At 47.0% G+C, this 57,671-nt stretch carries 56 protein-coding genes and 1 other annotated feature (2 of these 57 running past the window's edge); of the genes, 47 read left to right on the top strand and 9 right to left on the bottom strand.

What is annotated here, in order from left to right:
* The 6 genes from ACKTRM_RS13460 to ACKTRM_RS13435 all read left to right on the top strand — a co-directional run.
* A protein-coding gene (locus tag ACKTRM_RS13460) for an argininosuccinate synthase (RefSeq protein WP_003152428.1) crosses the window boundary here: on the top strand, positions 1 to 404 show its end. The gene continues 808 nt to the left of window position 1, outside the view; only the last 404 of its 1,212 coding nucleotides appear in the window; its start codon lies off the left edge, out of view; it ends in the stop codon at positions 402 to 404.
* Entirely contained in the window at positions 401 to 1,777 is a 1,377-nt protein-coding gene (gene argH, locus ACKTRM_RS13455; RefSeq protein WP_003152429.1) for an argininosuccinate lyase, read from the top strand. The genes ACKTRM_RS13460 and argH overlap by 4 nt, the downstream gene beginning before the upstream one ends.
* A 73-nt stretch (positions 1,778 to 1,850) precedes the next feature.
* Positions 1,851 to 1,979, top strand: coding sequence for a hypothetical protein (locus tag ACKTRM_RS13450; protein WP_007408056.1), 129 nt, complete (start codon positions 1,851 to 1,853; stop codon positions 1,977 to 1,979).
* Between the two features lie 137 nt (positions 1,980 to 2,116).
* Complete coding sequence (locus tag ACKTRM_RS13445) at positions 2,117 to 2,884, top strand: SDR family oxidoreductase (protein WP_012118176.1); 768 nt, start codon at positions 2,117 to 2,119, stop codon at positions 2,882 to 2,884.
* Between the two features lie 60 nt (positions 2,885 to 2,944).
* Complete coding sequence (locus ACKTRM_RS13440) at positions 2,945 to 3,631, top strand: metal-dependent hydrolase (protein WP_007613083.1); 687 nt, start codon at positions 2,945 to 2,947, stop codon at positions 3,629 to 3,631.
* Between the two features lie 138 nt (positions 3,632 to 3,769).
* The gene (locus ACKTRM_RS13435) at positions 3,770 to 5,086 is read left to right on the top strand and encodes a CBS domain-containing protein (RefSeq protein ID WP_012118175.1); all 1,317 of its coding nucleotides are present in this window, start codon (positions 3,770 to 3,772) and stop codon (positions 5,084 to 5,086) included.
* Positions 5,087 to 5,114: 28 nt separating this feature from the next.
* On the opposite strand, the gene ACKTRM_RS13430 is transcribed toward ACKTRM_RS13435, so the two are convergent.
* Positions 5,115 to 5,417: a YtpI family protein gene (locus ACKTRM_RS13430; protein WP_012118174.1), complete on the bottom strand. Its 303-nt coding sequence runs from the start codon at positions 5,415 to 5,417 to the stop codon at positions 5,115 to 5,117.
* A gap of 116 nt (positions 5,418 to 5,533) precedes the next feature.
* Between ACKTRM_RS13430 and ACKTRM_RS13425 the strand changes: the two genes are divergently transcribed.
* Positions 5,534 to 6,475, top strand: a complete 942-nt coding sequence (locus ACKTRM_RS13425; RefSeq protein WP_003152435.1) for a DHH family phosphoesterase — start codon at positions 5,534 to 5,536, stop codon at positions 6,473 to 6,475.
* A 17-nt stretch (positions 6,476 to 6,492) separates the two neighbouring features.
* On the opposite strand, the gene ACKTRM_RS13420 is transcribed toward ACKTRM_RS13425, so the two are convergent.
* From ACKTRM_RS13420 to ACKTRM_RS13410, 3 genes are all read right to left on the bottom strand, one after another.
* Positions 6,493 to 6,684 (bottom strand): hypothetical protein, encoded by a 192-nt coding sequence (locus tag ACKTRM_RS13420; RefSeq protein ID WP_007408061.1) that lies wholly within the window; start codon positions 6,682 to 6,684, stop codon positions 6,493 to 6,495.
* 105 nt (positions 6,685 to 6,789) lie between these two features.
* On the bottom strand, positions 6,790 to 7,293 hold the full coding sequence (ytrI, locus tag ACKTRM_RS13415; protein ID WP_007408062.1) for a sporulation membrane protein YtrI: 504 nt from the start codon (positions 7,291 to 7,293) through the stop codon (positions 6,790 to 6,792).
* The gene (locus ACKTRM_RS13410) at positions 7,290 to 7,631 is read right to left on the bottom strand and encodes a YtrH family sporulation protein (protein ID WP_003152438.1); all 342 of its coding nucleotides are present in this window, start codon (positions 7,629 to 7,631) and stop codon (positions 7,290 to 7,292) included. Before ACKTRM_RS13410 ends, ytrI begins: the two co-directional genes overlap by 4 nt.
* Positions 7,632 to 7,773: 142 nt before the next feature.
* Here ACKTRM_RS13410 and dnaE point away from each other — a divergent pair, with 142 nt between their 5' ends.
* From dnaE to ACKTRM_RS13375, 7 genes are all read left to right on the top strand, one after another.
* On the top strand, positions 7,774 to 11,112 hold the full coding sequence (gene dnaE / locus ACKTRM_RS13405; protein WP_023357077.1) for a DNA polymerase III subunit alpha: 3,339 nt from the start codon (positions 7,774 to 7,776) through the stop codon (positions 11,110 to 11,112).
* A gap of 139 nt (positions 11,113 to 11,251) precedes the next feature.
* Positions 11,252 to 12,484, top strand: a complete 1,233-nt coding sequence (locus ACKTRM_RS13400) for an NAD(P)-dependent malic enzyme (RefSeq protein ID WP_012118172.1) — start codon at positions 11,252 to 11,254, stop codon at positions 12,482 to 12,484.
* Positions 12,485 to 12,812: 328 nt separating this feature from the next.
* Positions 12,813 to 13,685 (top strand): acetyl-CoA carboxylase, carboxyltransferase subunit beta, encoded by an 873-nt coding sequence (accD, locus tag ACKTRM_RS13395; protein WP_012118171.1) that lies wholly within the window; start codon positions 12,813 to 12,815, stop codon positions 13,683 to 13,685.
* Positions 13,670 to 14,647, top strand: coding sequence for an acetyl-CoA carboxylase carboxyl transferase subunit alpha (accA, locus tag ACKTRM_RS13390; RefSeq protein WP_012118170.1), 978 nt, complete (start codon positions 13,670 to 13,672; stop codon positions 14,645 to 14,647). The genes accD and accA overlap by 16 nt, the downstream gene beginning before the upstream one ends.
* A gap of 191 nt (positions 14,648 to 14,838) precedes the next feature.
* Positions 14,839 to 15,798, top strand: a complete 960-nt coding sequence (gene pfkA / locus ACKTRM_RS13385; RefSeq protein WP_007408068.1) for a 6-phosphofructokinase — start codon at positions 14,839 to 14,841, stop codon at positions 15,796 to 15,798.
* A 39-nt stretch (positions 15,799 to 15,837) separates the two neighbouring features.
* The gene (gene pyk / locus ACKTRM_RS13380; RefSeq protein WP_012118169.1) at positions 15,838 to 17,595 is read left to right on the top strand and encodes a pyruvate kinase; all 1,758 of its coding nucleotides are present in this window, start codon (positions 15,838 to 15,840) and stop codon (positions 17,593 to 17,595) included.
* A gap of 110 nt (positions 17,596 to 17,705) precedes the next feature.
* Positions 17,706 to 18,089, top strand: a complete 384-nt coding sequence (locus tag ACKTRM_RS13375) for an FxsA family protein (RefSeq protein ID WP_012118168.1) — start codon at positions 17,706 to 17,708, stop codon at positions 18,087 to 18,089.
* A 31-nt stretch (positions 18,090 to 18,120) separates the two neighbouring features.
* On the opposite strand, the gene ytvI is transcribed toward ACKTRM_RS13375, so the two are convergent.
* On the bottom strand, positions 18,121 to 19,236 hold the full coding sequence (gene ytvI, locus ACKTRM_RS13370) for a sporulation integral membrane protein YtvI (protein ID WP_012118167.1): 1,116 nt from the start codon (positions 19,234 to 19,236) through the stop codon (positions 18,121 to 18,123).
* A gap of 96 nt (positions 19,237 to 19,332) precedes the next feature.
* Between ytvI and ACKTRM_RS13365 the strand changes: the two genes are divergently transcribed.
* The 11 genes from ACKTRM_RS13365 (at position 19,333) to coaE (ending at position 32,692) form a co-directional block, all read left to right on the top strand.
* Complete coding sequence (locus tag ACKTRM_RS13365; RefSeq protein ID WP_003152447.1) at positions 19,333 to 19,797, top strand: DUF441 domain-containing protein; 465 nt, start codon at positions 19,333 to 19,335, stop codon at positions 19,795 to 19,797.
* Between the two features lie 419 nt (positions 19,798 to 20,216).
* Complete coding sequence (locus tag ACKTRM_RS13360) at positions 20,217 to 20,627, top strand: YjdF family protein (RefSeq protein ID WP_012118166.1); 411 nt, start codon at positions 20,217 to 20,219, stop codon at positions 20,625 to 20,627.
* Between the two features lie 744 nt (positions 20,628 to 21,371).
* Positions 21,372 to 22,490: a citrate synthase gene (gene citZ, locus ACKTRM_RS13355; protein ID WP_003152453.1), complete on the top strand. Its 1,119-nt coding sequence runs from the start codon at positions 21,372 to 21,374 to the stop codon at positions 22,488 to 22,490.
* A 160-nt stretch (positions 22,491 to 22,650) separates the two neighbouring features.
* Positions 22,651 to 23,922, top strand: coding sequence for an NADP-dependent isocitrate dehydrogenase (gene icd / locus ACKTRM_RS13350; RefSeq protein WP_007408075.1), 1,272 nt, complete (start codon positions 22,651 to 22,653; stop codon positions 23,920 to 23,922).
* Between the two features lie 45 nt (positions 23,923 to 23,967).
* Complete coding sequence (gene mdh, locus ACKTRM_RS13345; protein ID WP_003152455.1) at positions 23,968 to 24,906, top strand: malate dehydrogenase; 939 nt, start codon at positions 23,968 to 23,970, stop codon at positions 24,904 to 24,906.
* Between the two features lie 215 nt (positions 24,907 to 25,121).
* On the top strand, positions 25,122 to 25,841 hold the full coding sequence (locus tag ACKTRM_RS13340; RefSeq protein ID WP_003152457.1) for a response regulator transcription factor: 720 nt from the start codon (positions 25,122 to 25,124) through the stop codon (positions 25,839 to 25,841).
* Positions 25,834 to 27,573: a two-component system histidine kinase PnpS gene (gene pnpS, locus ACKTRM_RS13335; protein ID WP_012118165.1), complete on the top strand. Its 1,740-nt coding sequence runs from the start codon at positions 25,834 to 25,836 to the stop codon at positions 27,571 to 27,573. The genes ACKTRM_RS13340 and pnpS overlap by 8 nt, the downstream gene beginning before the upstream one ends.
* A 246-nt stretch (positions 27,574 to 27,819) precedes the next feature.
* The gene (polA, locus tag ACKTRM_RS13330) at positions 27,820 to 30,459 is read left to right on the top strand and encodes a DNA polymerase I (protein ID WP_012118164.1); all 2,640 of its coding nucleotides are present in this window, start codon (positions 27,820 to 27,822) and stop codon (positions 30,457 to 30,459) included.
* 24 nt (positions 30,460 to 30,483) lie between these two features.
* The gene (gene mutM / locus ACKTRM_RS13325) at positions 30,484 to 31,314 is read left to right on the top strand and encodes a DNA-formamidopyrimidine glycosylase (protein ID WP_025285093.1); all 831 of its coding nucleotides are present in this window, start codon (positions 30,484 to 30,486) and stop codon (positions 31,312 to 31,314) included.
* Positions 31,315 to 31,450: 136 nt separating this feature from the next.
* A complete protein-coding gene (gene ytaF, locus ACKTRM_RS13320; RefSeq protein ID WP_003152461.1) occupies positions 31,451 to 32,083 on the top strand; it encodes a sporulation membrane protein YtaF in 633 nt (210 codons plus the stop codon).
* Between the two features lie 15 nt (positions 32,084 to 32,098).
* A complete protein-coding gene (gene coaE, locus ACKTRM_RS13315; protein WP_012118162.1) occupies positions 32,099 to 32,692 on the top strand; it encodes a dephospho-CoA kinase in 594 nt (197 codons plus the stop codon).
* A 38-nt stretch (positions 32,693 to 32,730) separates the two neighbouring features.
* Here coaE and ACKTRM_RS13310 read toward each other — a convergent pair whose 3' ends face one another.
* The gene (locus ACKTRM_RS13310) at positions 32,731 to 33,573 is read right to left on the bottom strand and encodes an aldo/keto reductase (protein ID WP_012118161.1); all 843 of its coding nucleotides are present in this window, start codon (positions 33,571 to 33,573) and stop codon (positions 32,731 to 32,733) included.
* Positions 33,574 to 33,631: 58 nt separating this feature from the next.
* The gene (locus tag ACKTRM_RS13305; RefSeq protein ID WP_012118160.1) at positions 33,632 to 34,831 is read right to left on the bottom strand and encodes an MFS transporter; all 1,200 of its coding nucleotides are present in this window, start codon (positions 34,829 to 34,831) and stop codon (positions 33,632 to 33,634) included.
* Between the two features lie 183 nt (positions 34,832 to 35,014).
* Here ACKTRM_RS13305 and ACKTRM_RS13300 point away from each other — a divergent pair, with 183 nt between their 5' ends.
* From ACKTRM_RS13300 to thrS, 9 genes are all read left to right on the top strand, one after another.
* The gene (locus ACKTRM_RS13300; RefSeq protein WP_003152469.1) at positions 35,015 to 35,401 is read left to right on the top strand and encodes a winged helix-turn-helix transcriptional regulator; all 387 of its coding nucleotides are present in this window, start codon (positions 35,015 to 35,017) and stop codon (positions 35,399 to 35,401) included.
* Positions 35,402 to 35,609: 208 nt separating this feature from the next.
* Positions 35,610 to 36,632, top strand: a complete 1,023-nt coding sequence (locus ACKTRM_RS13295) for a glyceraldehyde-3-phosphate dehydrogenase (RefSeq protein ID WP_012118159.1) — start codon at positions 35,610 to 35,612, stop codon at positions 36,630 to 36,632.
* Positions 36,633 to 36,870: 238 nt separating this feature from the next.
* Positions 36,871 to 37,251, top strand: coding sequence for an adenosylmethionine decarboxylase (gene speD, locus ACKTRM_RS13290; RefSeq protein WP_003152471.1), 381 nt, complete (start codon positions 36,871 to 36,873; stop codon positions 37,249 to 37,251).
* A 248-nt stretch (positions 37,252 to 37,499) separates the two neighbouring features.
* Positions 37,500 to 37,958, top strand: coding sequence for a transcriptional regulator NrdR (gene nrdR, locus ACKTRM_RS13285; RefSeq protein WP_003152473.1), 459 nt, complete (start codon positions 37,500 to 37,502; stop codon positions 37,956 to 37,958).
* 111 nt (positions 37,959 to 38,069) lie between these two features.
* The gene (locus ACKTRM_RS13280; protein WP_012118158.1) at positions 38,070 to 39,479 is read left to right on the top strand and encodes a replication initiation and membrane attachment family protein; all 1,410 of its coding nucleotides are present in this window, start codon (positions 38,070 to 38,072) and stop codon (positions 39,477 to 39,479) included.
* A 24-nt stretch (positions 39,480 to 39,503) separates the two neighbouring features.
* Positions 39,504 to 40,439 carry a primosomal protein DnaI gene (gene dnaI, locus ACKTRM_RS13275; protein ID WP_012118157.1) on the top strand — a complete coding sequence of 312 codons (936 nt, stop codon included), beginning with the start codon at positions 39,504 to 39,506 and terminating at the stop codon, positions 40,437 to 40,439.
* Between the two features lie 31 nt (positions 40,440 to 40,470).
* Entirely contained in the window at positions 40,471 to 41,112 is a 642-nt protein-coding gene (locus tag ACKTRM_RS13270) for a TVP38/TMEM64 family protein (RefSeq protein ID WP_012118156.1), read from the top strand.
* Positions 41,113 to 41,177: 65 nt separating this feature from the next.
* Positions 41,178 to 42,008, top strand: coding sequence for a putative sporulation protein YtxC (gene ytxC, locus ACKTRM_RS13265; protein WP_012118155.1), 831 nt, complete (start codon positions 41,178 to 41,180; stop codon positions 42,006 to 42,008).
* Positions 42,009 to 42,417: 409 nt separating this feature from the next.
* Positions 42,418 to 44,349 carry a threonine--tRNA ligase gene (thrS, locus tag ACKTRM_RS13260; RefSeq protein WP_012118154.1) on the top strand — a complete coding sequence of 644 codons (1,932 nt, stop codon included), beginning with the start codon at positions 42,418 to 42,420 and terminating at the stop codon, positions 44,347 to 44,349.
* A gap of 54 nt (positions 44,350 to 44,403) precedes the next feature.
* Here thrS and ACKTRM_RS13255 read toward each other — a convergent pair whose 3' ends face one another.
* Positions 44,404 to 45,198 (bottom strand): HAD family hydrolase, encoded by a 795-nt coding sequence (locus ACKTRM_RS13255; protein WP_012118153.1) that lies wholly within the window; start codon positions 45,196 to 45,198, stop codon positions 44,404 to 44,406.
* A gap of 186 nt (positions 45,199 to 45,384) precedes the next feature.
* Between ACKTRM_RS13255 and ACKTRM_RS13250 the strand changes: the two genes are divergently transcribed.
* The 8 genes from ACKTRM_RS13250 (at position 45,385) to ACKTRM_RS13215 (ending at position 50,962) form a co-directional block, all read left to right on the top strand.
* Positions 45,385 to 47,166 carry a sensor histidine kinase gene (locus ACKTRM_RS13250; RefSeq protein WP_012118152.1) on the top strand — a complete coding sequence of 594 codons (1,782 nt, stop codon included), beginning with the start codon at positions 45,385 to 45,387 and terminating at the stop codon, positions 47,164 to 47,166.
* Positions 47,144 to 47,878, top strand: a complete 735-nt coding sequence (locus tag ACKTRM_RS13245) for a LytR/AlgR family response regulator transcription factor (protein ID WP_007408091.1) — start codon at positions 47,144 to 47,146, stop codon at positions 47,876 to 47,878. Before ACKTRM_RS13250 ends, ACKTRM_RS13245 begins: the two co-directional genes overlap by 23 nt.
* A gap of 129 nt (positions 47,879 to 48,007) precedes the next feature.
* A complete protein-coding gene (gene lrgA, locus ACKTRM_RS13240; RefSeq protein ID WP_007408092.1) occupies positions 48,008 to 48,445 on the top strand; it encodes an antiholin-like murein hydrolase modulator LrgA in 438 nt (145 codons plus the stop codon).
* A 12-nt stretch (positions 48,446 to 48,457) separates the two neighbouring features.
* Positions 48,458 to 49,141: an antiholin-like protein LrgB gene (lrgB, locus tag ACKTRM_RS13235; protein ID WP_012118151.1), complete on the top strand. Its 684-nt coding sequence runs from the start codon at positions 48,458 to 48,460 to the stop codon at positions 49,139 to 49,141.
* A gap of 182 nt (positions 49,142 to 49,323) precedes the next feature.
* Positions 49,324 to 49,454, top strand: a sequence feature (ribosomal protein L20 leader region).
* Positions 49,455 to 49,512: 58 nt separating this feature from the next.
* The gene (gene infC, locus ACKTRM_RS13230; RefSeq protein ID WP_071543361.1) at positions 49,513 to 50,034 is read left to right on the top strand and encodes a translation initiation factor IF-3; all 522 of its coding nucleotides are present in this window, start codon (positions 49,513 to 49,515) and stop codon (positions 50,032 to 50,034) included.
* Between the two features lie 12 nt (positions 50,035 to 50,046).
* Complete coding sequence (gene rpmI, locus ACKTRM_RS13225) at positions 50,047 to 50,247, top strand: 50S ribosomal protein L35 (RefSeq protein ID WP_003152493.1); 201 nt, start codon at positions 50,047 to 50,049, stop codon at positions 50,245 to 50,247.
* Positions 50,248 to 50,278: 31 nt separating this feature from the next.
* The gene (rplT, locus tag ACKTRM_RS13220) at positions 50,279 to 50,638 is read left to right on the top strand and encodes a 50S ribosomal protein L20 (protein WP_007613019.1); all 360 of its coding nucleotides are present in this window, start codon (positions 50,279 to 50,281) and stop codon (positions 50,636 to 50,638) included.
* 57 nt (positions 50,639 to 50,695) lie between these two features.
* On the top strand, positions 50,696 to 50,962 hold the full coding sequence (locus tag ACKTRM_RS13215) for a DUF1294 domain-containing protein (protein ID WP_012118150.1): 267 nt from the start codon (positions 50,696 to 50,698) through the stop codon (positions 50,960 to 50,962).
* Positions 50,963 to 50,975: 13 nt separating this feature from the next.
* On the opposite strand, the gene ACKTRM_RS13210 is transcribed toward ACKTRM_RS13215, so the two are convergent.
* Positions 50,976 to 51,368 (bottom strand): hypothetical protein, encoded by a 393-nt coding sequence (locus ACKTRM_RS13210; protein ID WP_007408095.1) that lies wholly within the window; start codon positions 51,366 to 51,368, stop codon positions 50,976 to 50,978.
* A gap of 183 nt (positions 51,369 to 51,551) precedes the next feature.
* On the opposite strand from ACKTRM_RS13210, the gene ACKTRM_RS13205 reads away from it, so the two are divergent.
* The 5 genes from ACKTRM_RS13205 to araD form a co-directional block, all read left to right on the top strand.
* Positions 51,552 to 52,637, top strand: coding sequence for a M42 family metallopeptidase (locus tag ACKTRM_RS13205; RefSeq protein WP_007408096.1), 1,086 nt, complete (start codon positions 51,552 to 51,554; stop codon positions 52,635 to 52,637).
* A gap of 141 nt (positions 52,638 to 52,778) precedes the next feature.
* Complete coding sequence (locus tag ACKTRM_RS13200; protein ID WP_012118149.1) at positions 52,779 to 53,744, top strand: glycoside hydrolase family 43 protein; 966 nt, start codon at positions 52,779 to 52,781, stop codon at positions 53,742 to 53,744.
* A gap of 183 nt (positions 53,745 to 53,927) precedes the next feature.
* Positions 53,928 to 55,421: an L-arabinose isomerase gene (araA, locus tag ACKTRM_RS13195; protein WP_077411076.1), complete on the top strand. Its 1,494-nt coding sequence runs from the start codon at positions 53,928 to 53,930 to the stop codon at positions 55,419 to 55,421.
* A 1-nt stretch (position 55,422) separates the two neighbouring features.
* Positions 55,423 to 57,108, top strand: a complete 1,686-nt coding sequence (gene araB / locus ACKTRM_RS13190; RefSeq protein WP_012118147.1) for a ribulokinase — start codon at positions 55,423 to 55,425, stop codon at positions 57,106 to 57,108.
* On the top strand, positions 57,101 to 57,671 hold the 5' portion of the coding sequence (araD, locus tag ACKTRM_RS13185) for an L-ribulose-5-phosphate 4-epimerase (protein ID WP_012118146.1). It continues 119 nt past the right edge of the window; 571 of the gene's 690 nt are visible here — the first part of the coding sequence; the start codon lies at positions 57,101 to 57,103; its stop codon lies beyond the right edge, outside the window. Before araB ends, araD begins: the two co-directional genes overlap by 8 nt.

Below are 57,671 nucleotides of genomic sequence, written 5' to 3'. Positions count from 1 at the left end.
AAGTTTATGAGTGCCCGGGCGCCATGACTTTGATTACGGCTCACAAAGAGCTTGAGGATCTGACTTTAGTGAAAGAAGTGGCCCATTTCAAACCGGCAATTGAACAAAAACTGTCTGAAATCATCTATAACGGTTTATGGTTCTCGCCGTTAAAAGACGCGCTGCTTGCATTCCTGAAAGAAACCCAAAAACACGTCACCGGCGTCGTGCGCGTCAAGCTGTTTAAAGGCCATGCCATTGTAGAAGGACGTAAGTCGGAATATTCACTCTACGACGAAAAACTTGCGACATATACAAAAGACGATGCTTTTGACCATCACGCGGCAATCGGTTTCATTGAGCTTTGGGGGCTGCCGACAAAAGTAAACAGCATTGTGAAAAAGAAGGAGCAGATTGAAGCATGAAGAAGCTTTGGGGAGGCCGTTTTCAAAAAACACCGGAAAAGTGGGTCGATGAGTTCGGCGCATCCATCACATTCGACCAAAACTTAGTCAAAGAGGATATTACAGGGTCTCTCGCTCATGCGGCAATGCTGAAAAAATGCGGCATTCTGACGGAAGAAGAAGAAGGCGCCATCCGACAGGGGCTGCAGACCCTCCTGCAAAAAGCAGAGGAAGGAACGCTTGAATTCTCTGTTGATTATGAAGATATCCATTTGAATATTGAAAAAATGCTGATCGAAGAAATCGGACCGCTAGGCGGCAAGCTCCATACCGGCAGAAGCCGGAATGACCAGGTGGCGACCGACATGCATTTGTATTTGAAAGATCATGTCTCACATATCATCGTGCTGATTGAACAGTTCCAAAAAGCGCTGATCGAAAAAGCGGAGGCCAATGTCGAGACCATTCTGCCGGGGTACACCCATTTGCAGCGGGCTCAGCCGATTTCTTTCGCCCACCATCTGCTTGCTTATTTTTGGATGCTTGAACGGGATAAAGAGCGTTTTCGCGATGCTATGAAGCGGATTAACATATCGCCGCTCGGATGCGGGGCGCTTGCCGGAACCACTTTTCCGATAGACCGTAACTATTCGGCGGAGCTGCTCGGTTTTGACTCCATTTATGAGAACAGTCTTGACGGAGTCAGTGACAGAGATTTTATTCTCGAGTTTTTAAGCGGCAGCAGCATGCTGATGATGCACCTTTCGCGTTTATCAGAAGAAATCATTCTATGGTGCTCGCAGGAATTCAGATTCATTGAACTGGATGATACGTATGCGACGGGAAGCAGCATGATGCCGCAGAAGAAAAACCCCGACATGGCGGAGCTGATCCGCGGTAAAACCGGACGCGTATACGGTGATATGATGGGGCTTTTCACGATTATGAAAGGGCTCCCGCTCGCTTACAACAAAGACCTGCAGGAAGATAAAGAAGGCATGTTTGACACGGTGAAAACCGTTGAAGGAAGCCTTCAGATTTTCACGGGCATGATTGAAACGATGAAAGTAAACAAAGACATCATGAAACAAGCGACAAAACAAGATTTTTCAAACGCGACGGAACTTGCCGATTATTTAGCTAAAAAAGGCATGCCGTTCAGAGAAGCGCATGAAGTGGTCGGCAAGCTTGTGTACAGCTGCATTGAAAAAGGAATCTATTTAAGTGATATGGCATTTGAAGAATTCCTTCAAGCCAGCAGTCTCTTTGAAGAAGACATCTATACCGTGCTCGATCCGCATCATGCGGTTGAAAAAAGAATGAGCGCCGGCGGAACGGGTTTTCAGCAGGTAGAACAGGCGCTCGTAAAAGCAAAAGCCTGCGCCGGCATTTAATTTGCTGAAATTCCCTTCATATTTTCCCGTCATATCAGACACCCTACATCTATAAAGATGGGAGGTAGAAGGAATGCGCAAAGAACAAGACCGTTACATCTATGATGAAAAAGAAAGTGAAGAAACGGCCAGGCTCATCTCAGAGGCATACGAAAGCGGTTATGTCGGCATGGAGGAAGCCTCTGCTCCTTCAGAAAATTAAGCTGTCTGTAAAGACGGCTTTTTTTTCGTGCGGACGAAGTGCAAAAAAGTGATATTGCCGTTTGTTTATAGTAAAGTAGAGGGAGAAACGTCTTGATTTTATTGAAGCGGCAACGTTGCCTGGGGAGGGTATTCAATGTGCGACATGCTCTAATCACTGCCGGTACAAAGGGATTGGGCCGAAAAGTGACTGAAATGCTTCTGGAAAAAGGCTTTTCTGTCACAGTGAATTACAGACAAGACGAAGAAGCGGTCGCCTGTCTGAAGGCGGATTATCCCGGGTGCCATGACAGATTGCAATTCGTTAAGGGCGATGTAACCCGGAAAGAAGATCTCATGCGGATCGCCGATGCAGCCCTTCAGCGGTTTGGAAGGATTGACATACTGATTAACAATGCCGGGCCGTACATATTTGAACGCAAAAAGCTTGCCGATTACTCCGATGACGAATGGTATGACATGCTTGAAGGGAATTTAAGCGCCGTTTTCCATCTGTTTAAAGCGGTTATCCCGGTCATGAGACAGCAGCGGTTCGGCCGGATTATTACATACGGTTTTCAAGGAGCGGACCATGCCCCCGGCTGGCTTCACCGTTCCGCTTTCGGAGCGGCTAAAGTCGGATTGGCTTCGTTAACGAAAACCATTGCGATTGAAGAAGCTGAATCAGGCATTACGGCCAATATGGTCTGCCCGGGTGATATTGTAGGAGATATGAAAGAAGCGTCTATAGAGGAAGCAAGACGGAAAATCGGCAAAGAAAAGACGCCGATCGGCAGGTCCGGAACCGGAGAGGACATTGCGAGAATCATCGCCTTTTTATGTGAAGATGATTCCGATCTTGTAACCGGAACGGTCATTGAAGCAACAGGCGGGCTGAATGTGATTAACAGGCATCAATCCCTGTAAGTTTTTTCGTTTGTCAAAAAGGGAACTTGATAAATATTAATTTTTTATGAGGTGAAAACGATGAAAGTGACTTATCACGGACATTCTGTCATTCAAGTGGAAACGAAAACCCATAACATTATTTTTGATCCGTTTCTGACCGGAAACAGTCTGACAAATTTGAAACCGGAAGAAGTGAAAGCGGATGTCATCCTGCTTACTCACGGACACAATGACCATGTCGGAGATACAGAGCAGATCGCTAAACAAAACGATGCGCTCGTTATTGCGCCGAACGAGCTGGCCGTTTATCTCGGCTTTAAAGGTTTAAAGGTCCACCCGATGCATATCGGAGGGGCGCGCCAATTTGATTTCGGTAAAGTGAAACTGACACAGGCATTCCACGGATCGGCGGTCACTGATGAAGAAAACAAAACCATTACGTACACGGGGATGCCGGCTGGGATTTTATTGACGATTGACGGCAAAACGATTTTCCACGCCGGGGACACGGCGCTGTTCTCTGATATGAAACTGATCGGGGAACTGAATCACATTGACCTGGCGTTTCTGCCGATCGGTGATAACTTCACCATGGGCCCTGAAGATGCGAAACTCGCGGCTGAGTGGCTGAGAGCGAAACAGGTCGTTCCCGTCCATTACAATACATTCCCCGTCATTGAACAGGACCCTGACGCTTTCGCCGAAAGTCTGCCCGGAGGCGTCGGCAAAGTCATGGCGGCCGGCGAGACCATTGAGCTTGCCTGACATATGTGTCAAAGACCTTCTGAATCAAGCATTCAGAAGGTCTTTTTGTGATGCCGCCTTTTTTCGGGCGTCTCATTGCGAATGAATCCCCCGTACCCTTATAATAAAAGCAGAAGACTGTCCTTAGAGGTGAAACGCTTGGCAACAAAGCATGAACAAATCCTATCATACATAGATTCGCTTCCTGTCGGTGAAAAAATTTCGGTCAGAAGAATTGCGAAAGAAATGAAAGTCAGTGAAGGAACGGCTTACAGAGCCATTAAGGAAGCCGAAAACAAAGGATTCGTTTCCACTATTGAACGTGTGGGGACCATCCGGATTGAACAGAAGAAAAAAGAAAATATTGAAAAGCTGACATACGCCGAGGTCGTCAATGTGATAGACGGCCAGGTGCTCGGCGGAAAAGCCGGTCTGCATAAAACGTTGAATAAGTTTGTGATCGGCGCGATGGAGCTTGACGCGATGATGCGTTATACGGCGGCGGGGAACCTGTTAATCGTCGGGAACCGAATCAACGCCCACCGCCAGGCGCTTGAAGCGGGCGCGGCTGTTTTGGTAACGGGAGGGTTTAATACCGACGACAGCATTATCGAGCTGGCCGATATGCTTGAGCTTCCGATTCTCTCCACGAGCTACGATACCTTTACGGTAGCCGCGATGATCAACCGGGCGATCTATGATCAGCTCATAAAAAAAGAGATTGTGCTCGTGGAAGACATTTTGACGCCCGCAGATCGGACAGTGACGCTGTCCCCTAAGGATAAGCTGGAGAAATGGTACGAAAAAAACTATGAAACCGGACACGGCCGCTTCCCGGTTATCGATCAGCAGATGAAAATCCACGGAATCCTCACATCGAAAGATATCGCGGGGCATGACCGGTCAGTTCCGATTGAAAAAGTAATGACCAAAAACCCTGTCACGGTGATCGGGAAAACATCTGTCGCCTCAGCGGCTCAAATGATGGTTTGGGAAGGAATTGAAGTGCTTCCGGTGACAGACGGGCATCACAAACTGATCGGAATGATCAGCCGCCAGGATGTCTTAAAAGCGCTTCAAATGGTTCAAAAGCAGCCTCAGGTCGGGGAAAAGCTGGATGATATTGTTTCAAGGGGATTTAAAGAAGACGAAGATGACAAAACGCCGGCGGTTTATCAATATGAAGTCACGCCGCAAATGACCAATCAGCTCGGCACGATTTCTTACGGGGTGTTTACGACGATTTTAACCCAGGCCGCCAGCCGATTTTTACGCTCCCGCAAACGCGGCGAGCTGGTCATTGAAAGCATTACGATTTTCTTCCTGAAGCCCGTACAGATGGAGTCGGTCATTGAAGTGAAACCGCGCATTTTAGAGGCGGGCCGGAAATTCGGGAAAATGGAAGTGGAAGTGTCAAGCCAAAGCGGCATCGTTTCAAAAGCGATGCTCATGGTGCAGCTGATGGAGAGAAGTTAAGGGACGCACCCGGGTCCCTTGGCATTCATTATGCGTGGTCCCTCTCCGCTTCCTTTGCATGGATGGGCTCATAATGCTTATAGGCTCTATACCCGGCCCATGCGCTGCCTGCTCCGATTAAAATGAAGACGCCGCCGATGACCAGAGTCAGGACGGAGTGAAACAGAATCATTTGGTTTACTCCGTACAAAAACACCAGCGCGCCTAATGCCATACTTGATTTAGCCGAAAAACATTCCTTCTCCAGCGCCCGTTTCGTCTGGATTCCTTTTACTTTGTAATACACGTAAAAGCAGGCAGAAAGCCCGATGAGAAAAACAAAAACCAGCATAAATGAAATCCTCCATTATATGAGTTTGCAAAACCGTTTATACCGTTGCTGAAAGATTTTCCTTTTCCATGGATAAAGAGTATGATTAAATGAATAAAAACGAAAAGGAGAAAGCGATGAAATCCGAACTGATCAGAACCATATCATTATATGACACCATTATCTTACATAGACATGTGAGGCCTGACCCGGACGCCTACGGTTCACAGTGCGGCCTTACGGAAATCCTGCGGGAAACGTATCCCGAAAAAAATATTTTTGCCGTCGGACAGCCTGAGCCGTCCTTGTCTTTTTTATATTCCCTCGATGAGGTGGATGACGAAACCTATAAAGATGCTCTTGTCATCGTGTGCGACACCGCAAACCAAGGCAGGGTCGACGATCAGCGCTACCATTCCGGCGCAAAGCTCATGAAAATAGACCACCATCCAAATGAAGATCCGTATGGCGATCTGTTATGGGTCGATACGAATGCAAGCTCCGTAAGCGAAATGATCTATGAGCTGTACCTGGAAGGAAAGCAGCACGGCTGGAAACTGAATACGAAAGCAGCTGAGCTGATCTACGCGGGTATCGTCGGTGATACGGGGCGCTTCTTATTCCCGAACACCACAAAAAAGACATTAAAATACGCGGGAGAGCTCATTGAGTTCCCATTTTCATCGTCAGAGCTGTTCAATCAATTGTATGAAACAAAATTAAATGTGGTGAAGCTTAACGGCTTTATTTATCAAAATGTGTCACTGTCTGAAAACGGCGTCGCTTCCGTGTTCATTAAAAAAGACATTTTGGAGACATATGGAACCACCGCTTCTGAAGCGTCGCAGCTTGTCGGAACACTCGGAAATATTTCGGGTATCCGCGCTTGGGTGTTTTTCGTAGAAGAAGACGATCAAATCAGAGTCCGGTTCCGTTCAAAAGGTCCGGTCATCAACGGAATTGCCCGGAAATACAATGGCGGCGGACATCCGCTTGCGGCCGGCGCATCCATCTTCAGCTGGGATGAAACCGATCAGATTCTTGCTGATCTGGAAGAGGTATGTAACGAACACAAGTAGAGGGGAGACCCTCTTTCTTAGTGTTCATCTGTCACGGGGATGAACCAGCAGCCGAAATCAGTCAGGTCTTCGTAGACGCGGAGATTACAGATTTGGAGTTCTTTTTTTATGAGGGAAGCGAGTGTGTCTGTTTCTGCATATGCGGAATAGCCTTGTCTGATTCGGGCTGCATGATCTTTTGCCAAGCGTCGTTCACTAAAAACCTCCATTTGCCCTTCCTCCCTTCAGAATCATTGAAAATGTCTCATCTACAGTTTATAAAAAAGCGGAGAAAAAAGCGACAGATCTATGGAAAATTTTTAAAAATGACATAATTACGTTGCAAAAGAAATATGAATTTCGACAGACAATCTCGTATAAATCGTCAGTTCCTTTACTTCAGCTTTAAATTCCTTCTCATTTATGGTGTATATTTTGTTTTCGATCGTCCGTTTTAAAAGCTCCTTTGTTTTATACACGCTTTCAATATCTTTTGTGATGACTTCCGAAATATTATCCTTCACTTGTTCCTCAAATTTCATCTTGTCAGGCTGGGCGATTCTGTATTTTTCCCCATTGATCAGCTTCACATCAACACTTTGGATGAGAAGTCTTTGCTTATTATCCTCATTTAATTTATGAAGATCCTTCTGATAGATGGAGATTTGGTTTTTTAAATCCCGCGCGTGCTCACGCTGCTTTTCAATTAACGTCACTTGTTCTTCCTGAAACGTTCCGTATGTAAACAGAAAGAACAGCCAGCTGACGATGGCTCCGCACATCATTCCCGCGAAAAAACGCTGCCATCCCGGTTTTTTATAATACTCGGGAATTCTCATGATGACATATTCTCCTGGGTCAGCCATGAAATAATCAGCCAGCCGGTCTGCGCGCCGCCCATTGCTGAAATAATTAAAAGAAGCTGTTTGAAGATGTCGCGCGTGTTGCCTTCGAACAGCCCCCGCTCGAAACTGTATACCGCATCAAATGTTCCCCCGATGGCCGCGACAAGCGCCCAGATCTTCAGCCTGTTCGCCAATTTTGTGATCGCCGTCAGCGGAGGCTCGCCTGATAAATAAGCTCCGAGGCCGCCGATCAGCGCGCCGCCGAGCAACACACCGAGGGCGATAAAATAACTGCTGATGAAATTCGCCATAAATCCGGCTTCCTGATCCATATATACACCACCTCACTTTTCTATCATATTGAGCGAAACGGACAAGTATGATGATGAGTCAAAAAAGAACATTTGTTTCTTAAGAAAACCCGTCTTATAATGTAGAAAGGCAAAATGAACGTATGGGAAAGGAGTGGCGGCATTGTCTTTTGTTCACCTGCAAGTACATAGCGGCTACAGTCTGTTAAACAGCGCCGCTTCTGTAAAAGAGCTTGTTACACAAGCGAAGGAACTCGGATATTCATCATTGGCGCTGACGGACGAAAATGTGATGTACGGCGCCATTGAGTTTTATAAAGCATGCAAATCAAACGGAATTAAGCCGATTATCGGTCTGACGGCTTCTATATACACGGACGATACGGAGCTTGAAGCACATCCGCTCATTCTTTTAGCAGAGACAAACACCGGATATCAGAACCTGGTGAAAATCTCAAGTGCGCTGCAATCCATGGCAAAGGGCGGCATGAAGCGAAAATGGATGAAGAGCTATCATGAGGGGCTGATCGCCATTACGCCCGGTGAAAACGGGTACATTGAAAGCCTGCTTCAAACCGGGAAGTTTGAAGAAGCGGTCCGGGCTGCCGAAGGATTCCGGGAGCTGTTCGGAGACGGCCGTTTTTATTTAGGGTACCAGCCTTTTAAAGGACATGAGACGTTATCAGAAGAGATTCTCCGCCTGTCAGCCGAGACGGAAATCGCTGTCTGCGCTGCGGGGGATGTCCGTTATATCAAGAAAGAAGATCAAGATGCGTACCGCTGTCTGTGCGCTATTAAAGCCGGAGAGAAGTGGGAGGATCAGAGCGGGAATCTGCCGGACTTATACTTGAGGGCGCCTGAAGAAATGGCAGAGCTTTACACGCGGCATCCGGAAGCGATTGAAGCAGCCGCGCGTATCGCCCGGCAATGCCGGGTCGATGTCAGCCTCGGACAGACACAGCTTCCGTCTTTTCCGGCGCCGGACGGCAAATCAGCCGATGACTATTTGGCGGAGATCTGTCATGAGGGGCTGCGCCTCCGTTTCGGCACTCCTGATGAGCGCGCTGTCCGCCGGCTTGAATATGAGCTGGACGTCATCAGGCGCATGAAATTCAGTGATTATTTTCTCATCGTATGGGACTTTATGAAGTACGCGCATGAAAAGGGCATTGTGACAGGTCCGGGAAGAGGGTCCGCGGCAGGCTCGCTTGTCGCTTACTCCCTTTTCATTACCGACGTGGATCCGCTTAAACATTCTCTGCTGTTTGAGAGATTTCTTAATCCCGAGCGGATCAGCATGCCGGATATTGATATCGATTTCCCTGACACGAGAAGGGATGAGGTCATTCAGTATGTGCAAAATAAGTACGGGGCCATGCACGTCGCCCAGATTATCACCTTCGGGACATTGGCCGCAAAGGCGGCGTTAAGGGATACCGGGAGAGTGTTCGGAATCAGCCCGAAAGAAGCCGACCAGCTTGCCCGCCTGATTCCGTCAAAACCGGGAATGACGCTTGAGGAAGCGAGGCGGCAGTCCGCTCAGCTGAACAGGCGGCTGTCCGAATCCGCCGTTCTTCATAAAGTGTTTCAGATCGCAAGGAAAATTGAAGGTCTTCCGCGGCACACGTCAACACACGCGGCGGGGGTCGTTCTCAGTAAAGAGCCGCTTTCTGAAGTTGTCCCTCTTCAAGAAGGGCATGACGGCGTGTATTTAACGCAGTATGCGATGGATCACTTGGAAGATCTCGGTCTTTTAAAAATGGACTTTTTAGGTTTGCGCAACTTGACGCTTATTGAATCCATTAAAACGATGATTGAAAAAGAGACGAATACGAAAATTGATTTTTCCGAGATTTCTTATCAGGATGAAAAAACGTTCTCGCTATTGTCAAACGGTGATACGACGGGTATTTTCCAGCTGGAATCATCAGGAATGAGAAACGTGCTGAAGCGCCTGAAGCCGTCAAGACTGGAAGACATTGTCGCGGTTAACGCGCTTTACAGGCCGGGACCGATGGAAAATATTCCGTTATTTATCGACCGGAAGCACGGGCGGGCGCGTGTGGAAGTGCCGCACGAGGACGTACGAAATATTCTCAGTGACACTTACGGCGTCATCGTCTATCAAGAGCAGATAATGATGATCGCCTCGCGCATGGCAGGGTTTTCATTAGGTGAAGCGGATCTGCTCAGACGGGCTGTCAGCAAAAAGCAAAAGGACATTCTGGACAGAGAGCGAAGCCATTTTGTTGAAGGGTGCTTAAAAAAGGAGTATTCTGTAGTCACTGCAAACGAGGTCTACGATCTGATTGTAAAATTCGCTAACTACGGATTCAACAGAAGCCATGCTGTCGCATACAGCATGATCGGCTATCAGCTCGCCTATTTAAAAGCGCATTATCCGTTATATTTTATGTGCGGGCTGTTGACGAGCGTCATCGGCAATGAGGACAAAATATCGCAATATCTGCATGAAGCGAAGGGGAGCGGGATTCAAGTCCTTCCGCCGTCAATAAACAAAAGCGGTTTTCCGTTTGCGCCGGAAAACGGAGCCGTCAGATACAGTTTGCGGGCCGTTAAAAACGTAGGCGTCTCGGCAGTGAAAGATATTTATAAAGCAAGAACACATAAACCGTTCGAGGATCTTTTCGATTTCTGCTTTCGCGTACCCGCAAAAAGCGTGAATCGGAAAACCATCGAAGCCCTTATATTTTCTGGCGCCATGGACGAATTCAATCAAAATCGCGCCGCCTTGCTGGCCTCCGTTGATGTGGCTTTAGAGCACGCTGAACTTTTTCGTGCAGACGATGACCAAATGGGATTGTTTTTGGAAGAATCGTTCTCCATTAAGCCAAAATATGTAGAGGCTGAGGAATTTCCGCTCGTGGACAAGCTTCGGTTCGAAAAAGAAGCTCTCGGTGTTTATTTCTCAAGCCATCCTTTGTCTGCTTTCAGGGATCTCCTGAAAAAACGGGGGGCGCAAGCGATCACAGCAGCGCGGCAGATGCCGAAGGGTCAGCTGTCAATCGGCGCTTTGCTCGCGGGCATTAAAACGATTCGGACAAAGACAGGTCAGCATATGGCGTTTCTCACATTAAGCGATGAAACGGGAGAAATGGAAGCCGTCGTGTTTCCTGACCAATATAGAAGGCTGTCTCCGCTGTTAGAAGAAGGCGCGCTTTTATTCGCCGCCGGAAAAATGGAAGAGCGTCAGGAGAAGACACAATTCATCATGTCATCCGCCTCTCTTCTTGAGCAGACGGAGGCAGACAGAGCGCCGTCTGTTTACATCAAAATCGAAGGCAGCCGGCACAATCAGGAGTTTTTGGAAAAGATGAAGCGTATTTTACTGGAGCATAAAGGGGAAACCGGCGTTTATCTTTATTATGAAAAAGACAAGCAGACGATCAGGCTGCCGGATACTTTTCATATTCAGGCGGACCATCAGGCGTTATACCGTTTAAAAGAGCTGCTGGGCCGCGAAAACGTCGTGTTAAAATAGTGGTAACAATAATCGTTTTGTTATACAATTGAAACAATTGTGCTATCTTATTTAAAGATTCTGAAATTTTTCACCTCCAGCGATTGTACCAGTCTATGCGGCAGAATATGTAACAAAGTACTTAAAAGGAGTGTTTAGAATGTCATTAAGAGAAGAAGCGTTACATTTACACAAAGTAAATCAAGGAAAGCTGGAATCAAAAGCAAAGGTAGAAGTCAGAAATGCAGATGACTTAAGCCTTGCCTACTCTCCCGGAGTAGCTGAGCCTTGTAAAGAGATTTATGACGATAAAAACAAAGTATATGATTATACAATGAAGGGGAACATGGTAGCAGTCGTAACAGACGGATCAGCCGTTCTCGGTCTCGGTAATATCGGGCCTGAAGCTTCACTTCCGGTCATGGAAGGGAAAGCGGTGCTGTTCAAAAGTTTCGCGGGCGTGGATGCATTCCCGATCGCGCTTGACACAAACGATGTGGACAAAATCATTGACACTGTAAAGCTGCTTGCACCGACATTCGGCGGTGTCAACCTTGAAGATATTGCGGCGCCGAACTGCTTCATTATCGAAGAGCGCCTGAAAAAAGAAACAAACATTCCGGTTTTCCACGATGATCAGCACGGCACTGCCATTGTAACCGTTGCCGGACTTGTAAACGCGCTGAAATTATCAGGTAAATCCATGTCATCCATTAAAGTTGTGGCAAACGGAGCGGGAGCGGCAGGCATCGCGATCATCAAGCTTCTTTACCATTTCGGCGTACGCGACATCGTAATGTGCGACTCTAAAGGGGCGATTTACGAAGGGCGTCCGGCCGGCATGAACGCAGTGAAAAACGAAGTGGCGAAGTTTACAAACCAAGACCGCAACGACGGTTCGCTGCAGGATGTCATTAAAGATGCAGACGTCTTTATCGGCGTATCAGTCGAAGGCGCGCTGACGAAAGAAATGGTGGAAAGCATGGCGAAAGATCCGATTATCTTCGCAATGGCCAACCCGAATCCGGAAATCATGCCTGAAGACGCGCGCGCAGCCGGCGCAAGCGTAATCGGAACAGGCCGTTCTGATTTCCCGAACCAGGTCAACAACGTCCTGGCATTCCCTGGAATTTTCCGCGGAGCGCTTGACGTTCGCGCGACTCACATCAACGAAGAAATGAAAATTGCTGCGGTTGAAGCGATTGCTTCCCTTGTTACAGAGGAAGAATTAAGCGCTGATTATGTCATCCCGGCTCCATTTGACAAACGTGTGGCTCCTGCCGTTGCGAAAGCTGTTGCGAAAGCAGCGATGGAAACGGGCGTCGCCAGAATTACGGTCGATCCTGAGGAAGTGGCTGAAAAAACAAGACAGCTCACGGTCATCGGCGAATAATAACACAAAAATGAAATGGCAGCGCGTTGGAAAAAAACAACGCGCTGCTGTTCAATATACGGACTGCTGGCATTTTTTTAAGGGCAGGTCTTAAAAAAATTTCAGCAGAATCCTTATTTCTTTTGAAAACGCTGACAGATAAGGCTGAACAACGCTTTTTACGGTATGAAATCCGTCCGTTTCCGTCTGTTTTGAAGCAAAAAATGTCGAATGGAGGATGACACCGTTTGACAAAAAAAGTACAATAGTTTCGGTAAAGTTATTATTAAGTCTATCTAATCGGAAGACATGCAGTGAAGAGAACCCTTCACAAAAGGGAGGTAATCATTTGTTAAAGGATATATTCACAAAAAAGAAAAAATATGCTTCCGTGCCGTCTGAGCAGGCAAAACATGATGTTCCGGAAGGCATTATGACAAAGTGCCCCAAATGTAAAAAAATCATGCTCACAAAAGAGTTAGATAAAAACCTGCGCGTCTGCATGAACTGCGGGCACCATTTCCCGATGAATGCAAAGCAGCGCATTGAAAGCCTCCTGGATGAAGATTCATTCGAAGAATTCAACCAGGGAATGATATCTGAAAACCCGCTCGGTTTCCCGGAATACTTAGAAAAAATCGAAAAAGACCGTGAGAAAACATCGCTGAATGAAGCGGTGGTTACCGGAAAAGGAACCATCAGCGGATTCCCGGCCGTGATCGCGATCATGGATTCAACATTCCGAATGGGCAGCATGGGTTCGGTTGTCGGCGAAAAAATCACGCTTGCAATTGAAAAAGCAAAAGAGGAAAAAGTCCCGTTTATCATCTTTACCGCTTCCGGCGGAGCACGTATGCAGGAGGGGGTCTTAAGTCTTATGCAAATGGCAAAGACAAGCTCTGCATTAAAACTGTTCAGTGAGGAGCAGGGATTGATTATTTCTGTCATGACCCATCCGACGACAGGCGGTGTATCAGCCAGTTTCGCGTCTCTCGGTGATTATAATTTTGCTGAACCGGGCACCTTGATCGGATTTGCCGGAAGACGTATTATTGAACAGACAATCGGGGAAAAACTGCCGGAAGATTTCCAGACGGCGGAATTTTTATTAAAGCACGGCCAGCTTGATGCGGTGATTCACCGAAACGACATGAAAGACAAACTCGCATTTCTGCTGGACATGCACCAAACAGGAGGTGAGTATGAGTGGCTGCAAGATTAGAATTTGAAAAACCAGTGATTGAACTGCAGACGAAAATCGCCGAACTGAAAAAATTCACCCAAGATTCGGAGATGGATTTAAGCGCTGAAATCGCAAGGCTTGAAGAACGGCTCAGCAAGCTTCAGGATGAGATTTATAAAAACCTGAAGCCGTGGGACAGAGTGCAGATCGCACGCCTTCCCGACCGGCCGACGACGCTTGATTACATTCAATACCTGTTTACCGACTTTTTTGAGTGCCACGGAGACAGAACATACGGAGATGATGCGGCGATTGTCGGCGGAGTCGCCAAATATCACGGCATGCCGGTCACCGTTATCGGACATCAGCGCGGAAAAGACACGAAAGAAAACCTTGTCCGCAATTTCGGGATGCCTCACCCTGAGGGCTACCGCAAAGCGCTTCGTCTCATGAAGCAGGCGGATAAGTTCAACCGCCCGATTATCTGCTTCATCGACACGAAGGGAGCGTACCCGGGTAAAGCGGCGGAGGAACGGGGACAAAGTGAAGCCATCGCCAAGAACCTGTTCGAGATGGCCGGCCTGACAGTGCCTGTCGTTTGTATCGTCATCGGGGAAGGCGGCAGCGGAGGCGCGCTTGCATTAGGTGTGGGCAACCGCATGCTGATGCTTGAGAACTCGACGTATTCCGTTATTTCTCCTGAAGGAGCCGCATCCATTTTGTGGAAAGACTCCAGCCTTGCGAAAAAAGCGGCCGAATCCATGAAGATTACTGCGCCCGATTTATTAGAATTAGGAATTATTGACGATATGATTAAAGAAGTGAAGGGCGGAGCTCACCATGATATCAAGCAGCAGGCGGGCTACATTGACGGTATTCTTAAAGAAACGTTAAAATCTCTTCTTCAATTGAACGCCGAAGAATTGATCTCACAGCGATATGAAAAATATAAAGCAATCGGGAAAGTTTCGGTTGAGGATCAATATATCGGGGTAAACTGAATAGACGTGAAGCCTATGGCTCACGTTTATTTTTTGTGATTTTTGTGATATTCCTTAAATTTTATTTAAAAACAATTTATTTAATTGTATAATAGGTAAGGTTTCATGGGAGCTCAGGCGTCCCTTTTCATTGTTTTAGGGCAATGATCATGATATGTTTAACATATATATGTTGCTGAGGTGAATAGGAAATGAAGCGTATAGGAGTTTTAACGAGCGGCGGGGATTCCCCGGGTATGAACGCTGCGGTGCGCGCGGTTGTGCGGAAAGCTATCTACCACGACGTCGAAGTGTACGGAATTTATAACGGTTATTCAGGATTAATCAGCGGAAAAATAGAGAAACTGGAGCTTGGTTCGGTCGGTGACATCATCCACCGCGGCGGAACAAAGCTGTATACGGCCAGATGTCCTGAATTCAAAACAGTTGAAGGCCGTGAAAAAGGAATCGAAAATTTAAAGAAACTCGGCATTGAAGGTCTTGTCGTCATCGGCGGAGACGGTTCATACATGGGTGCGAAAAAATTAACGGAACACGGGTTTCCGTGTGTAGGTGTACCGGGTACGATAGATAATGACATCCCGGGAACTGATTTTACGATCGGATTTGATACGGCGTTAAACACCGTAATTGATGCGATTGATAAAATCCGTGACACCGCTACGTCTCATGAGCGTACATACGTTATTGAAGTGATGGGGCGCCATGCGGGCGACATTGCTTTATGGGCAGGTCTTGCAGGCGGAGCGGAATCAATTTTAATTCCTGAAGCGGACTACGATATGCAGGAAATTATCGGCCGTTTGAAGAGAGGGCACGACCGCGGCAAAAAACACAGTATCATCATCGTTGCAGAAGGGGTAGGCAGCGGGGTTGAATTCGGAAAACGCATCGAAGAAGAAACGAACCTTGAAACACGGGTATCCGTTTTAGGGCACATCCAGCGCGGCGGATCTCCAAGCGCTTCTGACCGGGTTCTTGCAAGCCGCCTCGGCGCTTACGCGGTTGAGCTTCTGCTTAAAGGAAAAGGCGGACGCTGCGTAGGTATACAAAACAACAAGCTTGTAGACCATGATATTATAGAAATTTTAGAATCAAAACATACTGTTGAACCAAACATGTATCAGCTTTCAAAAGAACTGTCTATTTAAGGCGGAAGAAGCTGAAGATTTCAGAAGGAAGTGAACGAGTTGAAAAAAACAAAAATCGTTTGTACAATCGGTCCGGCCAGTGAAAGTGTAGAAATGCTGACAAAATTGATGGAAGCGGGTATGAACGTTGCTCGTCTGAATTTTTCACACGGTGATTTCGAAGAGCACGGCGCAAGAATCAAAAACATCAGAGAAGCAAGCAAAAAGCTCGGCAAAAACGTGGGGATTCTCCTCGATACGAAAGGTCCGGAAATCCGCACGCACGATATGGAAAACGGCGCGCTTGAGCTTCAGGCGGGAAATGAAATTATCGTTTCTACGAAACAGGTGCTGGGAACACTTGGAAAATTCTCAGTTTCTTATGAAGGCCTGGCAGACGACGTGTCAGCAGGGTCTATCATCCTGTTGGATGACGGTTTAATCGGATTGGAAGTGCTAGAATCAAATCCGGAAAAACACGAAATCAAAACAAAAATCTTAAACAGCGGCACGCTGAAAAATAAAAAAGGCGTAAACGTTCCCGGCGTCAGCGTCAACCTTCCCGGAATTACTGAAAAAGACGCCAAAGACATCGTATTCGGTATCGAGCAAGGCGTTGATTTCATCGCTGCGTCATTTGTACGCCGTTCTACGGATGTCCTGGAAATCCGCGAACTGCTTGAAGAGCATAACGCGTCTGACATTCAAATCATTCCTAAGATCGAGAACCAGGAAGGCGTGGACAACCTGGATGCGATCCTGGAAGTATCTGACGGCTTAATGGTAGCGCGCGGAGACCTCGGCGTAGAGATTCCGGCCGAAGAAGTGCCGCTCGTGCAAAAAGAAATGATCAAAAAATGCAACGCGCTCGGCAAACCGGTTATTACTGCGACACAAATGCTTGACAGCATGCAGCGCAACCCTCGTCCGACACGCGCTGAAGCAAGTGACGTTGCCAACGCCATTTTCGACGGCACAGATGCTATCATGCTTTCCGGTGAGACGGCTGCGGGACAATATCCTGTCGAGGCGGTTCAAACAATGTTTAACATCGCCACACGCACGGAAGAATCTCTGAACTACAAAGAAATTCTGTCTAAACGCAGAGATCAGGTCGGCATGACGATTACCGATGCGATCGGCCAATCAGTTGCGCACACGGCGATCAATCTGAGTGCGGCAGCTATCGTTACGCCTACAGAAAGCGGCCATACGGCGCGTATGATCGCGAAATACCGTCCGCAGGCTCCGATTGTAGCCGTTACGGTTAATGAGTCTGTGTCACGCAAACTCGGCCTTGTATTCGGTGTATTCCCGTCAAGCGGCCAAAACGCGAATTCAACCGATGAAATGCTTGAAGACGCGGTTCAAAAATCACTTGACAGCGGCATCGTGAAACGCGGTGATCTGATTGTCATTACAGCAGGTTCTGTCGGTGAATCAGGCACGACAAATCTGATGAAAGTCCACACTGTCGGCAGCATTATCGCGAAAGGGCAAGGCATCGGGCGCAAATCTGCATTCGGTCCGGTCGTTGTTGCAAAAAATGCGAAAGAAGCTGAACAAAAAATGACAGACGGCGCGGTATTGGTTGCCTCAAGCACTGACCGCGACATGATCGCTTCACTTGAAAAAGCATCAGCGCTCATCACTGAAGAAGGCGGTCTGACAAGCCATGCAGCCGTTGTCGGTTTAAGCTTGGGCATTCCGGTTATCGTCGGTCTGGAGAACGCAACTTCAGTTTTAACAGAAGGACAGGTTATCACAGTTGACGCTGCCCGCGGCGCTGTGTATGAAGGCCGCGCAAGCGTTCTTTAAACAGCTTTAAAAAAGAGAGGGGGGTTCTCCCTTCTCTTTTGTCTTTAGGCTGATTTTCCTATTCCCATGCGGGCGGTGACGCGCTTTTAGAAGGGCAGGAGGGCAGAAAAATGAGAGTGTTATTCTTACTGTTTATCGTGTGTCCGGCAATTGAAATCGGTTTGTTTCTGCTGGCGGGAAAATGGCTCGGTATTTTTCCGACCTTCCTTCTCATCATTTTGACAGGCGTGTTAGGCGCCTTGGTGGCAAAAAGACAGGGAACCGATGTGTATCATCGGGTGATGCGCGACCTGCAGCACGGCAAAATGCCGGGGGAAGCGCTTCTTGACGGAATATGCGTCTTTTTCGGAGGCCTGCTTTTGATGCTTCCGGGTTTTCTGTCCGATATTGCAGGGGCCTGTCTTCTGATTCCGTTCACTCGGAACCGCATGAAGCCGCTTTTGTTCAAATGGCTGAGAGGAATGTCAAAAAACAAGCGGATCATTATCAAATAAAAACGGCAGCCTTCTTACAGGGCTGCTGTTTTTATTTGGATTGAACAGTAATATAGGCCCATATTTCTTTTAAAGCGCCCGTTGTGATAAAGGCCTGAATGAAAACGAGCAGCGCGGGCCCCGCAGCCAGTCCTAAAATTCCGAACAGTTTAAAACCGGCAAACAGGGCGATTAAGGTCGCAAGCGGATCAAGTCCGATTGACTTGCTTAAAATTTTCGGCTCCGTCAGCTGGCGCTGAATGAGAACCACAATATATAAAACACCGAGACCGATCGCTTGAGGAAGCTGACCGGCAATGGCTAAATACATAATCCAGGGAACAAAGACCGACCCGGCGCCGAGATACGGGAGCAGGTCCACCAGGCCGATAAAAAAGGCGATGGTTGCCGCATGCTCAATCCCTAAAAGAAAAAGTCCGATAAAGACAATAATCATCGTGAAAAGTATGAGCACGGCCTGCGCCTTAATGAAACCTGCCATCGCTTTTTTCAGCTCTCCCGATACGGCCTTGGCGTTTGCCGAAACCCGTTCCGGAAGAATGGAATAAAGCAGCGCCTTCAGCTTATGCCAGTCCTTTGTCATAAAAAAAGTCGCCAGCATTGCGAAAATGAAGACGGCAGCTGTATTGGGAAGGAAGGCAATCCATTTCGGCACCAGCTCCAAAAGATGTGAAAGCATCAGCCCCGCATTTTTAGCGGCTGTATCACCGAGGGTCTGAATATGCGTCACGATGGATGCCTGCTGATTGGTTTCCAGTCCGTTAAATAGGACGGTCAGCTCGTGGTACAATGGCTGAATGCGGGAAGTGAACAGCTCTTCGCAATACGTCATAAAGGCGCTGATATGGGGAGGGAGCGTTTTGGCCAGATAGGCGGTTCCCGAAATGATTTCCGCAACGAGAAATGTCGCCGCGCCGAGAAGAATAAGCAAAAAGAAGACCAAGACAATGACTGTATTGACTGACCGGGGCATCCCCGTCAGTTTGTCCAGCCAGTCAACAACGGGAATGATCGCTGATGACAGAATAAGGGCGATCAGAAACGGATAAGTTAACGGAAATGAGGCGTAACCGGCCGCTAAAGCGCCGCCGGCCGCAGCGAGTACAAACAGCGCGCGGAAAAAAACAGTTGCATAGTGCGGGTTCACATCGATCCTCCTCTCGATGGCACGTCCTATTACATTAGTTTATTCGTCAAAAAAAAGGATATGAATACAGATATGATGAAAGAGGGTGCTTTCAGGATGTTTACACAGGCGAATTTATTTTTACTATTATTGCTGGCCATCGCATTGGTAGCCAAAAATCAGTCATTGCTTTTTGCCGTCGGCTTTCTCATTGTGATAAAAGCTGTCGGTCTTGATCAGAAACTATTTCCGGTTATTCAATCAAAAGGCATCAACTGGGGAGTCACCGTCATTACAATCGCCGTTTTAGTGCCGATTGCCACAGGTGATATCGGTTTTAAACAGCTCGGAGAAGCGATGAAATCATATTATGCGTGGATCGCTCTCGGTGCCGGGATCGCGGTTGCCTTAATCGCCAAAAACGGTCTCACCTTATTGGAAAACGACCCTCATATTACAACGGCGCTGGTCATCGGCACGATACTTGCCGTCGCGCTTTTCGGAGGCGTCGCCGTCGGCCCGTTAATCGGCGCCGGAATCGCCTACTTGGCCATGCAAATCGTTAAAATATTCACTTCGTAAAGTAAAAAAGCGGCGTAAAGCTGCTTTTTTTATGGAGAAAATTAGAGTTTGCACCTTCGCATTTTGTAGTTCAGACAAATGCCATTTGCATTATTCCGATGAATGAAGCGGCTTACCATGTAACAAAGAACTTCGGGATTGACGGCGCACATGGAGCGAAAACAGCGATTGCAGTAATTTCAATTGATGAATGGATTAAAAACTGATGGAATTTATGCGCTGATACCAAAGCAAAACTTGAAGTGTTGTTAAAATAAGCGGAGACCCTTTCCTTCAATTTGAAAGTTTGTTAAATTTATAATGAGAATGAAAAAACACAATTCGGTTGGTAGTCCGGATGCATGATTTAAAATGTCAGTAACCTTCCCCTCCTCGGGATGTCCATCATTCTTCAGTAAATTTAGGAGGAGGGAATCGTTATGAAATTAACGGTTTACTACGATGGTCAGTTTTGGGTAGGAGTCATTGAAGTTGTGAATGACGGGAAATTAAGAGCAATTCGTCATTTGTTTGGACAAGAGCCAAAGGATTCAGAAATAATGCATTTTGTTAATAATCAACTTTTACAGACTCTCTCCCGCACTGAACAAGAAGGGGTTTGTGTTAAAGTAAAATCTAAGAAATTAAACCCAAAAAGATTGCAGCGGCAAGCTTCTAAAGAAATGAAAAATATCGGGATATCAACTAAGGCACAAAAAGCGATAAAACAGGAGCTTGAAGCAAGAAAAGAAAAGAAAAAACAACTGAATAGAAAACAAAGAGAAAAAATAAAGGAACAAAAATATTTAATCAGAAAACAAAAAGCAAAAGAAAAGCATAGGGGAAAATAGTTGGAGAGCCCGATGAAGCCCTTCGATTGAAAAGTTGAGCGGCATCAGTTAGTTTCTTCGGACTGATTTAGAAAAAAAAAGTATAAGTCAGAGCCCTTCTCGAGATGAGGAGGGTTTTTCTGCCATTTATTTAAAATCACTTCCATCAGTAAATGAGTCAGTTTCAATTGATGAACGGTTTGATGAGGATATTTACAGCCCGAAAACAGCAAATGCAGTCAAACGATTCCAGTCCATGTGCGTGGAGCCAACTAAAACCAAGACCTGGATTTCTGAAGCTGATCCGAACATTGATTCAGTCGAGTAAACAAAATAACCCCCTTCTCCGGTAAAGAAGGGGGGTTAAATTTGCTGTGAAGTTGTCGCGCCTGTCTTTTTAAAGTCTCCTCCAAATGCTCCCCCAAATGAAAACATGAGAATACATGGTTTTACAAAGCGCCTGAAAGCAAGCGATTAAATTTATCAACGCAAAACCTTGATATATAGGGCTTTTAAAACATTTTTAGTTAAAAGTCTACAAATTAATCAGATTATTGTTTATAATAAGAATAGGCTTAAACTTAAATAAGCTTATAAGAATTTGTTATGTTCCTCTATAAGCATATCGGTTATGTAACCGCAACCAGTGAAATGTAAGCATTTTCTTAAAGGGGAAAGGGATTGTTTGCATGACTCATTTTAAGTAAGCCGTATGTTTTATATACTCTTTAAAGGGGAATTTTGATTGAAAAGGAGAGGTTGAATATGACAGCAACACGCGGTCTTGAAGGGGTTGTAGCAACAACATCATCTGTAAGCTCTATTATCGACGATACCCTTACATATGTAGGGTACGATATTGACGACTTGACAGAGAATGCAAGTTTTGAAGAAATCATTTATTTGCTGTGGCATCTGCGCCTGCCGAATAAAACGGAACTTGCTGAACTGAAAAAACAGCTTGCGAAAGAAGCTGCCGTTCCACAAGAAATCATTGAGCACTTCAAATCCTATCCCCTCAATAACGTACATCCAATGGCTGCGCTCCGGACGGCGATTTCATTACTCGGTCTGACTGACAGTGAAGCCGATGTTATGAATCCGGAAGCGAACTACAGAAAAGCCATCCGTCTGCAGGCGAAAGTGCCGGGCATTGTCGCCGCTTTCTCAAGAATCCGCAAAGGACTTGATCCTGTTGAACCGAAGGAAGAGTACGGAATCGCGGAGAACTTCCTTTACACCTTAAACGGTGAAGAGCCTTCTCCGATCGAAGTGGAAGCGTTTAACAAAGCGCTCATTCTTCATGCGGATCATGAGCTGAACGCATCAACATTTACGGCGAGAGTATGTGTCGCCACCTTATCTGATATTTACTCAGGCATCACTGCCGCCATCGGCGCTTTAAAAGGACCGCTTCACGGCGGAGCCAATGAAGCCGTCATGAAAATGCTGACAGAAATCGGCGAAGTGGAAAATGCCGAGCCTTATATCCGCAGCAAAATGGAGAAAAAGGAAAAAGTAATGGGCTTCGGACACCGTGTGTATAAGCATGGAGACCCGCGCGCCAAACACTTAAAAGAAATGAGCAAACGCCTGACGAATCTGACGGGTGAAAGCAAATGGTACGAGATGTCAATCCGTGTCGAAGAAATCGTAACGTCGGAGAAAAAACTCCCGCCTAACGTTGATTTCTATTCCGCATCTGTATACCACAGTCTCGGCATTGATCACGATCTGTTCACGCCGATCTTTGCGGTCAGCAGAATGTCAGGATGGATCGCCCATATTCTTGAACAGTACGATAACAACCGCCTCATCCGCCCGCGCGCTGATTACACGGGTCCGGATAAGCAGACTTTTGTTCCGATTGATGAAAGAGCCTGATCAAACGGGAGGCTGGTGATTTTCATGTCGTTAGCCTCTTGTTAATCAAGCCCGGATTGGTTTACAATTTTGATAGAATCTTGAGAAAAGTCATTTTATTTTCTATACAAGAAAAATAAAATGTTTTCTAAATATGAATTACATACTGGGAGGTAATATTGTGTCACAAGGTGAAAAAATTACAGTCTCTAATGGAGTATTAAACGTACCAAATAATCCGATTATCCCGTTTATTGAAGGCGACGGCACAGGCCCTGATATTTGGAACGCCGCTTCTAAAGTATTGGAAGCCGCTGTTGAAAAAGCATATAAAGGCGAGAAAAAAATCACGTGGAAAGAAGTTTATGCCGGTGAAAAGGCTTATAATAAAACAGGTGAGTGGCTTCCTGCCGAAACGCTGGAAGACATCAGAGAGTACTTCATCGCCATCAAAGGTCCTCTGACGACACCGGTCGGCGGCGGTATCCGTTCTCTGAACGTGGCGCTGAGACAGGAGCTTGATTTGTTTACGTGCCTGCGCCCTGTCAGATATTTCACGGGAGTGCCTTCTCCGGTCAAACGACCTGAAGATACGGATATGGTCATTTTCCGCGAGAATACGGAAGATATTTACGCCGGAATTGAGTATGCGAAAGGTTCTGAAGAGGTTGAAAAGCTGATCAGCTTCCTGCAAAATGAAATGGGTGTTAACAAAATCCGTTTCCCTGAAACGTCAGGAATCGGCATCAAACCTGTTTCTGAAGAAGGCACAAGCCGCTTAGTCAGAGCTGCCATTGAGTATGCGATCGAAAACGGCCGTAAGTCTGTCACGCTTGTCCACAAAGGAAACATCATGAAGTTCACTGAAGGGGCATTTAAAAACTGGGGCTACGAGCTTGCCGAAAGAGAATACGGAGATAAAGTATTCACTTGGGCTGAATATGACCGCATTGTCGAAAAAGACGGAAAAGAAGCGGCTGATAAAGCGCAGAGCGATGCGGAAGCGGCAGGAAAAATCATCGTCAAAGACAGCATCGCTGATATTTTCCTTCAGCAGATCTTAACCCGTCCGAGCGAATTCGACGTCGTGGCGACAATGAACTTAAACGGAGACTATATCTCTGATGCGCTTGCCGCTCAGGTAGGCGGAATCGGAATCGCGCCGGGAGCGAACATCAACTATGAAACAGGGCATGCGATTTTCGAAGCGACTCACGGAACGGCTCCTAAATATGCCGGCCTTGACAAAGTCAACCCGTCATCCGTCATCCTTTCAGGAGTGCTTCTTCTTGAACACCTGAACTGGAATGAGGCTGCTGACTTGATCATTAAATCTATGGAAAAAACGATTGCTTCAAAAGTAGTAACGTACGATTTTGCTAGATTAATGGACGGCGCAACTGAAGTGAAATGTTCAGAGTTTGGTGAAGAGCTAATTAAAAACATGGACTGAACCTAAAGCAGACTTCTAATGAAGCCAAAAAAGGAGAAGAGAATCATGGGAAAAACACGCAGTAAAGTTTCTGTTATCGGAGCAGGATTTACGGGAGCGACAACAGCCTTTCTGACAGCTCAAAAAGAGCTTGCGGACGTTGTGCTCGTTGATATTCCGCAATTAGAAAACCCGACAAAAGGAAAAGCGCTAGACATGCTCGAAGCAAGTCCGGTTCAAGGATTTGACGCGAAAATCACAGGCACGTCCAACTACGAGGACACAGCCGGTTCTGATATCGTCGTCATCACAGCCGGAATTGCGAGAAAACCGGGCATGAGCCGTGATGATCTCGTATCTACAAACGAAAAAATCATGAGAAGCGTCACACGTGAGATCGTGAAATATTCTCCTGACTGCATTATCGTTGTATTGACAAACCCTGTTGATGCGATGACATATGCGGTGTACAAAGAATCAGGCTTCCCGAAAGAACGCGTCATCGGACAATCCGGAGTGCTTGACACTGCGCGATTCAGAACATTCGTCGCTGAAGAATTAAACCTGTCTGTAAAAGATGTGACCGGTTTTGTTCTTGGCGGACACGGTGACGACATGGTTCCTCTCGTCCGTTATTCCTATGCGGGCGGCATTCCGCTTGAAACGCTTATCCCGAAAGACCGTCTTGATGCGATTGTAGAACGTACAAGAAAAGGCGGCGGGGAAATCGTCAACCTTCTCGGCAACGGAAGCGCCTACTACGCGCCTGCTGCATCACTGACTGAAATGGTAGAAGCCATTTTGAAAGATCAGCGCCGCGTGCTTCCGACCATCGCTTACTTAGAAGGCGAATACGGTCATGAAGGCATTTACTTAGGCGTACCGACGATTATCGGAGGAAACGGCCTAGAGCAAATCATCGAGCTTGAACTGACAGACTATGAAAAAGCGCAGCTGAGTAAATCAGTTGAATCTGTCAAAAATGTGATGAAAGTATTGTCATAAGAAAAAAGGGAAGGCTTCCGAATCAGAAGCCTTCCTCTTTTTACAATTAATGAAAGCGTTTTCTTTTTCCCTGAGCGATCCTTTCTCTGAAAATGATCAAAAAGGCGAATTGTCTGAACGGGCAGTATTGGATAAAATGAAATCATAAAGTGATATGCAGCACATAAAATAGAGAAAATTGGATGTCGGGGAAAATAGACAGCGGAGGGCGCAGCATGAACAAAAAAATTTTAGTTGTAGATGATGAACAATCTATCGTTACTCTTTTACAGTATAATCTGGAACGGTCCGGCTATGATGTCATTACCGCATCAGACGGTGAAGAGGCTCTGGAGCTGGCAGAGAATGAAAACCCGGATTTAATCGTACTGGATGTCATGCTGCCAAAAGTGGACGGAATCGACGTCTGTAAGCAGCTCAGACAGCAGAAAATGATGGTTCCAATCTTGATGCTGACAGCAAAAGATGAGGAGTTTGATAAAGTGCTGGGACTGGAGCTCGGAGCGGATGATTACATGACAAAGCCGTTCAGTCCGCGGGAAGTCACTGCGCGGGTGAAAGCCATTTTAAGAAGGGCTGACATTTCTTCGCTGTCACAAGGCAGAGAAGAGGAAAAGGACGGGCAGATCCTCATCGGCGAGCTGAAAATTCTTCCGGAGCATTACGAAGCGTACTTCAAGTCAGAACAGCTGGAATTGACGCCTAAAGAATTTGAACTGCTTCTGTATTTGGGAAAACATAAGGGAAGAGTGCTGACGAGAGATCTTCTGCTGAGCGCGGTCTGGAACTATGATTTTGCCGGGGATACCCGGATTGTTGACGTTCATATCAGCCATCTGCGCGACAAAATCGAATCAAATACCAAAAAACCCATCTATATTAAAACAATCAGAGGTTTGGGGTATAAACTGGAGGAGCCAAAAATGAATGAATAAAGTCCGTGTGCGTCTGTTCGCTTTACTCGTTGTATGTATCATATTGGTTTTCAGTGTTCTCGGCCTTTTTTTACAGCATCTTATTTCTTCATCCGCTGAAGAAAGAACGGCGGATCAGCTGAAAAAGGAATCGGTATACATAGCGGGCCTTCTTGACACCGGCCGAATCGGCAATAAAAGCAATGAAACGGTGATTCGTGACGCCGGCCGCACCCTCGGTATAAACGTCGCCGTGCTCAACGAGAAGGGTGACGCCGTATATCATTCCGGCAGTCGTGCTGATGATTCAGCCGTAAAGGAGTTCATTTCTCACAATAAAAGCGAGGAAGCCGTACAGTCGAAAAGCAAAGTCATCCGCGGCACTGCCGTAAAAAATGACGCCGGGAAAATTGCGGGGTATGTACTCGTTTCCTCTGAGATCAACGGCGGTTCAAGCGTTACCGGAGAAATGTGGGGCATGCTGGCAGCAAGTCTTTGTACCGCTTTTATCATTATCGTTTTCTTTTATACAAACATGACGTCCCGTTACAAAAAATCAATCGACGCCGCGACAAAAGTGGCGACGGAGCTGTCCAAGGGGAATTATGACGCCCGCTCCTACAGCGGTTACGCAAGGCGGTCGGACCGTCTCGGGCGTGCGATGAACAGTCTGGCGGTCGATTTAATGGAAATGACGAGAACGCAGGATATGCAGCGCGATCGTCTGTTAACCGTCATTGAAAATATCGGATCCGGTTTGATTTTAATAGACGGGAGAGGTTTTATCAATCTCGTGAACCGGTCATACACGAAGCAGTTTCATACAAAGCCTGAACGTCTGCTTCGGCGCCTTTACCATGATGCGTTTGAACATGAGGAGATCATTCGGCTTGTCGAAGACATTTTTATGACGGAGACGAAAAAATGCCAGCTGCTCAGACTTCCCATCAACATTGAGCGGCGCTACTTTGAAGTTGACGGCGTTCCGATCATGGGCCCTGACGATGAATGGAAGGGCATCGTCCTCGTCTTTCACGATATGACGGAAATTAAAAAATTGGAGCAGATGAGAAAGGACTTCGTCGCCAATGTCTCCCATGAACTGAAAACACCGATCACCTCGATTAAAGGCTTTACGGAAACACTGTTAGACGGAGCGATGAAAGACGAAAAGGCGCTTTCAGACTTTCTGTCTATTATTCTGAAAGAAAGTGAGCGGCTCCAATCTCTCGTGCAGGATTTACTGGATTTATCCAAGATGGAGCAGCAAAACTTTACGATGCGCGTAGAGTCCTTTGACGCCGCAAAAATTCTGCATGAAATTGAAGCGCTTTTGCGGCATAAGGCTGAGGAAAAAGGCATCAGCTTTCAGCTCGATCTCCCGGAAGAGCCGATTTTTGTGACGGGTGACGCGCACAGGCTGAAGCAGGTATTTTTGAATCTGGCGAACAATGCCCTGACCTACACGCCTGAAAAAGGGACGGTGGGGATTTCGGTACATGTGAAAGAAACCGTTGTCGATATCAAAGTGTCCGATACGGGAATCGGCATTCAGAAGGAAGAGATCCCGCGGATATTTGAGAGATTCTACCGCGTGGATAAAGACAGAAGCCGCAACTCGGGAGGAACCGGGCTCGGCCTCGCCATCGTGAAGCACTTAATAGAAGCCCATGAAGGTAAAATCGAGGTCACAAGCGAGCCGGGACAGGGGACTGTATTTACCGTGACGCTGAAGCGGCAGCCGGAAGCGTGACCAGCTTTACAAAGGATTAACAATTTCTTCATGACCTGTTAAACCTATCTTGTTAGGATATAACAGAACCCCTTCATCCAAGGAGCCAATTTTGACGGCGGGAACGTGTTTTCTTGTTCCCGTCCTTTTTTGCGTTTTCACGGGGTTCGCTCATTTTCCTTTCAAATTGAACTTTGTTAAAATAAGAGAAGCTGTGAGATTAAAAAATAGAGGAATGACGAGCTTTTGCTCTTAGGAGGATATTGAATGACGGAACGAAAAAAATTAGTGCTTGTCGACGGAAACAGTCTGGCGTACCGAGCGTTTTTTGCATTGCCGCTTTTAAGCAATGAAAAAGGCATCCATACAAATGCCGTATACGGGTTTGCGATGATTTTAATGAAAATGCTGGAAGATGAAAAGCCGACCCACATGCTGGTGGCTTTTGATGCGGGAAAAACCACTTTCCGCCACAGTACGTTTAAAGAATATAAAGGCGGAAGACAAAAAACGCCGCCGGAGCTTTCAGAACAGATGCCGTTCATCCGCGAGCTCCTTGATGCCTACAAAATCAGCCGCTACGAGCTTCCTGAATATGAAGCGGACGATATTATCGGCACCCTTGCCGTATCTGCTGAAAAAGAAGGTTTCGAAGTAAAGGTAGTGTCGGGGGACAAGGACTTAACCCAGCTTGCAACCGGGAAAACGACCGTTGCCATTACGAGAAAAGGCATTACCGACGTGGAAGATTACACGCCGGAGCACGTGCAAGAAAAGTACGGTCTGACCCCTTTGCAAATCATTGATATGAAGGGATTAATGGGGGATTCATCCGATAACATACCGGGCGTCCCCGGCGTCGGAGAAAAAACCGCGATTAAGCTTTTAAAGCAGTTCCATTCGGTTGAGAAACTGCTTGATTCCATTGATGAAGTCAGCGGAAAAAAATTAAAAGAAAAGCTTGAAGAATATAAGGAACAAGCCCTGATGAGCAAAGAGCTGGCGACGATTATGACAAATGCGCCGATTGAAGTCAAGCCCGAAGATTTAGATTACAAAGGGTTTGACCGTGAACAAGTTGTTGCCATTTTTAAAGACCTCGGTTTTAATACGCTTCTTGAGCGGCTCGGTGAAGAAAGCGGCGAAACGGCGGAAGAAAATTTTGAAGACATCAATGTTGAAACGGCAGAAGAAATCACTGAAGATATGCTCGTTTCGCCGTCCGCTTTGGTTGTTGAACAAATCGGTGATAACTATCACGAAGAACCGATCCTCGGCTTTTCCATCGTGAATGAAACAGGTCTTTATTATATTCCGAAAGAAATCGCCATTCAGTCTGAAACTTTTAAATCTTGGGCTGAAGATGAATCGATGAAAAAGTGGGTGTTCGACAGCAAACGTTCCGTCGTCGCTTTGCGCTGGCAGGGAATTGAGCTGAAGGGAACGGAATTTGACGCGCTTCTTGCTGCCTACATTATAAACCCGGGCAATTCGTACGACGATGTCGCGAGCGTAGCGAAAGAATACGGGCTGAATATCGTTTCAAAAGATGAAGCGGTATACGGAAAAGGCGCAAAGCGCGCCGTTCCGGCTGAAAAAGAGCTTGCCGATCATCTCGCGCGGAAAGCGTCTGCCGTTAACAGCCTCCGTGACAAACTGCTGCACGCGCTGGAAGAAAATAATCAGCTTGAATTATATGAAGATCTCGAACTCCCGCTTGCGCTAATTCTCGGAGAAATGGAATCAATGGGCGTCAAAGTGGATGTTGAAAGACTGAAGCGAATGGGCGAAGAGCTCAAGGCAAAGCTGAAAGAATATGAAGAAAAAATCCATGACATCGCCGGTGAGCCGTTTAACATCAATTCACCAAAACAGCTCGGCGTCATTCTGTTTGAAAAGCTCGGCCTGCCGCCAGTAAAGAAAACAAAAACAGGCTATTCCACTTCAGCTGATGTGCTTGAGAAGCTCGCAGACAAACATGATATCGTCGCGCACATTCTGCAATACAGACAAATCGGCAAACTCCAATCGACTTATATTGAAGGGCTGCTGAAAGTCACGCGCAAGGATTCTCATAAAGTGCATACACGATTCAATCAGGCATTGACTCAAACCGGACGCCTCAGCTCAACGGATCCGAACCTGCAAAATATTCCGATCCGGCTGGAGGAAGGGCGGAAAATCCGTCAGGCTTTCGTACCGTCCGAACCGGACTGGCTTATTTTCGCCGCCGATTATTCACAAATTGAATTAAGGGTGCTTGCGCATATTTCAAAAGATGAAAATCTGATCGAAGCGTTTACGAATGACATGGACATTCACACAAAAACCGCCATGGACGTATTTCATGTCAGTGAAGATGAAGTGACACAAGCGATGCGCCGCCAGGCAAAGGCCGTCAATTTCGGCATTGTTTACGGCATCAGTGATTACGGGCTGTCACAAAACCTCGGCATCACCCGGAAAGAAGCGGGCGCTTTTATAGACCGCTATTTGGAGAGTTTCCCGGGCGTCAAGGCGTATATGGAAGAATCGGTGCAGGAAGCGAAGCAAAAAGGATATGTCACGACACTTATGCAGCGCCGCCGCTATATTCCTGAGCTGACCAGCCGCAACTTCAACCTGCGGAGCTTTGCGGAACGGACGGCCATGAATACGCCGATTCAGGGAAGCGCCGCCGATATTATTAAAAAAGCCATGATTGACATGGCAGCTGAGCTGAAAGAAAAAAACCTGAAGGCGCGACTGCTGCTTCAGGTGCACGATGAATTGATTTTTGAAGCGCCTAAGGAAGAAATTGAAATATTAGAGAAGCTGGTTCCTGAAGTGATGGAGCATGCTTTGGCATTAGACGTGCCGCTGAAGGCGGATTATGCTTCAGGGCCGTCTTGGTACGATGCAAAATAAACAGAGAAAAAGGAAGTGATGATTGTGCCGGAATTACCAGAAGTTGAAACGGTCCGGCGCACTCTGACCGGTCTTGTGAAGGGGAAAACGATTGAATCGGCGGATATCAGATGGCCGAATATCATCAAAAAACCCGCCGAGCCGGAGGAATTCGCGCGGCAGATTGCAGGAGAAACAATCCGATCCATCGGAAGAAGGGGAAAGTTTTTGCTTTTCCATCTGGATCATTATGTCATGGTGTCCCACCTGCGGATGGAGGGGAAATACGGTCTTCATCAGGCCGATGAGCCTGACGATAAACATGTGCACGTCGTGTTTCACATGACGGACGGAACACAGCTCCGCTACCGGGATGTCCGGAAATTCGGCACGATGCATTTGTTTGCGCCGGGAGAGGAACAGAATGCATTACCGCTTTCACAGCTCGGGCCCGAACCCGATGATGAAGCATTTACCGCTGCTTATTTAAAAGAGCGGCTTGCAAAAACGAACCGCGCGGTGAAAACAGCCCTGCTCGACCAAAAAGCGGTCGTCGGCCTCGGCAATATTTATGTCGATGAAGCTTTATTCCGGGCGCGTATTCATCCTGAGACAAAAGCGAACAGTCTGTCAGACGGGCAGATAAAAACGCTTCATACAGAAATTAAAGACACCCTTCAGGAAGCGATTGACGCGGGCGGGAGCACCGTCCGGTCTTATATCAATTCTCAAGGGGAGATCGGAATGTTTCAGCTCAAACATTACGTATACGGCAAAAAGGATGAACCGTGCAAAACGTGCGGCACGATGATTTCTAAAATCGTGGTCGGCGGAAGGGGTACGCATTTTTGCGCCCGCTGCCAAAAAAAATCATGAACTGAAGCGGTTCAAGCAGGCGGCAGCAGAATGACTTTTTTCTAACACAGTTGATGACCTTTCTCCATATATATATTGTGATTCACCCAATAGGCATATGTCACAAGTGCCGATCAAGAGAAAGGGAGAAACGGATATGGAGATTGTTTCTTTGCTGCTTTTGGCTTTTGCTGTCAGCTTGGACAGTTTTTCAGTCGGGTTTACGTATGGTTTGAGAAAAATGAAAATCCCGTTCAAAGCGATTGCCGTGATCGCTTGCTGTTCAGCCTCTGTGATGTTTATATCCATGCTGATCGGCCATTTTCTGACAAAGATTTTTCCCGTATCCGTCACGGAAAAACTGGGCGGACTGATCTTAATCGGAATCGGGGCATGGGTCATCTGGCAATTTTTCAAACCGGCTAAAGAGCCGGATTACTTATTGCATGAAAAAACGTTACTTAATCTTGAAGTGAAATCGCTGGGCATCGTCATTCATATTTTGAAAAAACCGACCAGCGCCGATATTGATCAATCCGGAACCATTAACGGAGTCGAGGCGCTTCTGCTCGGTATCGCCTTATCCATTGACGCGTTTGGCGCCGGGCTGGGAGCGGCCATTCTCGGCTTTTCTCCGGTTATGATGAGCGTGACTGTCGGGCTGATGAGCTCGCTGTTTGTTTCACTCGGCATAAACGCGGGGCATTTGCTTTCAAGATGGAATTGGATAGATAAAATGACATTTTTGCCGGGAGTCCTGCTGATTATCATCGGGATTTGGAAAATGTAAGAAGGAGTGGGCTTTTTGAGCTTGGTCATCGGTTTAACGGGAGGCATCGCAAGCGGCAAAAGCACGGTAGCGCGTATGCTGATCGACAAAAAAATAACAGTCATTGATGCGGATGCCATCGCAAAACAGGCGGTGGAAAAAGGAATGCCGGCTTACGGACAAATTGTGGAAGCATTCGGAAAAGACATCCTGCTGGAAAATGGCGATATTGACAGAAAAAAACTCGGTTCTATCGTTTTCACTGACGAACAGAAGCGTCTGAAGCTGAATCAGATCGTTCATCCGGCGGTGCGTGCGGAAATGCTGAAACAGCGGGATGAAGCCGTTGCGCGAAAAGAGCAGTTCGTCGTTTTGGATATACCGCTTTTGTATGAAAGCGGGCTTGATTATCTTGTCGGCAAGGTGCTCGTCGTCACCGTACCGGCAGACATTCAGCTTAAACGGCTGATGGAGCGGAATTCCCTTACAGAAGAAGAAGCGATGAGCCGGATAACGTCACAAATGCCTTTAACGGATAAAACAAAAAAAGCTGACGCCGTCATTGATAACAGCGGCAGTCTTGAATATACAAAGCACCAGCTTGAGGAAGTATTGAGCGGCTGGGCATAAACAAACACCGTTCGGAAAGCCGAACGGTGTTTTTCTGGTTAAAAATCAAAATTGTCAGGGTCCGGACCGACACGGAGGTTTTCGTTCAGATCATCAATCCGCTTCATATCGTCAGCTGACAGTTCGAAATCAAAGACATTTGCATTTTCTTCAATACGGTGTTTTTTCGTTGATTTCGGAATGGTGATGACACCGTTCTGCAAATCCCAGCGCAAAATCACTTGAGCGGCTGATTTGCCGTACTTCTCAGCGATTTCCTGTAAGACGGTGTGATCAAGCAGCTGACCTTGCATCAATGGCGACCACGCTTCAAGCTGAATGCCTTGTTCAGTGCAGAAAGCAAGCAGTTCTTTCTGTGTCAGACGAGGATGGAACTCCACCTGGTTGATCATCGGCTTGATTTCCGTCTCTTTCATGAGATGTTTCAGATGGTGAATTTGGAAATTGCTGACCCCGATCGCCTTAATGCGTCCATCCCGGTAGAGGGTTTCGAGCGCCCGCCACGCATCGATGTACTTTCCTTCGACAGGCCAATGGATCAAATATAAATCCAAATAATCTAAACCGAGTTTTTCTAAGCTTGTGTCAAACGCTTTTAACGTTTCTTCATATCCTAAATCGGCATTCCATACTTTTGACGTGACAAAAATGTCTTCACGTTTTAATCCCGCTTCTTGCAGCCCTTGGCGGATGCCTTCGCCGACACCTTCTTCATTTCCGTAAATCGCGGCGGTATCAACGCTGCGATAGCCGTGCACCAATGCCGTTTTCACCGCATTGACGAGTTCCGCGCCTTCCTCTACTTTGAAAACTCCGATGCCGAACCAAGGCATCTCTACTCCGTTATGCAATGTTGCTTTTGCTTGTAAATGTGTTGTCATGTATATATTCCTCCTATTAGTTGTCTGTTGAAACAATCAAAATGCGCTGAAGAAAAACTCACCTCCTTTCAAGGACAGTGCGATCCCGCTTTTCAAGTTTCCTGCTCCATCCGGTTAATACGACCGCGCTGAGCACCATCAGCGCCCCGATCCAAGCGGTATGAATGATTCCGATTGAGTCTGTAATGATTCCGCCGGCAAACGAGCCGATCGCGATTCCGGCATTAAATGCCGCGATATTTAAGGCTGATGCTGTATCAACGGCGCTTGGCGCAAAACGTTCACTCAGCATCACGACATATACCTGAAGCCCCGGCACATTCATAAACGCCAACAGCCCCATGAAAATAATGGTGATCAGCCCGGCTGTTTTAAACGGCGCGGTAAAAGTCAGAACAAACAGCACAGCAGCCTGGACAATGAACATATAAAACAAGGCTTTCAGCGGATTTCGGTTTGATAAACGGCCGCCAATCATGTTTCCGATGGCAATCGCAATTCCGTAAACGAGCAGGATGGCCGCGACGGTTTCTTTCTGAAAACCGGTTACCTCCTGAAGAAGCGGAGATAAATACGTAAACACGACAAACGTTCCGCCGTAGCCTAACGCGGTAATGATAAATAAAAGCAATAACCGGCCGTTTGTGACGAGTTTGACCTGCTCGGAAAATGCGGTTTTCGTCCCTTTGCGCAAATGCGACGGAACGAGGAGCGCGTTTGTGAGGAATGCGATGATTCCTACCGCCACAATGACGGCAAATGCGATTCTCCATCCGAATTGCTGGCCGAGATAGGTGCCGAACGGAACGCCGGTCACCGTAGCCACCGTCAGCCCCGTGAACATGATGGAAATCGCGCTTGCTCTTTTATGCTCCGGCACGATATTGGCGGCGATTGTTGCCCCGATTGACATGAAAATGCCGTGGGAAAAAGCCGAAATGACCCGTGCCGCCAGTAAGACGCCGATTGAGGAAGCGCTCGCTGCGAGTGTATTTCCGGCGATAAAAATTAACATCACCCAGAGCAGCAGCGTTTTCCGCGACATGCCGGATGTGAGAGACGTTAAAACCGGCGCGCCGAATGTCACGCCCAGAGCATACATGGAAACGGTAAGTCCCGCCGTTGTCACAGGTATATGCAGATCTTGAGATATAAGCGGCAGCAGCCCGACGCTGATAAATTCGGTTGTGCCGATCGCAAAAGCGCTGACGGCTAATGCCAGCAGCGCTGGTAAATAGCTTTGGCGATGTGAAGACATCTGTTTTCCTCCTTGAACGATAATGTATGGTTGAAATGATGCCGGGTAAACGATATAAGTATAAGAGTACATTCCTTTTCAGCCGGCAAATGTCATTATGATCGATAGAAGTGTCATTGAAAAGAACGTACTTTTAAGTGCCATAGGCACTTTTTAGTTCCTATAGATGAGGAGGAATTACCGTTGCTGAAGAAAAAATACAATATATCCGTAGAAGCGGCGCTTGAAGTGATCGGCGGAAAATGGAAGTGTGTGATCCTCTGCCACCTCATGCGCGGGAAAAAACGGACAAGCGAATTGAAGCGGCTTATGCCGGACATCACCCAGAAGATGCTGACACAGCAATTGCGGGAGCTGGAAGCTGACGGCGTCATCAACCGGATCGTGTACAATCAGGTGCCGCCGAAAGTGGAATACGAGCTGAGTGAATACGGGCACAGTCTGGAAAGAATTTTAAACGCGCTGTGCGACTGGGGCGCGATGCATATTGCTAAACGGTACGGCGAGGTGTCTTCCGTTTTAGAGGACAGCATTTTAAATGACAAATTTAAAGAACCGGGACAAATATAAGAAAAAAAGCAGGCAGCCTGAGACGCTGATCCTGCTTTTTTTATGGAAGAAAGATCATTTTATATGCAAAAAAACCGATTGAACAACATATTGATCGGTATAAGGGTGGATTTTTATCAAGTTGTACTGGCGGATTTCTTTTAATGTGTTATACTATATATAAATAAAGGTAAATTAGAGTGGCATATTAAAAAGGGGTGACCTGAGCATGAAGGTAAAAGTAGCAATCAACGGGTTTGGAAGAATCGGAAGAATGGTGTTCAGAAAAGCAATGGAAGATGATCAAATTCAAATAACAGCCATTAATGCAAGCTATCCCCCGGAAACGCTTGCTCATTTGATAAAGTATGACACAATTCACGGCAAATACGATCAAGAAGTTGAGACCTCCGACGACAGTCTGATCGTCAACGGAAAACATATTATGCTGTTCAATCGCCGGGATCCGAGAGAGCTTCCGTGGAAAGAATGCGGAATAGACATCGTCGTAGAGGCAACGGGGAAATTTAATTCAAAAGAAAAAGCAATGAGCCATATTGAAGCAGGGGCGAAAAAAGTCATTTTAACGGCTCCGGGCAAAAATGAAGACGTTACCATTGTCATGGGAGTAAATGAAGAGCAGTTCAATCCCGATGAACATGTCATTATTTCAAATGCATCCTGCACGACAAACTGTCTTGCGCCGGTCGTCAAAGTGCTTGATCAGGAATTCGGGATTGAAAGCGGCCTGATGACGACTGTTCACGCTTACACGAATGATCAAAAAAATATCGACAATCCGCATAAAGATCTGCGGAGGGCGAGAGCGTGCGGAGAATCCATCATTCCGACTTCTACAGGCGCCGCCAAAGCGCTGTCGCTCGTGCTTCCTCATTTGAAAGGAAAACTTCACGGTCTCGCTTTGCGTGTTCCCGTTCCGAATGTGTCATTAGTGGACCTTGTCTGCGATATGAAAACAGATGTGTCGGCCGAGCAAGTGAACGCCGCTTTCCAAAGAGCCGCAAAAACGTCGATGTACGGAATTCTTGATTATTCGGATGAACCGCTCGTTTCTTCGGATTATAATACGAATTCACACTCTGCGATCATCGACGGTCTGACAACGATGGTGATGGAAGACCGAAAAGTAAAGGTGCTCGCCTGGTATGACAATGAATGGGGATATTCCTGCCGGGTCGTTGATCTTATCCGTCACGTCGCCGCGCGAATGAAACACCCGTCAGCTGTGTAGACTAAAGATCATGGACATTTGTTAGAAAAAAACCCTTAACGGCATATTCGCAAAAAACACACCTTGCAAAATAAACTTAAACACAGTATACTATCTTTCGTGAACTTCTTGCTCGTGACTGCTTCGGAATTACTTAAAGGGTTAGGACCTCTCCGGACTAACTTTCCCCCGTGGTAAATGGCCGGGTCAGTTCTCGGAAATTCACTTTTTTAATTCTTGTTAAGGGGGGTCCATGATTATGGAAACAATGGGGCGTCACGTCATCTCCGAGCTGTGGGGATGCGATTTTGATAAGCTCAATGACATGGATTTTATTGAAAAAACGTTTGTAAATGCTGCTTTGAAATCAGGAGCTGAAGTGCGCGAGGTCGCATTTCACAAATTTGCACCGCAAGGCGTAAGCGGGGTCGTTATTATCTCTGAGTCACATTTAACGATTCACAGTTTTCCTGAACACGGATATGCAAGCATTGATGTTTATACTTGTGGAGACCTGGATCCTAATGTGGCTGCGGATTACATTGCAGACGCATTACATGCAGATACAAGAGAAAACATTGAAATACCGAGAGGAATGGGGCCTGTACAGATTAAACAGGCACAAGCGAAAGTACTGTAATTTTCAAAACGCAAACACAAGGGAGCTAAGCTGAAAAAGCCATTACGCGCTTTGAAGCTGATGCTCCTTTTCTAATGTAAAAAAACAGCATTGCTTTTTCTTTAAGCATTTTTTTTGTAAAATAGAAAAGATAAGGCCGGTCTATCGGCTCTCCCAACAAATAGGCTCATCCTAGAAACGTTGGCGGGCATTTACCGGAAGCTTGCGAACCGCATTACAGCAACGAAACAGATGGGAGCTGATCCAATTTGAAATGTCCTTCATGCCAGCACAACGGTTCCCGCGTACTTGATTCACGGCCTGCGGACGAAGGGAAATCAATCCGCAGAAGGCGGGAATGCGAAGCCTGCCATTACCGCTTCACTACATTTGAGAAGTTTGAAGAGATGCCTCTGATCGTCGTGAAAAAAGAAGGCGTCCGGGAAGAATTCAGCCGTGAAAAAATGCTGCGCGGGTTAATTAAAGCTTGTGAAAAAAGGCCCGTTCCTTTAAAAACATTGGAAGACATGTGCTTTGACATTGAAAAAGAGCTGAGAAACCAAGGTGTATCTGAAGTCAAAAGCGAACTTGTCGGAGAAATGGTAATGGACCGTCTGGCGAAAATCGATGAGGTGTCTTATGTCCGCTTTGCCTCCGTCTACCGGCAGTTTAAGGATATAAACGTGTTTATCGATGAATTGAAAGATTTAATAAAGAAAGAACGCTGAGAGAGCTAAGAGATTGTGTCTGGCTCTTTTCTCATGAGCAAAATTGGCATTTGATAGATCGCAGAAACGGTGTAAAATGAGAGTAGAAACATATCGGAAGGTTTGAGAATCATGGCTGACTATTGGAATGACGTATTGCCTGTAGATCCTTATACGGTCAAAAGCCGTTCGCTTCTTCAGGATGTCGACAGACAGGTTTTGACACATCTGTACCAGCCGCTGATCGGTTCTTTTGCATTCTCCCTTTATATGACCTTATGGGGGGAGCTTGAGCAGAACCGCTTGTGGGGAGCGGAATCCACGCACAGGCAGCTGATGGGCATGATGCAGTCAAATTTAAAAAAGATTCATCATGAACAGGGAAAGCTTGAAGGAATCGGGCTGCTGAAAGTGTATATCCGGGAGTCCGAGCAGAAAGAGCGGATGTTTATTTATGAGCTGCTGCCCCCACTCAGACCGAATGATTTTTTTGAAGACGGCATGCTGAATGTCTTTCTTTATAACAGAGTCGGTAAAACGAAATACCAGCAGCTGAGACAATTTTACACGCATCCTTCCGTCGGCGCGGGCGCAAGGGAAATTACCCGTCCGTTTAATCACGCCTTTGCCTCTTTTCAGCCGAGTGAATGGAAAATGACGCCTGATATGGAAGAGGCGATGAAGCTCCCCGAGGACTATGAGACGGCGTCTGTCGGACAAGCGCCTTCCTATACGGTGACGGAGGAAGTATTTGATTTTGAGCTTTTCATGGCGGGACTGTCAGAAACGATGATACCGCGTAAATCAATCACGCAGGACGTGCGGGAGAGCATTAAAAAGCTTTCATATTTATACGGAATAGATCCTATCTCCATGCAGCACGTCGTCATGACCGCAATTAATGAACAGGATACGATAACGGCCGAAGCGCTGAGGAAAGCGGCCAGCGACTGGTACCAAATTGAAAGAAGCGGTAAGCTTCCGGAACTGATTGATAAAACACAGCCTGTCACCTTGAGAGAAAACCGGACGGAAAAGGACGATTCATTGAACGGCGAACTCATCGCACAGCTTGAGACCATATCACCGAGAAAGCTTCTTCAGGACATTGCGGACGGGACCGAGCCGTCAAAAGCCGACTTGCAGATTATCGCCGATATTATGTTCGAACAAAAGCTTGAGCCCGGCGTCACCAATGTGCTGATTTATTATGTCATGCTGAAAACGGATATGAAGCTGTCCAAAAACTATATCCAAAAAATCGCCGCCCACTGGGCCAGAAAAAAAGTCAAAACGGTACGGGAAGCAATGAAGCTCGCAATAGAAGAGCACAGGCAATATCTTGATTGGGCGGACGGCAAAACAAACGGCGCGGCGCGCGGTAAAAAAACCGTCCGGGAAGAAAAGCGCCCTGATTGGATGAAAGAAGAAGAAACCGGGAAGAAACAAGAACAGCCGGCTCTTTCCGCGCAGGATCTTGAAGAACAGAAGAAAAAAATGATGGAAGAAATGAAAAAACTGAAAAAATACTCTGCCTATTGAGACAGAGAAGCGGGGTGATATTGAATGGAACCGATCAGCCGATCCTTAGAAGGCGTGACGAAAAGACCTGACTTTCAAAAACGCCTGGAACGAATGCAGCAGCAAGTCATGGCCGACGAAGACGTCCAGGCTTTTTTGAAGGAACAGAAAGATGTAATCAATCAAAGCATGATTGACAGAGGGTTAAATAAACTGTACGAATTCGTTCAGCAAAGCAAACAGTGCGCCTTCTGTTCGAAAGACAGCCGGACGAACAGCCTGCTTGAAGGCTATCATCCGAAGCTTGTGATCAACGGGCGTTCCATCGATATTGAATATTACGAATGTCCGGAAAAGAGAAAGCTCGACCGCCAGAAAAGGCAAAAGTCCCTGATGAAGAGCATGTATATCCAGCAGGATCTTCTCGGCGCGACCTTTCAGCAGATCGACATTACCGATCCGAGCAGAGTCGGCATTTTCCAGCATGTGACGGATTTTCTGAAGAGCTATAATGAAACGGGAAAAGGCAAAGGGCTGTATCTGTACGGAAAATTCGGAATCGGAAAGACATTTATTTTAGCCGCCATTGCTAACGAACTGGCGGAAAAAGAGTATTCATCAATGATCGTATATGTTCCCGAATTTGTCAGAGAGCTGAAAAACTCGCTCCAGGATCAGTCGTTGGAGGCGAAACTGAATATGGTGAAAACGACGCCCGTACTGATGCTTGATGACATCGGAGCGGAATCAATGACAAGCTGGGTCAGAGATGAAGTCATCGGCACCGTGCTTCAGCACAGAATGAGCCAGCAGCTTCCCACTTTCTTCTCGTCTAATTTTTCACCAGACGAGCTGAAGCATCATTTTACGTATTCACAGCGGGGAGAAAAGGAAGAAGTAAAAGCGGCAAGACTGATGGAGCGGATTTTATATTTGGCTTCGCCCGTCCGTCTTGACGGGGAAAACCGCCGCCGTTCATGATGCCGGCGTCCAATGGGAAGGATTTGAGGGAATGAGGAATAAGAAGGCTGTCACTTGGGCTGCGGCTGCGGCGGGAGCGGGCCTTTTGCTGTGGGCAAACCGCAAATATCTGAATCTGTCGCCTAAGGAGATCCGGCTGTGGGTGTTATCGTTCGGTGTTTTTGCGCCGCTTGTGTTTATCGGAATTTCCATCGTCAGGCCTTTTGTGCTGTTTCCCGTATCAATCGTTTCCGTCGCCGGAGGATTGGCGTTCGGCCCGCTTTTCGGCACCGTGTATACGCTGGCGGGCTCAATGGGCGCTGCCGCCGCGTCTTTTTTTGCGGCGGGGCTGTTTGCCTTTAATGAGAAAAGCCGTCATGGAAAAATGGAAGCCATTCAAAAGCAGATGAAAACCAATGGCTTCTTTTATATTTTTATCCTGCGCATTCTGCCTGTTAACTTTGATGTGATCAGCTATGCCGCGGGCCTATCGAAAGTCAGGCCGATGACGTATTTTTTGGCGACCGCAGCGGGCATCATTCCGGGGACGATCGTCCTGAATGTGCTCGGCGCGAGCTTTATGTCCGGAAATGTGCTGACCGTACTCGGCGTGATCTGTCTTTACATCGTATTTTTATCGCTTCCCGTTATATTTAAAAAGAAGGTGCGCCATTTGTTCGGCGGTGAAAGCTAACCTTTACGTCTATTTTAAAAACATCCCCCATATACTTGTAACAGATGCCGTAAGGGGGGACAAATATGCTTGAAGTGATCTTTGAAGATGACCACGATACCGCCGCTTTTTTACATCTCATTCAGCAATCGGACGACCGGAGACATTTTATTGTCCGTGAAGACATAAAAAAAGTCGGAATCGCAAGGTCTGAAACGGCTTTTTGCGTTCAGCGCTTTATTGAGCCGATACTTGTCAGGTTTTTTTTGGAATGCAAAGAAGACGAGCATATGCTTTCGCTTATTGAGGACGCATACTGCTTCACCGATCAGGATGAACAGCAGCAAATTCTTCAGCTTGCACACAGCATTATGGAAGGAGAGCTTGATGATCATCCGTTCGAGCCGAAGAAAGAGCCGCGCACACAGTTTATTTCAGATGCGCTCCGGACGATTTCACTTGATGGGGGTGTTTTTTCCGTGCGTTCGTTTCAGACGTTCCGGCTCGGCAGGTATTATGAGCGGCTCAGAGAATACGCGGAGGCTGCGATAGATGAATACCGGATGGAACAGGAATATCAAAACTTTATCCAGTCTCTGAGAGATTATGTGACATCCAATCCGCCGCGGATGAAGAAAGTCCGCATCGTACATGACCGGGCTTTTACGCTGTGGGAACTGCGCTATTTGTCAGAACGGGAACAGAAAAAATACATAGACAGACGGTTTGTGCGGGAGCACCCGATGTATATAGATTCCCATCTCCTTGCGCCGCTGATCTCCATTGCGCCTGAGACGGTAGAACTGTATACGGACAAACCGGAGCATATGATGTCCAGAACGATTCAAAACGTGTTTCAGGAGAGGGTGCGCCTTTTTCCGCTGGGCGCGTTTGCAGCCGAGAAGACGGAAGGATAGCCGCACGGACGGCCTTGTGTAAGCGGCAGGGCTGTCTGTGCGAAATCAGACGGAAAACCGAGTTGCATTTTTCTCACAGACATTTTATAATACATAAAAGATTAATGATTGCTACACGTATTGATAAGGACATGAAGCATTGATACCGGCTTTATAAGAGAGGAGAGCCCAGGCTGAAAGCTTTCCAGCTATGGATCATTGTCTTTACCGCCTTTGAACTTCAGCTGTGAACGCCGGAAGAAGCGCCAGTAATAGCTGACGGGAACTCCCGTTACAGAGTTTAGAGCCGCAGGTGCCGAAACAATCGGCCGCGCGGAAAAAAGGGTGGAACCACGATTCCGTTTATTTAACCTCGTCCCTTTCATAGGGGGCGGGGTTTTTGATTTGCATAAAAAAAGGAGTGACGAAGATGTCAGATATGATCAACATCACATTTCCGGACGGAGCGGTAAAGGAATTTCCGAAAGGAACAACAACAGAAGATATCGCGGCATCCATCAGTCCGGGATTAAAGAAAAAGTCTTTAGCCGGAAAACTGAACGGACAGGAAATTGATTTAAGAACACCGATTCAAGAGGATGGTGCCGTAGAAATCATTACAGAAGGCACAGAAGAAGGTTTGAACATCATGCGGCACAGCACGGCGCATTTATTGGCCCAGGCGATTAAACGCATTTATAAAGATGTGAAATTCGGTGTCGGTCCCGTCATTGAAAACGGGTTCTATTATGACGTTGAAATGGAGCAGGCGCTGACGCCGGATGACCTTCCGAAGATTGAAAAAGAAATGAAACGCATCGTCGGTGAAAATCTGCCGATTATCCGAAAAGAAGTGAGCCGTGATGAAGCAAAAGCCATGTTTGCGGAAATCGGCGATAATCTGAAGCTTGAACTGCTGGATGCCATCCCTGAAGACGAAACGGTCTCCATTTATGAGCAGGGCGAATTTTTTGACCTGTGCCGCGGCGTGCACGTGCCGTCTACAGGCAAAATTAAAGAATTTAAGCTGCTTAGCCTTGCGGGCGCATACTGGCGCGGCGACAGCAAAAACCAAATGCTTCAGCGCATTTACGGCACGGCCTTCTTTAAAAAGGATGACTTGAAAGAGCATTTGCGGATGCTTGAAGAAGCGAAAGAGCGTGACCACCGAAAACTGGGCAAAGAATTAAAATTGTTCGCCAACTCTCAAAAAGTCGGACAAGGCCTGCCGCTCTGGCTGCCGAAAGGCGCAACCATCCGACGCGTGATCGAGCGCTACATTGTGGATAAAGAGCTGAGCCTCGGTTATGAGCACGTCTATACGCCTGTTCTCGGAAGCAAAGACCTGTACGAAACATCAGGGCACTGGGATCATTATCAGGATACGATGTTCCCGCCGATGGAAATGGACAATGAAACACTCGTGCTCCGTCCGATGAACTGTCCTCACCATATGATGATTTACAAACAGGACATTCACAGCTACCGCGAGCTTCCGATCCGCATCGCAGAGCTGGGAACGATGCATCGTTATGAAATGTCCGGGGCGCTTTCAGGTCTTCAGCGCGTACGCGGCATGACGTTAAATGACGCGCACATTTTCGTCCGCCCTGACCAGATTAAAGAAGAATTCATCCGCACGGTCCGTTTGATTCAAGACGTATACGAAGACTTCGGCCTGAATGATTACACATTCCGCCTGTCTTACCGCGATCCTGAAGATACGGAAAAATATTTTGATGATGATGAGATGTGGAACAAAGCGCAGTCCATGCTGAAAGCGGCAATGGATGAGATGGGGCACGACTACTATGAAGCGGAAGGCGAAGCGGCGTTTTACGGCCCTAAGCTTGACGTGCAGGTGAAAACGGCGATCGGCAAAGAAGAGACATTGTCAACTGTACAGCTTGACTTCCTTCTTCCGGAACGCTTTGATCTCACTTACGTCGGAGAAGACGGCAAACAGCACCGTCCTGTCGTTATTCACCGCGGCGTCGTGTCAACGATGGAGCGTTTCGTTGCTTTCTTAATCGAAGAGCACAAAGGCGCCCTTCCGACATGGCTTGCGCCGGTGCAATTCCAAGTCATTCCTGTATCACCGTCCGTGCATCTTGATTATGCGAAAAAAGTGCAGGAGCGCCTGCAGCGTGAAGGCCTGCGTGTCGAGCTTGACAGCCGGGATGAGAAAATCGGCTATAAAATCCGTGAAGCGCAAATGCAAAAAATCCCGTACATGCTTGTGGTCGGTGACCAAGAAGCGGAAAACGGCGCGGTAAACGTCCGGAAATACGGCGAGCAGAAATCAGAAACCGTCTCATTGGACGATTTTGTGAAAAAGGCTGTAGCCGAAGCGAAAAAATAACCGGAAATACAAAAAACCCCGTTCATTCAGAATGGGGTTTTTTTGCGTATAAAATTATCTTTCTTTTTGTTTCTCTATAATCGCAAACAGCTCGTGAAGATCGCTGATCACGTAATCAGGCGCAATGTCCGTATCATTTTTCTTTTGCGTCCGGTTTACCCAGACTGTCGTAATACCTGCCCGTTTCGCTCCCAATATATCAGTATTGAGGTTATCTCCGACCATAATGGCGTCTTCTTTTTTCAGGTTCAGGAGGCCGAGGCAATGTTCGAATATGGAGGCGTCGGGTTTCCCTTTTCCGAAAGCGCCTGAGATGACGATTTCATTAAAATAAGGCGCGAGCTCAGGAACGCCGGCGAGTTTTTCTTTCTGCAGGCTGGGATCGCCGTTTGTAAGCAGAAGCAATTCATAAACACCTTTCAGCTTTTCAAGCACCGCAAACGTTTCATCATACACGTACGGACGCTGTCTGCGTTCCGCCGCGAAAAATTCCGCCAAATATTCGCCGTAAGCCGCATCGTCTATACCGACGCTTTTTAAGCCGTTCGTCCAGGCGTTTCGTCTGTATTCCGGCGCAATCCGATTCAGCTGTTTAAATCCTTCGCTGACCGGCTCGGAAAAATTCGCCCACAATCCTTCAAACGGATTAATGCCGATCATGACCGTATAAGGATAGGTTTCGTATGACATATACAATTCCCGTGCCGCTTTCCGAACCGCATCTTCAAATGTATGCGGGTCAAGGCCATATTTTTTTTCCGCTTGTAAACATGTTTCCCTGAATGTTGTTCTGACGCTTTTTTCATCCCATAACAGTGTATCGTCCAAATCAAAAAATACGGCTTTCATGATCTTCTCCTCTTTGTTATATTCTGAAACTCTCTGCCGCAAGGCTCCCGTTTATTCTACAATAGATATATAGACTGTGAAAGATTTGTTTTCAGATGATTTGAAAAAAACAGGCAGGTTTGTGTCAGATTCTGTCTCAGGCTCTAAAACGTGATAAAATAAAATTTGAAAGAACAGGTGAAAAGTATGCTGCATTTGATCATCATGATGCTGGAAAGAGTCGGAATTATCGTCATATTGGGATTTGTTCTGGCTCATACCAGATTGTTCAGACAGGCGCTCCAGCAGCCTGAGAGCTATAAAGGCAAAGCGGTGCTGATTTCAATTTTCTCGCTGTTCAGTATCATCAGCAACTATACGGGAATAGAAATTCAGCGGAATACAATCATGAATAATGACTGGGTGTTTCAAATTAATCCGTCCGGTTCAATTGCCAATACAAGAATTATGGGCGTTGAAATCGGCGGACTCTTAGGCGGCCCGTATGTGGGGATCGGCGTCGGCATACTGGCCGGCCTGCATCGTTTATCACTCGGCGGCGCGACCGCAGTCAGCTGTGCCGTCTCATCCGTTTTAGCGGGCATTTTGTCCGGATGGATCGGACGGTATTTCAGAAAACGCTATGCGATGCCGACACCGCGGGTGGCCGCGCTTGTCGGACTCGGAATGGAATCGCTGCAAATGCTGCTCATCCTCTTGATGGCCAAGCCGTTTTCTGATGCTTGGACGCTTGTGAGCATCATCGGCATCCCGATGATATTGGTAAACGGGTCAGGGACTTTTATTTTTCTTTCGATCATTCAGTCGATTATCCGGAAGGAAGAACGGGCGAGAGCCCTTGAAACCCACAGGGTGCTGATGATTGCCGACCAGACGCTTCCGTTTTTCCGCCAGGGGCTGAATGAAAGCTCATGCAAAAGCGTCGCCGCCATCATTCACAGGCAAACAGGAACGGACGCGGTATCGCTTACGGATAACGAAAAGATTTTGGCGCACGTCGGCGCGGGTGCCGACCATCATATTCCGTCTGAAAGCCTGATCACCGGATTGTCAAAACGCGTCATTAAAACGGGTCATATTATGAAAGCGACATCAAAGGAAGAAATTGAATGCACGCACGATCCCTGTCCGCTGCATGCGGCGATCGTATTGCCGCTGACGTCAAACGGCAAAACGATCGGGACGTTGAAAATGTACTTTAAAAGCCCGTCAGGTTTAAGCCGGGTTGAAGAAGAGCTTGCAGAAGGACTCGCCATGCTGTTTTCCACCCAGCTTGAACTCGGCGAGGCGGAACTGCAGAGCAAATTGCTGAAAGACGCAGAAATAAAGGCGCTTCAGGCACAGGTCAATCCGCATTTTCTGTTTAATGCGATCAATACGATTTCTGCTCTTTGCCGTACGGATGTGGAAAAAACCCGAAAGCTTCTGCTGCAGCTCAGCGTCTATTTCCGTTCCAATCTGCAGGGGGCAAGGCAGCTGCTCATCCCGCTTTCTAAAGAACTGAACCATCTGCAGGCGTATTTATCATTGGAGCAGGCCCGTTTTCCCGGGAAATATAAAATCAGTCTTGAAATCGAACGCGGTTTGGAGGACATCGAAATTCCTCCTTTTGTGCTGCAGATTCTCGTCGAAAATGCGCTCCGCCATGCATTTTCAAGAAAGCAGGACAGCTGTGCCGTCAATGTCAGCGTGGTATCCGCCGGTCAGTCGGTTTTAATGCGGGTTGGAGATAACGGGCGAGGAATTGATCCGGAATTGCTGTCCGTGCTCGGAAACCGTCCGCTGCCGTCTAAAGAAGGGACGGGAACCGCGCTTTACAATTTAAATCAGCGGCTGATCGGGCTGTTCGGCCCCAAAGCAGCCCTGCGATTGGAAAGTGAGCCCGGCAAAGGTACGGACGTATCATTTGAGCTGCCTTTGAAACTGATGACTAAAGGAGAAGAACATGCTGAAGGTGTTAATCGTTGATGATGAAATGCTGGCAAGAGATGAATTAGCTTATTTGCTGAAACGGACGAATGAAGTAAGTGACATAAACGAAGCTGAAAATATTGAATCCGCTTTTGACAGTATGATGGATCAAAAACCGGATCTGCTGTTTTTGGACGTTGATTTGTCAGGAGAAAACGGATTTGACATTGCCAAACGGCTGAAAAACATGAAAAATCCGCCGGCCGTCGTTTTTGCGACGGCGTATGACCAATTTGCTTTAAAAGCCTTTGAAGTCGACGCGCTCGATTATTTAACGAAGCCTTTTGATGAAGAAAGAGTGCGCCAGACGATCAGAAAGTTTAAAAGAGTGAAGCGGGACAGGGCAGGAGCCGTCTCAGAGCAGCCGTCCGCAGCCGGAGCGCATAAACTGGCTGTATCAGCCGGTGAATCTATTGTCATTTTAGATACGAAGGACATTATTTTCGCCGGCATGGAGGACGGACACGTTTCCGTTAAAACGTTTGCCGCGTCTTATTCCGTTCACGAAACTTTGGCGGTCATTGAGAAAAAACTGCCTGATACGGGTTTCTTGAGAGTGCACCGCGCGTTCATCGTGAATACGGAGCATATTACGGAAATTCATCCGTGGTTTAATTCGACGTACAATCTTATCTTAAAAGACGGCTCTAAAATTCCCGTCAGCCGTACATACGCCAAGGACTTAAAAAAGCTGCTTCATATTATATGAGGCGGCTTTTGCATTTCAGCAGCCGTTTTTTGCATTTCAGAATGAATATTCAGCCGTTTGTTATGAAAGCGCTTTAAAAGGCGATTTCTCTTTTATAATGGACCTAACAAAGAGAAAGAGGTGAAGAAAATGAGTGCGAAAAAAGTGTACGGATTTCTGACACAAGCATTTATTTTTGCCGTAATTATGCTCATATCTAATGGGATTGCAGCGATTGTCCCCATTCCTATACCCGCTTCCGTAGTAGGTTTGGTGTTATTATTTGTCCTCTTATGCCTGAAAGTGATTAAGCTTGAACAAGTAGAAACGCTGGGAACATCATTAACGTCACTGATCGGATTTTTATTTGTCCCGTCGGGCATCTCCGTGATGAATTCACTTGGCGTCATGCAGCAGTACGGCGTGCAGATCGCACTCGTCATCTTACTCGCCACCATCATTCTGTTAGGGGCCACGGGCCTTTTTTCTCAGCTGATCTTGTCTGTCAGCCAAAAACGTCAGAAGGCAGCCCCTGAAAAACAAACGGTGCGCCGTTCCAATCAGGAAAAAGAACTTGTGCAGCATTAGGAGGGAAATCGGATGAGTCCATATTTCGGTATTGTCGTTTCACTTGCGGCCTTTGGCATCGGCACGTATTTATTTAAAAAAACGAGAGGCTTTTTCCTCTTCACCCCGCTGTTTGTCGCGATGGTGCTTGGAATCCTTTTTCTGAAGCTCGGCGGTTTTTCATATGAAGATTATAAAAGCGGGGGAGACATTATTAAATTCTTCCTGGAGCCCGCGACGATCGCTTTTGCGATCCCTTTATACAAACAGCGTGACAAACTGAAAAAATACTGGTGGCAGATCATGTCTTCTATCATTGTCGGCTCTATCTGCTCAGTCACGATTGTCTATTTGATCGCAAAAGGCATTCATCTTGACGCGGCCGTTATGAAAAGCATGCTTCCGCAGGCGGCGACAACGGCAATTGCCCTTCCGCTGTCAAAAGGAATCGGCGGCATCACCGACATCACCGCTTTCGCCGTTATTTTCAACGCCGTTATCGTCTATGCTATGGGCGCTCTATTCTTAAAATTGTTTAAAGTGAAACACCCGATCTCTAAAGGACTGGCTCTCGGCACATCAGGACACGCACTCGGTGTTGCGGTCGGTATTGAGATGGGAGAAGTAGAAGCGGCAATGGCAAGTATCGCGGTTGTCGTCGTAGGAGTGGTGACGGTGCTGGTTATTCCGGTATTCGTTCAGCTCATCGGAGGATAAACCCGGGTCATAGACCCGGGTTTTTTTATTGTGTTGGCACGTCCGCGGGCGGCAAAGAACGAAATTTCACATTTTTCCTTGCGCTCGCCCCGGCATCGTGTTAAAATGAAAAAGTTGATCCGGAGAAGTCATTCTTGACTAATGATCCGGTATTGTGTAGAATAGTTATTGAATTGAATATAAATCACAAGCAGAGGCACCCGCTTCTCACCTGATTGACACATTCATGTAGTTGGCAGGTTGACCGTACATTTTTATTTATGCAGATGTTCGTAGTGTGGGTGTGTTGTCATGCCCGCACTTTTTGTTTGCCTGCAGAATGCAGTCAACAAGCGTTGTGAATCAATTCGAAGAAACTATGGAGGTGGCTCATTATTAGCAAAGATCAATTGGTTAATGAGGGTATCCGTGCACGTGAAGTTCGTCTGATCGGACAAAATGGCGATCAGCTCGGCATCAAGTCCCGTCAGGAAGCACTTGAAATCGCCGGCCGCGCAAATCTTGACCTTGTGTTAGTTGCAGCAAATGCAAAACCGCCTGTCTGCCGCATCATGGACTACGGTAAGTTCAGATTCGAGCAGCAGAAAAAGGACAAAGAAGCACGCAAAAATCAAAAAATCATTAACTTAAAAGAAGTTAGATTAAGTCCGACGATCGATGAGCATGACTTTAACACGAAATTGCGCAATGCGATTAAATTCCTTGAAAAAGGCGATAAAGTGAAAGCTTCTATCCGCTTTAAAGGGCGCGCAATCACTCATAAAGAAATCGGCCAGCGCGTATTGGACCGTTTCTCTGAAGCATGTGCGGAAGTTGCGACAGTCGAAACAAAACCAAAAATGGACGGCCGCAGCATGTTCTTAATGCTCGCGCCGAAAAACGAAAAGCAATAAGGAGGAAATCCCATGCCAAAAATGAAAACTCACCGCGGATCTGCTAAACGTTTTAAAAAGACAGGTTCTGGGAAGTTAAAACGTTCTCATGCATATACAAGTCACTTATTCGCCAACAAATCCCAAAAGCAAAAGCGTAAGCTTCGCAAGGGTGCTATTGTGAGCGCAGGAGACTTCAAACGCATCAAACAACAGCTTGCTAACATCAAGTAATCGGACAAGGAACAATTAGGAGGGAAATATAATGCCAAGAGTAAAAGGCGGAACTGTGTCGCGTCAGCGTCGTAAAAAGGTTCTTAAATTAGCAAAAGGTTATTTCGGTTCAAAACATAGATTATACAAAGTAGCAAACCAGCAGGTCATGAAATCAGGAAACTATGCATTCCGTGACCGCCGTCAGAAAAAACGTGATTTCCGTAAGCTTTGGATCACTCGTATCAACGCTGCTGCACGTATGAACGGTCTTTCTTACAGCCGTTTAATGCACGGTCTTAAGCTTTCAGGCATCGAAGTAAACCGCAAAATGCTTGCTGATCTTGCTGTAAACGATCTTACTGCTTTCAATCAGCTTGCTGATGCTGCTAAAGCTCAGTTAGACAAGTAAGTTGAAAAAGCCGCTCTCTTTCCGGGAGCGGTTTTTTTACGTAAAGGGTGACAATCAATGGCTCTCCTCATTTACGCCGTGTTGATAAACGGATACGGCTTTTGGATCATGGGCGCTGATAAAAGAAGAGCAAAGGCGCACAGGTGGAGAATATCAGAGAAACGAATATGGCTCACAGCCGTCATGTTCGGCTCACTCGGCGTATGGATCGGCATGCGCACCTTCAGGCATAAGACGAAACACAAATCCTTTTTATACGGGGTGCCGCTGCTTTTTCTCACTGAAGCCGCCCTTGTGCTGATGTATTTGATGTATAAAACATAAAAAGCAGGAGAGCTTATCGCTCGCCTGCTTTTTTCGCTTTTTTGATGGGCTGGTCCCAATCAATCTTGCAATTCGGATACCGCTCCAATACCTTTTTTTCGACTTCTTCAAAATCACCTGCAGAAAAGCGGTTCAGCTTTTCCGGATTTTCGGTCCATACAAATATCGTATGAATAAACAGCGGATGATCTTTGGAAGGGATATGCTTTTCTCCTTCAAAGAGCACTCCTTTATAAGTAAGCTGGAGATTTTTTCGCGTGTTTTTCTGTTCGTCAATAAAATAAAAATTCTCTTTTGATTGCGCCAGTCTGAGCCTTCTTTTCGGGTTTGCGTAGAATTTGACGCCCATGTAAATAAAATAAATAAGAAGTGCAAGCAAGACAATCCTCAATACTGTAATGGCCATATGTGTGAAGGCACCTCCTCACCTTTGTCATGATCTGATGTAATACGAAAAACAAAACAAAAGGTTTCATTTTTTTAAAAGAAATAGATAAAAACATTTACCCGTTTTTCAGGCGAATTAATCGTATGCTTCAGCATTGGTTTTGTATAATAAGAAGGATAGTGAAAAAAAGGAGGTTTATTGATGACAAAATTAGATGAAACGCTCACCATGCTGAAAGCGTTAACGGATGCAAAAGGGATACCGGGAAATGAGAGAGAAGTAAGACAAGTGATGAAATCATACATAGAACCATTTGCCGATGATGTCACAACAGACCGGCTGGGAAGCTTAATCGCCAAAAAAACGGGCAAAGAAAACGGTCCGAAAATCATGATCTCAGGGCATTTAGATGAAGTCGGTTTTATGGTGACGCAAATCACTGATAAAGGCTTTCTCCGCTTTCAAACCGTCGGCGGCTGGTGGTCTCAGGTCATGCTGGCCCAGCGCGTCACCGTCGTGACAAAAAAAGGGGACATCACGGGGATCATCGGTTCGAAACCGCCTCACATTCTGCCTCCTGACGCCAGAAAAAAAGCCGCCGATATTAAAGAGATGTTCATCGATATCGGGGCGTCCAGCCGTGAAGAAGCAATGGAATGGGGCGTTCTTCCGGGTGACCAGATTGTGCCGTATTTTGAATTTACAGTGATGAACAATGAAAAACATTTATTGGCGAAGGCATGGGACAACCGTATCGGCTGCGCGATTGCCATCGATGTATTAAAAAATCTGAAAAACAGCGATCATCCGAATGAAGTATACGGGGTCGGAACGGTTCAGGAAGAAGTCGGGCTTCGCGGGGCGAAAACAGCGGCACATACGATTCAGCCTGATATCGCGTTCGGTGTGGATGTCGGAATTGCCGGAGATACACCGGGAATTTCTGAAAAAGAGGCGCAAAGCAAAATCGGCGAAGGGCCGCAAATTATTCTGTATGACGCGTCAATGGTATCTCACAAAGGGCTGCGTGACCTTGTCGTGAACACGGCGGAAGAAGCGGGAATTCCGTATCAATTCGATTCCATTGCCGGAGGGGGCACGGATTCAGGTTCCATTCACTTAACCGCAAACGGAGTGCCGGCGCTGTCCATTACGATCGCGACGCGCTACATTCATACTCATGCCGCTATTTTGCATCGGGATGATTATGAGAATACGGTAAAATTGATCACAGAAGTGATTAAAAAATTAGATCGGGAAACGGTTGACCGTATTACTTATCAATAAAGATACGGAAGAATCTGCTTTTTTTAAGCAGATTCTTTTTTTGTCTGTACAAATATGAACCTTGCGTCTACAATAAGAGAAGACATAGAAAAATCTGACAACACGTTTTTGAAAGCGCTTTAAAAAGGAGGGGGTTTACAAATGAAAAACAGATTCAGACGCATGATCCGCTTTTCGTGCGCAGCCGTTACAGCCGGGCTGCTGCTGATGTCTTCATCTCCGGCATCTGCCGCGTTTTGGGGGGCATCAAATGAATTGCTGCACGATCCGACAATGGCGAAGGAAGGAAACACGTGGTACGCTTTCGGAACCGGTTTGGAAGGGGAGAGGGGGCTTCGCGTCTTAAAGGCGGGCAGCGGCGGCGTATGGACCGTTCAGAAATCAATCTTTACTTCTCCGCTGTCATGGTGGGGCAATTATGTGCCGAATTACGGGCTGAATCAATGGGCCCCCGATGTTCAATATTTTAACGGAAAGTATTGGCTGTATTATGCCGTTTCTTCATTCGGCAAAAATACCTCCGCGATCGGTCTTGCATCATCTACAAGTCTCAGTTCGGGAAACTGGAAGGACGAAGGGCTCGTCATCCGTTCAACAAGCGCCGATAACTACAATGCAATTGATCCGGAGCTGACAATTGATAAAGACGGAAACCCTTGGCTTGCCTTCGGTTCTTTTTGGAGCGGCATTAAGCTGACAAAGCTTGATAAAAATACAATGAAACCGACGGGATCACTTTATTCCATCGCTGCCAGACCGAATAACGGCGGAGCTTTGGAAGCGCCGGCCATCACCTACCAGAACGGCTACTATTACTTAATGGTGTCGTTTGATAAATGCTGTTCAGGCGTGAATAGTACGTACAAAATCGCTTATGGAAGATCCAAAAGCATCACCGGCCCATATCTCGATAAAAGCGGGAAAAGCATGTCAGAAGGCGGAGGAACGATTCTTGACTCCGGCAATGACCGCTGGAAAGGCCCGGGCGGTCAAGACATTGTGAACGGGAATATTTTAGTGCGTCATGCGTATGATGCCGAAAACAGCGGAATTCCGAAGATGCTCATCAATGATATCGATTGGAGTTCAGGCTGGCCTTCCTATTAATTGATCAGCCGGGCATGTGTGTCCGGCTTTTTTACTTGCAATAAAAGATTGACAGTTTGATTCCTCCTTAACTATAATAAAATTGTTCGTACAAATAAAAGGATAAAAGTTTTGTGGTTTATATTCGTACGTATATTTTTTAAAAATGCAAGCGCTTTATTTTGATGGGAAGGGGAAATGAATGTGCTTCAAAACAATGAATATGAATTTTGGTTTGTAACGGGAAGCCAGCACTTATACGGAGAGGAAACGCTGCAGCTTGTCGATAAACACGCAAAGGGAATATGTGACGGCCTCAGCGGGGTGTCATCAAGATACAAGATCAGGCATAAACCGGTTGTCACGTCATCTGAAACGATCAGAGAGGTTTTGCGGGAAGCGCAGTATCAAGAAAACTGTGCCGGGGTCGTGACATGGATGCATACATTTTCCCCTGCGAAAATGTGGATTGAAGGTCTTTCCGCTTTTCAAAAGCCGATGCTTCATCTGCATACCCAATATCACCGCGACATCCCGTGGGAAACGATTGATATGGACTTTATGAACAGCAACCAATCCGCTCACGGAGACCGGGAATACGGGTATATCCAGTCAAGAATGGGGCAGACGAGAAAAGTCATCGCAGGCTATTGGGATGATGAGGAAGTCAAACATGACATTTCGCAATGGATGAACACTGCTGCCGCCTGGAATGAAAGCAGGAATATTAAAGTAGCCCGGTTCGGCGACAATATGCGGAATGTAGCGGTTACTGACGGAGACAAAGTCGGCGCCCACATCCAATTCGGCTGGCAGGTTGACGGGTACGGAATCGGCGATCTTACCGAGGTGATGAACAACGTCACCGACGCAGAAATTGAGGCGCTTTATGAGGAATACGACAAATTGTATGTCATCAGCGGCGAAACAAAACAAGATGAAGCAAAAGTTGCTTCCATTAAAGAACAGGCGAAAATTGAACTCGGATTAACGGCCTTTCTCGAACGGGGCGGATATACAGCGTTTTCGACCTCCTTTGAAGTTTTGCACGGAATGAAGCAGCTTCCGGGACTTGCCGTTCAGCGTCTCATGGAAAAAGGGTACGGATTTGCCGGCGAAGGCGATTGGAAAACGGCTGCCCTTGTGCGAATGATGAAAATAATGGCGGACGGAGAACAAACCTCCTTCATGGAAGATTATACGTACCATTTTGAACCGGGGCGTGCGATGATTCTCGGATCACATATGCTTGAAGTATGTCCGACGATCGCCCTTGATCAGCCGAAAATCGAAGTCCATCCTCTCTCAATCGGAGGGAAGGAAGATCCGGCCCGGTTGGTCTTTAACGGAATCGGCGGTTCAGCCATCATCGCCAGCATCATTGATATCGGCGGGCGATTCCGTCTCATTCTGAATGAAGCAGAAGGCAGGGAAATTGATCATGATATGCCGAATCTCCCTGTGGCGCGGGTGCTATGGAAGCCGGAGCCATCGCTGAAAACAGCTGCGGAAGCATGGATTTTGGCGGGAGGCGCCCATCATACTTGTATGTCTTTCCGGCTTACGGCTGAACAGATGCTTGACTGGGCTGAGATGGCAGGCATTGAAAGCATCTTTATTTCCCGTAATACCGAAATACATGAGCTGAAAAAAGAGCTGAAATGGAATGACGTATTATACCGGTTGGGAGGGAATTGATATGGCGTATACGATTGGTGTTGATTTCGGCACATTGTCCGGCCGGGCGGTGCTTGTCAATGTCCGCACGGGCGAAGAGATCGCGTCTGCGGTAAAAGAATACACTCATGCCGTCATCGACCGCACGCTGCCGAAGACGGGTGAAAAACTCCCTCGGGACTGGGCGCTTCAGCATCCTGCCGATTATATCGAAGTTCTGGAAACGGCGATTCCGAACCTGCTTCAAGAGGCGGGCGCTGATCCAAAAGACGTGATCGGCATAGGAATTGATTTTACCGCCTGCACGATTTTGCCGATAGACGTCGCGGGGCAGCCGCTTTGTATGCTGCCGGAATTTGAACGGGAGCCCCACAGTTATGTGAAGCTGTGGAAGCATCATGCGGCTCAAAAACATGCAGACCGTTTGAACACGATTGCCGAAGACACAAAAGAAACATTCCTTAAAAGATACGGCGGTAAAATTTCTTCTGAATGGATGATCCCGAAAATCATGCAAATCGCGGAAGAAGCGCCGCATATATACAAGGCGGCAGATCGGATTGTGGAAGCGGCAGACTGGATCGTCTATCAATTGTGCGGTTCATTGAAGCGAAGCAACTGCACGGCCGGCTACAAAGCAATCTGGAATGAGGAGACGGGGTATCCGCCGGATCATTTTTTCGAAAGGCTCAACCCGTTAATGAAAACGATTACAAAGGACAAATTAAGCGGCACTATTTATTCAGTCGGGGAAAAGGCAGGAGGTTTGACCGAAAAAATGGCGGAGCTGACCGGGCTTCTGCCGGGGACGGCCGTTGCCGTCGCCAATGTCGACGCCCACGTGTCAGTGCCCGCGGTCGGTATTACAGAGCCGGGGAAAATGCTGATGATTATGGGAACGTCTACCTGCCATGTGCTACTCGGCGAGGGAGAACATATCGTCCCCGGTATGTGCGGGGTCGTCAATAACGGCATCTTGCCCGGATATGCGGGATATGAAGCGGGACAGTCCTGTGTCGGCGACCACTTTGAATGGTTCGTCAAAACGTGCGTTCCGAGAGACCATGAGAAGGAAGCTGAGGATAAACACATAGACATTCACGAGCTGCTCAGCAAAAAAGCAGCTGAACTTGTTCCGGGGGAAAGCGGCCTTCTCGCGCTTGACTGGTGGAACGGAAACCGGTCAACCTTGGTGGACGCAGATTTGACGGGCATGATGCTCGGCATGACGCTGCACACGAAGCCGGAAGAAATCTACAGGGCATTGATTGAAGCGACAGCGTTCGGAACGAGGATGATTATCGAAACGTTCCGGGAAAACGGCGTTCCGGTCGAAGAGCTTTACGCAGCCGGAGGAATCGCTGAGAAAAATCCATTTATCATGCAAATTTATGCAGACGTCACAAATATGGACATTAAATTATCCGGTTCTCCGCAGGCGCCTGCACTGGGCTCCGCGATTTTCGGAGCGCTCGCCGCGGGACGGGAAAACGGGGGATACTCCAATATTGCTGAAGCATGTGCGCATATGGGGAAATTAAAAGACGGCTTTTATGCCCCGACCCGGGAAAGAGCTGAGATTTATGACAGCTTATATGCTGAATATAAAGAGCTCGTACACTACTTCGGCAAAGAAAACAATGTCATGAAACGCCTGAAAGCCATTAAAAACCGTGATTTTGCGAAAGGGGGAAGCCGCCATGCTTGAAGCGTTAAAAGAAGAAGTGCTCGCTGCCAATCTGAAGCTTGAGGAACATAACCTTGTCACGTTTACATGGGGGAATGTCAGCGGCATCGACAGAGAGAGCGGGAGAATCGTCATTAAACCGAGCGGTGTCGATTACAGTGAGCTGACCGCTGACAAACTGGTCGTCCTGAATGAGGACGGAGACATTCTCGAAGGCTCGCTGAAACCGTCTTCTGACACGCCGACCCATCTTTATCTGTATAAAGCGTTTCCGGCTATCGGCGGAATCGTTCATACGCACTCCCGCTGGGCGACGAGCTGGGCGCAGTCCGGAAGAGACATACCCGCTCTCGGAACGACTCACGCGGATTACTTTGAAAGCGCTGTACCCTGCACGAGGGAAATGTATGAAGAAGAAATTGTGAAAGATTACGAATATCATACAGGCAAAGTCATAGCCGAAACTTTTCAAAACGAACCGTATGAACAAAATCCGGGTGTCCTCGTCCACAGCCACGGCCCGTTCTGCTGGGGAACGGACGCGCTGAATGCCCTGCATAACGCCGTTGTGCTCGAAACGGTAG

The sequence above is a fragment of the Bacillus sp. D7-8 genome, from assembly GCF_052055895.1.
GTDB lineage: Bacteria > Bacillota > Bacilli > Bacillales > Bacillaceae > Bacillus > Bacillus velezensis.
This window is presented reverse-complemented; position numbering and strand designations above follow the sequence as displayed.

Coding starts and splice junctions, on each gene's coding strand:
- ACKTRM_RS13255 (WP_012118153.1), bottom strand. CDS start 45,198: ATGAAAGCCGTATTTTTTGATTTGGACGATACACTGTTATGGGATGAA.
- mdh (WP_003152455.1), top strand. CDS start 23,968: ATGGGAAAAACACGCAGTAAAGTTTCTGTTATCGGAGCAGGATTTACG.
- lrgB (WP_012118151.1), top strand. CDS start 48,458: ATGAGTCCATATTTCGGTATTGTCGTTTCACTTGCGGCCTTTGGCATC.
- ACKTRM_RS13425 (WP_003152435.1), top strand. CDS start 5,534: ATGAAATCCGAACTGATCAGAACCATATCATTATATGACACCATTATC.
- ACKTRM_RS13250 (WP_012118152.1), top strand. CDS start 45,385: ATGCTGCATTTGATCATCATGATGCTGGAAAGAGTCGGAATTATCGTC.
- ACKTRM_RS13210 (WP_007408095.1), bottom strand. CDS start 51,368: ATGGCCATTACAGTATTGAGGATTGTCTTGCTTGCACTTCTTATTTAT.
- ACKTRM_RS13400 (WP_012118172.1), top strand. CDS start 11,252: ATGTCATTAAGAGAAGAAGCGTTACATTTACACAAAGTAAATCAAGGA.
- ACKTRM_RS13365 (WP_003152447.1), top strand. CDS start 19,333: ATGTTTACACAGGCGAATTTATTTTTACTATTATTGCTGGCCATCGCA.
- ACKTRM_RS13420 (WP_007408061.1), bottom strand. CDS start 6,684: ATGGAGGTTTTTAGTGAACGACGCTTGGCAAAAGATCATGCAGCCCGA.
- ACKTRM_RS13450 (WP_007408056.1), top strand. CDS start 1,851: ATGCGCAAAGAACAAGACCGTTACATCTATGATGAAAAAGAAAGTGAA.
- ACKTRM_RS13305 (WP_012118160.1), bottom strand. CDS start 34,831: ATGTCTTCACATCGCCAAAGCTATTTACCAGCGCTGCTGGCATTAGCC.
- ACKTRM_RS13215 (WP_012118150.1), top strand. CDS start 50,696: ATGGCTCTCCTCATTTACGCCGTGTTGATAAACGGATACGGCTTTTGG.
- pnpS (WP_012118165.1), top strand. CDS start 25,834: ATGAATAAAGTCCGTGTGCGTCTGTTCGCTTTACTCGTTGTATGTATC.
- araB (WP_012118147.1), top strand. CDS start 55,423: ATGGCGTATACGATTGGTGTTGATTTCGGCACATTGTCCGGCCGGGCG.
- speD (WP_003152471.1), top strand. CDS start 36,871: ATGGAAACAATGGGGCGTCACGTCATCTCCGAGCTGTGGGGATGCGAT.
- ytrI (WP_007408062.1), bottom strand. CDS start 7,293: ATGAGAATTCCCGAGTATTATAAAAAACCGGGATGGCAGCGTTTTTTC.
- rplT (WP_007613019.1), top strand. CDS start 50,279: ATGCCAAGAGTAAAAGGCGGAACTGTGTCGCGTCAGCGTCGTAAAAAG.
- dnaI (WP_012118157.1), top strand. CDS start 39,504: ATGGAACCGATCAGCCGATCCTTAGAAGGCGTGACGAAAAGACCTGAC.
- argH (WP_003152429.1), top strand. CDS start 401: ATGAAGAAGCTTTGGGGAGGCCGTTTTCAAAAAACACCGGAAAAGTGG.
- ACKTRM_RS13280 (WP_012118158.1), top strand. CDS start 38,070: ATGGCTGACTATTGGAATGACGTATTGCCTGTAGATCCTTATACGGTC.
- lrgA (WP_007408092.1), top strand. CDS start 48,008: ATGAGTGCGAAAAAAGTGTACGGATTTCTGACACAAGCATTTATTTTT.
- ytxC (WP_012118155.1), top strand. CDS start 41,178: ATGCTTGAAGTGATCTTTGAAGATGACCACGATACCGCCGCTTTTTTA.
- ACKTRM_RS13245 (WP_007408091.1), top strand. CDS start 47,144: ATGCTGAAGGTGTTAATCGTTGATGATGAAATGCTGGCAAGAGATGAA.
- ACKTRM_RS13410 (WP_003152438.1), bottom strand. CDS start 7,631: ATGGATCAGGAAGCCGGATTTATGGCGAATTTCATCAGCAGTTATTTT.
- ACKTRM_RS13440 (WP_007613083.1), top strand. CDS start 2,945: ATGAAAGTGACTTATCACGGACATTCTGTCATTCAAGTGGAAACGAAA.
- ACKTRM_RS13295 (WP_012118159.1), top strand. CDS start 35,610: ATGAAGGTAAAAGTAGCAATCAACGGGTTTGGAAGAATCGGAAGAATG.
- rpmI (WP_003152493.1), top strand. CDS start 50,047: ATGCCAAAAATGAAAACTCACCGCGGATCTGCTAAACGTTTTAAAAAG.
- thrS (WP_012118154.1), top strand. CDS start 42,418: ATGTCAGATATGATCAACATCACATTTCCGGACGGAGCGGTAAAGGAA.
- ACKTRM_RS13205 (WP_007408096.1), top strand. CDS start 51,552: ATGACAAAATTAGATGAAACGCTCACCATGCTGAAAGCGTTAACGGAT.
- ACKTRM_RS13375 (WP_012118168.1), top strand. CDS start 17,706: ATGAGAGTGTTATTCTTACTGTTTATCGTGTGTCCGGCAATTGAAATC.
- polA (WP_012118164.1), top strand. CDS start 27,820: ATGACGGAACGAAAAAAATTAGTGCTTGTCGACGGAAACAGTCTGGCG.
- pfkA (WP_007408068.1), top strand. CDS start 14,839: ATGAAGCGTATAGGAGTTTTAACGAGCGGCGGGGATTCCCCGGGTATG.
- ytaF (WP_003152461.1), top strand. CDS start 31,451: ATGGAGATTGTTTCTTTGCTGCTTTTGGCTTTTGCTGTCAGCTTGGAC.
- ACKTRM_RS13270 (WP_012118156.1), top strand. CDS start 40,471: ATGAGGAATAAGAAGGCTGTCACTTGGGCTGCGGCTGCGGCGGGAGCG.
- ACKTRM_RS13430 (WP_012118174.1), bottom strand. CDS start 5,417: ATGCTGGTTTTTGTTTTTCTCATCGGGCTTTCTGCCTGCTTTTACGTG.
- ACKTRM_RS13360 (WP_012118166.1), top strand. CDS start 20,217: ATGAAATTAACGGTTTACTACGATGGTCAGTTTTGGGTAGGAGTCATT.
- citZ (WP_003152453.1), top strand. CDS start 21,372: ATGACAGCAACACGCGGTCTTGAAGGGGTTGTAGCAACAACATCATCT.
- ACKTRM_RS13310 (WP_012118161.1), bottom strand. CDS start 33,573: ATGACAACACATTTACAAGCAAAAGCAACATTGCATAACGGAGTAGAG.
- ACKTRM_RS13200 (WP_012118149.1), top strand. CDS start 52,779: ATGAAAAACAGATTCAGACGCATGATCCGCTTTTCGTGCGCAGCCGTT.
- ACKTRM_RS13340 (WP_003152457.1), top strand. CDS start 25,122: ATGAACAAAAAAATTTTAGTTGTAGATGATGAACAATCTATCGTTACT.